This is a genomic window from Propionivibrio soli (assembly GCF_025770765.1).
In the GTDB taxonomy this organism is placed as follows: Bacteria; Pseudomonadota; Gammaproteobacteria; order Burkholderiales; family Rhodocyclaceae; genus Propionivibrio; species Propionivibrio soli.
Map to the genome: position 1 here is coordinate 57,161 of NZ_JANZKY010000018.1, position 46,947 is coordinate 104,107.

29 protein-coding genes (1 of these 29 running past the window's edge) are annotated in these 46,947 nt (G+C 60.8%); 16 read left to right on the forward strand and 13 right to left on the reverse strand.

What is annotated here, in order from left to right:
- The 8 genes from sctJ to NZ453_RS19365 all read left to right on the forward strand — a co-directional run.
- Window positions 1-562 carry the 3' portion of a type III secretion system inner membrane ring lipoprotein SctJ gene (sctJ, locus tag NZ453_RS19330; protein WP_263772542.1) on the forward strand. It extends 230 nt beyond the left edge of the window, so the window shows 562 of its 792 coding nt (coding positions 231-792); the start codon falls outside the window, past its left edge; it ends in the stop codon at window positions 560-562.
- Window positions 559-1,281: a SctK family type III secretion system sorting platform protein gene (locus tag NZ453_RS19335; RefSeq protein ID WP_263772545.1), complete on the forward strand. Its 723-nt coding sequence runs from the start codon at window positions 559-561 to the stop codon at window positions 1,279-1,281. Before sctJ ends, NZ453_RS19335 begins: the two co-directional genes overlap by 4 nt.
- Window positions 1,263-1,892 carry a type III secretion system stator protein SctL gene (sctL, locus tag NZ453_RS19340; RefSeq protein ID WP_263772547.1) on the forward strand — a complete coding sequence of 210 codons (630 nt, stop codon included), beginning with the start codon at window positions 1,263-1,265 and terminating at the stop codon, window positions 1,890-1,892. The genes NZ453_RS19335 and sctL overlap by 19 nt, the downstream gene beginning before the upstream one ends.
- 18 nt (window positions 1,893-1,910) lie before the next feature.
- A complete protein-coding gene (locus NZ453_RS19345; RefSeq protein WP_263772548.1) occupies window positions 1,911-3,275 on the forward strand; it encodes a FliI/YscN family ATPase in 1,365 nt (454 codons plus the stop codon).
- Window positions 3,272-3,784, forward strand: a complete 513-nt coding sequence (locus NZ453_RS19350) for a hypothetical protein (RefSeq protein ID WP_263772549.1) — start codon at window positions 3,272-3,274, stop codon at window positions 3,782-3,784. The genes NZ453_RS19345 and NZ453_RS19350 overlap by 4 nt, the downstream gene beginning before the upstream one ends.
- A gap of 10 nt (window positions 3,785-3,794) precedes the next feature.
- Window positions 3,795-4,583: a type III secretion system export apparatus subunit SctT gene (gene sctT, locus NZ453_RS19355; protein WP_263772550.1), complete on the forward strand. Its 789-nt coding sequence runs from the start codon at window positions 3,795-3,797 to the stop codon at window positions 4,581-4,583.
- 10 nt (window positions 4,584-4,593) lie between these two features.
- Window positions 4,594-5,643: an EscU/YscU/HrcU family type III secretion system export apparatus switch protein gene (locus NZ453_RS19360; RefSeq protein ID WP_263772551.1), complete on the forward strand. Its 1,050-nt coding sequence runs from the start codon at window positions 4,594-4,596 to the stop codon at window positions 5,641-5,643.
- Between the two features lie 69 nt (window positions 5,644-5,712).
- Window positions 5,713-14,019 carry a DUF4781 domain-containing protein gene (locus NZ453_RS19365; RefSeq protein WP_263772553.1) on the forward strand — a complete coding sequence of 2,769 codons (8,307 nt, stop codon included), beginning with the start codon at window positions 5,713-5,715 and terminating at the stop codon, window positions 14,017-14,019.
- A gap of 178 nt (window positions 14,020-14,197) precedes the next feature.
- Here the strand turns inward: NZ453_RS19365 and secB are convergent, their stop codons facing one another.
- Both secB and NZ453_RS19375 read right to left on the reverse strand, forming a co-directional pair.
- Window positions 14,198-14,653 carry a protein-export chaperone SecB gene (gene secB / locus NZ453_RS19370; RefSeq protein ID WP_263772554.1) on the reverse strand — a complete coding sequence of 152 codons (456 nt, stop codon included), beginning with the start codon at window positions 14,651-14,653 and terminating at the stop codon, window positions 14,198-14,200.
- A 293-nt stretch (window positions 14,654-14,946) separates the two neighbouring features.
- Window positions 14,947-15,651, reverse strand: coding sequence for a response regulator transcription factor (locus NZ453_RS19375; RefSeq protein WP_263772555.1), 705 nt, complete (start codon window positions 15,649-15,651; stop codon window positions 14,947-14,949).
- A 467-nt stretch (window positions 15,652-16,118) separates the two neighbouring features.
- Here NZ453_RS19375 and NZ453_RS19380 point away from each other — a divergent pair, with 467 nt between their 5' ends.
- Window positions 16,119-17,354, forward strand: a complete 1,236-nt coding sequence (locus NZ453_RS19380) for an Imm71 family immunity protein (RefSeq protein ID WP_263772556.1) — start codon at window positions 16,119-16,121, stop codon at window positions 17,352-17,354.
- A gap of 118 nt (window positions 17,355-17,472) precedes the next feature.
- Window positions 17,473-17,994: an AP2/ERF family transcription factor gene (locus NZ453_RS19385; RefSeq protein WP_263772557.1), complete on the forward strand. Its 522-nt coding sequence runs from the start codon at window positions 17,473-17,475 to the stop codon at window positions 17,992-17,994.
- Here the strand turns inward: NZ453_RS19385 and NZ453_RS19390 are convergent.
- The 9 genes from NZ453_RS19390 to NZ453_RS19430 all read right to left on the reverse strand — a co-directional run bounded on the left by NZ453_RS19390 (window position 17,988) and on the right by NZ453_RS19430 (window position 31,783).
- Window positions 17,988-20,456: an ATP-binding protein gene (locus tag NZ453_RS19390; protein ID WP_263772558.1), complete on the reverse strand. Its 2,469-nt coding sequence runs from the start codon at window positions 20,454-20,456 to the stop codon at window positions 17,988-17,990. The two genes, NZ453_RS19385 and NZ453_RS19390, sit on opposite strands and share 7 nt — an antisense overlap.
- Before the next feature lie 9 nt (window positions 20,457-20,465).
- Window positions 20,466-22,934, reverse strand: coding sequence for a SpoIIE family protein phosphatase (locus NZ453_RS19395; RefSeq protein ID WP_263772559.1), 2,469 nt, complete (start codon window positions 22,932-22,934; stop codon window positions 20,466-20,468).
- Between the two features lie 58 nt (window positions 22,935-22,992).
- A complete protein-coding gene (locus NZ453_RS19400) occupies window positions 22,993-23,331 on the reverse strand; it encodes an STAS domain-containing protein (protein ID WP_263772560.1) in 339 nt (112 codons plus the stop codon).
- 504 nt (window positions 23,332-23,835) lie between these two features.
- Entirely contained in the window at window positions 23,836-24,288 is a 453-nt protein-coding gene (locus tag NZ453_RS19405) for a universal stress protein (protein WP_263772561.1), read from the reverse strand.
- Between the two features lie 15 nt (window positions 24,289-24,303).
- Entirely contained in the window at window positions 24,304-25,965 is a 1,662-nt protein-coding gene (locus NZ453_RS19410; RefSeq protein ID WP_263772562.1) for an L-lactate permease, read from the reverse strand.
- 91 nt (window positions 25,966-26,056) lie between these two features.
- Window positions 26,057-28,876, reverse strand: a complete 2,820-nt coding sequence (locus NZ453_RS19415) for an FAD-binding and (Fe-S)-binding domain-containing protein (RefSeq protein WP_263772564.1) — start codon at window positions 28,874-28,876, stop codon at window positions 26,057-26,059.
- Complete coding sequence (locus NZ453_RS19420) at window positions 28,873-30,303, reverse strand: LutB/LldF family L-lactate oxidation iron-sulfur protein (RefSeq protein ID WP_263772566.1); 1,431 nt, start codon at window positions 30,301-30,303, stop codon at window positions 28,873-28,875. Before NZ453_RS19420 ends, NZ453_RS19415 begins: the two co-directional genes overlap by 4 nt.
- Window positions 30,300-30,989 carry a LutC/YkgG family protein gene (locus tag NZ453_RS19425; protein ID WP_263772567.1) on the reverse strand — a complete coding sequence of 230 codons (690 nt, stop codon included), beginning with the start codon at window positions 30,987-30,989 and terminating at the stop codon, window positions 30,300-30,302. The genes NZ453_RS19420 and NZ453_RS19425 overlap by 4 nt, the downstream gene beginning before the upstream one ends.
- Entirely contained in the window at window positions 30,986-31,783 is a 798-nt protein-coding gene (locus NZ453_RS19430; protein ID WP_263772568.1) for a (Fe-S)-binding protein, read from the reverse strand. The genes NZ453_RS19425 and NZ453_RS19430 overlap by 4 nt, the downstream gene beginning before the upstream one ends.
- A 214-nt stretch (window positions 31,784-31,997) precedes the next feature.
- On the opposite strand from NZ453_RS19430, the gene NZ453_RS19435 reads away from it, so the two are divergent.
- The 4 genes from NZ453_RS19435 (at window position 31,998) to NZ453_RS19450 (ending at window position 37,342) form a co-directional block, all read left to right on the forward strand.
- Window positions 31,998-32,741, forward strand: coding sequence for a FadR/GntR family transcriptional regulator (locus NZ453_RS19435; protein WP_263772570.1), 744 nt, complete (start codon window positions 31,998-32,000; stop codon window positions 32,739-32,741).
- A gap of 212 nt (window positions 32,742-32,953) precedes the next feature.
- A complete protein-coding gene (locus tag NZ453_RS19440) occupies window positions 32,954-34,099 on the forward strand; it encodes an FIST signal transduction protein (protein ID WP_263772571.1) in 1,146 nt (381 codons plus the stop codon).
- A gap of 3 nt (window positions 34,100-34,102) precedes the next feature.
- Window positions 34,103-36,556 (forward strand): EAL domain-containing protein, encoded by a 2,454-nt coding sequence (locus NZ453_RS19445; RefSeq protein WP_263772572.1) that lies wholly within the window; start codon window positions 34,103-34,105, stop codon window positions 36,554-36,556.
- Between the two features lie 123 nt (window positions 36,557-36,679).
- Complete coding sequence (locus tag NZ453_RS19450) at window positions 36,680-37,342, forward strand: DsbA family oxidoreductase (RefSeq protein WP_263772574.1); 663 nt, start codon at window positions 36,680-36,682, stop codon at window positions 37,340-37,342.
- Between the two features lie 78 nt (window positions 37,343-37,420).
- Here the strand turns inward: NZ453_RS19450 and NZ453_RS22005 are convergent, their stop codons facing one another.
- Window positions 37,421-40,249: a bifunctional diguanylate cyclase/phosphodiesterase gene (locus NZ453_RS22005; protein WP_338051195.1), complete on the reverse strand. Its 2,829-nt coding sequence runs from the start codon at window positions 40,247-40,249 to the stop codon at window positions 37,421-37,423.
- A 404-nt stretch (window positions 40,250-40,653) separates the two neighbouring features.
- On the opposite strand from NZ453_RS22005, the gene NZ453_RS19470 reads away from it, so the two are divergent.
- Window positions 40,654-44,025 (forward strand): EAL domain-containing protein, encoded by a 3,372-nt coding sequence (locus NZ453_RS19470; protein ID WP_263772575.1) that lies wholly within the window; start codon window positions 40,654-40,656, stop codon window positions 44,023-44,025.
- A gap of 71 nt (window positions 44,026-44,096) precedes the next feature.
- On the opposite strand, the gene NZ453_RS19475 is transcribed toward NZ453_RS19470, so the two are convergent.
- On the reverse strand, window positions 44,097-45,104 hold the full coding sequence (locus NZ453_RS19475) for a TRAP transporter substrate-binding protein (protein ID WP_263772577.1): 1,008 nt from the start codon (window positions 45,102-45,104) through the stop codon (window positions 44,097-44,099).
- Window positions 45,105-45,380: 276 nt separating this feature from the next.
- Between NZ453_RS19475 and NZ453_RS19480 the strand changes: the two genes are divergently transcribed.
- Window positions 45,381-46,757 (forward strand): SLC13 family permease, encoded by a 1,377-nt coding sequence (locus NZ453_RS19480; RefSeq protein ID WP_263772579.1) that lies wholly within the window; start codon window positions 45,381-45,383, stop codon window positions 46,755-46,757.
- Window positions 46,758-46,947 lie beyond the last annotated feature (190 nt).

Consider the following 46,947-nt stretch of genomic DNA (forward strand, 5'->3'; position numbering starts at 1 on the left):
GTCGCTGCTCCGTGCCCAAGGTCTGCCACAGGAACGACGCGTCACGATGGGCGACGTGTTCCAGAAGCAAGGCCTTGTTTCTACGCCCTCGGAAGAACGCATGCGTTACATCTTCGCTGTATCGCAAGAGTTGTCGCAGACCCTGCGCGAGATCGATGGTGTCGTTTCGGCCAGGGTTCACGTGGTGATTCCGGAGAACGACCCCTTGAGCACCCGCGTGCGTCCCTCGTCGGCGGCGGTGTTCATCAAACATGCGCCTGACACCGATCTGCAGTTGCTTACGCCGACGGTCAAGGATCTCGTCGCACACTCCATCGAAGGCTTGACGCATGCCCAAGTGGCGCTGACGTTGATCGAAGCGCGGCGGCCCGAGGTGCGCGTGGCCGCGGCGTCGGCGGCGCTTCCCGCAGGGGCGGAGACCGATGCGTTCTCTCGGCAGACCGTGGCCATCGTTGTGGCGCTCTTGATTGCCGGCGCCATTTCCCTGATTGCTCTTCCGGCATTGCTGCGCAAGAACGGGCGTGACTGGGGATGGTTTCTGAATCGAGTGCTGCGTCGATGAACAGCATTGTGACCGACCTGGATGCCGTCGTTGCCGCGGCTGCACGTCCTCCGAAACTGGAAGCGTACTTTCCGGCGGAACCGGTACATCTTGCCCGGCTGGTCGCGCGGTTCGCGCTGCACCCCGAGCTGGATATTCATCCAAGTTGGTTGCCGGCGAACTGGCCACCTCGTTTCCGTCGAGCGGAACGCTTCGGCGTACGGGGCCAAGCCGTACTCGCCGATTGGCTGCATGCGCATACACCGCGAATAGAACTCGATTTCAGCGAGCCTATACGGCGGCTGCTTCTCGTTGATGGTCCGACACTGCGCCGTCTCGCGTTTTACTGCAGTTTCTGCGCGCATGCGCCGCTGCTCGAACAACGCGGCCCGGTAGCGCGTCGGTTGAGACGGCAAATGCAACGGATTGACGACGATGCCCGTGACTTTGTTCTTGGACGCACACCTCGGCTGTCGGCTTTTTCCATGGATGCGTCCGCTATCGAACGCCGGCCGGCGTCCGCCGGGCGCGTGTTGACGAGCCGTGGCTACCGGCTCCTGCGAGGCGTTGTTGCTCTGCAGGGTGATGCCGTGCTGCATCGCCTCGAACGCAAATTACCGCGGGCCGCCTCGTTCGCGCGTGCGCCGCAACTCACTGACATCCAGGCCAATCAGCTCTCGGAGCTGATCCAGATGTGCCTTATTCCGGAGAGATTTGCGCAATGGGACTGGCTTTTCTGATTACCACGGAACACCTGCAACTGCTCAGTGAACGCAAGGTGCTCAAAGAGGCCGAGTACGCCGCGTTGCTCGACGCGCAAGCGGTGGTCGACACGGCTCGGCGCGAGGCGCAGCGCATCGTGCGGGAGGCCAACAGCCAGGCGGCGGAGATGCGTCGACGCGGCCATCAAGAAGGACTCGAGGAAGCAAAGGGTGTTTACGCCGACCGCTTGATCGAGGTGGCGATGGGCAGCCGGCAGCAGTTGCAGGCCTTGCGTGACTCAATGGTCGGCCTGGTAACGAAGGCGATTCAGCAGTTCGTGCTCGAAACCGATGCCAGCGAACTGTTCGAGGCGGCCCTCGTGCGTGTCGATGCCTTGATCCGCCACGAACCGTATATCAGCGTACGCGTTGCTCCGGAGCAGGAGGCGGCATTTCGGCAAGCGCTCGGGCGGCTCAAGGACGAGGCGGGCTGGATCGCCAACGTTTCGGTGCAGGCCGATCCGGCGCTCGCCGAAGGTTCGTGTGTCATGCATACGGCGTCGGGTACGCTGGAGATCGGCGTCGACGCCCAATTGCAGGCCTTTCAACGCGCGATTGAACGCTCTGCGCCGCAACTCGTCGGGCATTAACGGAACGGAAGAATCGCCATGTCTGCGCCCTCCCACATCCGCCCCGATTCGGTAACTCTGTCCGATCTCGCTGACGGTTTCGTCTCCGAGTTCGAACAGGCGATCACGCGCGCCACGCCGGTTCGCGTGCGCGGGCGTGTGAGCAAGGCGGTCGGGATGTTGATCAGCGCGACGGGTATCCAGGCGCACGTCGGCGAACTTTGTGAACTGGTAACACCCGGCGAGCCGCCACTGCTCGCGGAAGTGGTCGGCTTCCTGCAGAACACGGCGATTCTTACGCCGCTTGGCGCGACGACGGGAATTTCGGCGTTGACCGAAGTCGTTCCATCCGGGCGTGGCCATGTTTGTCCGGTCGGCGCGGGACTGTTGGGGCGCGCGATCAACGCGCTCGGCGAGCCGATCGATGGCCGCGGCCCTGTTGATGCTCAAGCCTGGCTGCCCGTGCACCGGGAACCCGTGAGTCCGCTCGCCCGGCAGATGATTACGCAGGCGCTTACCACAGGCATTCGCGCCATCGACGGCCTGTTGACGCTCGGCGTCGGGCAACGCATGGGCGTGTTTTCGCCGCCTGGGATTGGCAAGAGTACCTTGCTCGGCATGCTGGCGCGTTCGTCCACGGCGGATGTGAATGTCATTGCGCTCGTCGGCGAGCGTGGTCGCGAAGTCAAGGAATTCATCGAGCACAACCTTGGACCCGAAGGACTTGCGAAGTCTGTGCTAGTCGTCTCGACGTCGGACCGCCCGCCAATGGAGCGTGTGAAGTCGGCGTATGTGGCGACAACGATAGCCGAACATTTTCGCGACAAAGGACAGTCGGTTCTGTTGCTCGTCGATTCACTGACGCGTTTTGCCCGCGCTCAGCGCGAGATCGGCTTGGCCAGTGGCGAGCCGCCGACGCGGCGCAGCTATCCGCCGTCGATCTTCTCGATGCTGCCCCAACTGCTCGAACGTGCCGGACAGGGCGGCGCGGGAGCGATCACCGCCATCTATTCGGTCCTTACCGAGGGTGATGAGGAGAACGACCCGATCGCGGAGGAGGTACGTTCAATCGTCGATGGGCACATCGTTCTCTCGCGCAAGCTGGCCGCCGCCAATCATTTTCCGGCCATCGATGTATTGGAGAGCGTGAGCCGCGTCATGCCGCAGGTGACAGGCGCGGCTCATCGCGAGGCGGCGGCGAAGGCGCGGGCGTTGCTTGCCAAATATCAGGAGGTCGAGCTGCTGGTGCAGATCGGCGAGTACCGAGCTGGTACGGACGAACTGGCCGACCGGGCGATCGCGGTGCGGCCCTCGCTGCAGGATTTCCTTAAACAACGGCCGGAAGCCGCGCAATCGCTGGAGCACAGCGTCGGCGCCTTGCGCGAATTGGCGGGAACATCATGAACAGCGAAATGACCGTCGACTGGAAGCGGCTGATTGAAGTCCGCCGTAAGCAGCAGGTTGCCGCCCAAGAAGTCGTGGCCCTCGACCGCCGCAGGGAAGAGGAAGCGGCCGCGTTGGTGCGGCACGTGGCTTCCGAACTTGAGGCAAGGCAGTTGGCGAAGCGGGCGCATTGGCAGGCGATCGAGAGTGCGGCGCGCGAATCCGGCTGCACCATGCGTTCGCTCAGCGAGGCCCGTGCCTGGAGCGGCGCGCTCGATGCGCAGATTGCTAAGGGGCAAGCGGATCTCTCCGAGGCGCAGACGGCGCACTGCGAGAAACTTGCCGTGCTGGAACGCAGCCGTGCGCGGCTACGTGCCGCGGCGGGGGAAGTGCGCAAGGCCGAGGAAATGCTCAAGCGGGAGCAGTCCGCGATGGCGCAGCAGCGGGAAACGCGACGGGAAGCCTTGGCCGAGGAAGCGGCAAGAGTTCTCTGGTCGTCCGGGCACTTCGCCGCGGCGGGGCGAGCGTGAGGTCAAGGACATGGAACTGACGTTCGACTTTTCCATGGTACGAAGCTGGGTTGGCGCGGTGGCTTTGAGCGTGCCGCGGCTTCTCATGCTCTTCCTCGTCGTCCCGTTCCTTTCCGGGAGCATGATCCCCGGCTTGGCGCGCAACGGCGTCGTCCTGACGTTCGCCCTGTTCGTCGCCCCGATGATCGTCGACACCGTACCGCCGCTGACTCTCGTCTCTTGGGGATTGGCCCTCAAGGAAGCGCTCGTCGGCCTATTGCTCGGACTCGGCTTCGGTATTTTCATCTGGGCCATTCAGAGCGTCGGCGACCTTGTCGACTTCATGACCGGGTCAAGCAATGCCGCGTTCTTCGACCCGGCGGCGGGTCATGAAAACGGCCCGACGGGCGAGTTTTTGAGTTGGCTGACGATCGCGCTATTTGTTGCCTCGGGCGGATTGCAGGCGATGTTCGCAGCCGTTCTCGACTCGTATACCCTTTGGCCCGTCGGCGCCTGGATGCCCGAACTCGGCAATATTCTCGAGGGATTTGCGGTCCGTCAGGGCGACACGCTCTTCCAGTGGATCGTCAAGCTGGGCGCGCCGGTGCTGCTCATCCTCTTGCTAGTAGAGATTGGGCTCGGACTGGTCGGCCGCGAGGCGCAGCAGTTGAATGTGTTCTTCGCCGCCCAGCCGGTCAAGAGTTTGATTGCGGCATTCATGATGCTGCTGTGGCTGCAATTCGTTTTTGACTCCCTGCGCGGATTCCTGCTTCCCGAAAACGGGGTGCTGGAATTCCTACGCTCGGCGATGGGGAAATGAGGTAGCGACCATGGCTGAAAAGACCCACCAGCCAACCCAACGACGTTTGCGCGACGCGCGCCGCCAAGGCGAAGTTGTCTTCAGTCTCGACCTTTCGTCGACGGCCGTTTTTTGGGTCGTCATCGCCATGGCGGCACTGCTGGCACCGACCGCGCTCACCATGCTGCAGGAGCTATGGCTGCACGCCACCAGTCGCACATTGCTGACGCAACCGGATGACCGCTTCGGCGAGTTGGCCTTGCATAGCGCCGAGGTGTTGCTGTGGACGACGATACCCGTGATCGCCGTCGCCATCGTGGCGGCCGTTCTCGGTTCGTTTTTCCAGGTCGGCGGTCTTGCGGCGTGGGTTCGCCTGAAGCCCGACATCAACCGGCTCAATCCGGTTTCGGGCCTGCAGAACATCTTCTCGCTACGCAACCTGGTCAAGTTCGCGAAGATGATCGTCAAGACCTTGCTTCTGGCGGCACTGCTCTACGTCGTGATCCGGTCGTACCTCGATAGCGCATTGCGGCTCGGTTACCTGCCAGCTTCAGAGATCATGGCCTTGGGCGCGCGCACCTTGCTGGTGACATTCGCCTGGGCAGGGATGGTATTCACCGCCAGCGCGGCTTTCGACTACGCACACGAGCGCTACGAGTTCATGCGTCGTCACCGTATGTCGGATGAGGAATTGCGCCGCGAGCACAAGGAATCCGAGGGCGACCCAACGAACGTGGCACGGCGCCGCTCGGCGCATTTTGAGGCGATCTTCGCCAGCATTGCCGACCGCGCGCGCGCGTGTTCGGTGATCGTTCTATCAAACCGCGTCGCCGTTGGACTGCAATACCTCGGACCAGACGATCTGCCGCGTGTGATGGTGGCCGGAGAAGGCGAAGTCGCAGCGCAAATCAGGCGCTTCGCGGCCGAAGGCGGCGTACCGGAAGAGATTGAGGCCGCCTTGGCCGAACGGTTGTATGAACAGGCGCCCGTGGACCAGCCGGTTCCAAGGGCTTTGTATGGACAAGTCGCCCAAGTGCTGCAGCGGGCGCACGAGCCGAGCGGGAAGGGCAATCAGCCCTAGACCAAGGAATGCACGGTCAACCGCATTTGAGCAGGCTCGAGTTTTGAACGCTTTGACGAGGAGACGATCATGCTAGACGGAGGCGGCGGCGTTAGCCGGACAACCTATACCCCACCAGTTACCGTGACGCCGGTCAATTATCCGTCGAATAACGGCGGCCAAAGCACCAATAACGCAAGCTCGACGGCTTCGGCCGCCGCCGCTCAGGCAGAGCGGGAAAGGGCGGCAGCGGCGGAACGGGCTGCCGAGCTGCGGCGACAGCTCGAAGCGCAACGGCAGGCAATGCTCGAAGCGCAGCGCAAGGCGCTTGCCGAACAGCAGAAGGCGGCTGAGGCCGAAGCCAAGGCGAAACGCGAAAAGGAAAACGCCGATCTTCAGAACAAGGCCAAAGTGGCGCGCGAAAAGGCGAACATTGAAGCCAACAAATGGGCTGACGCGCAGGCACAGGTCGAGCTGAGTGAAAAGGAAATCAAGCTTCAGGACGCGAAGGTAAAGGATGCCAAGGCCGGTCGCTTGAGCAACAACCCCTCCGATGAAACTCGCAAAGCACAGGATCAGTACGACCTCGCAAAAGCGAACAAGGTGGAGACGAGTCGTTACGTGACCTGGTCCGAGGCCGAGCACAAGGCGGGGGAAGCCGAGCGTGCGAAAGCGCCGAATGCCACTCTGTTGCGTAACGAGGCGAACACGGCGAAGGCCGAGACCCTATATGCCGTGTCGCAAAGGAAGACGATCGAGGCGCGCATAGAGCGCGACAAGGTCAAGAATGATCCGAAAGCCGATCCGAACGACGTGCAGAAGGCAGAAGACGGCTACAACAAGGCGGTTGATGACGAGAAAGTTGAGAGCAAGCTAGTCGCTGCGGCCAAGGCTGAAGGTGAGGCAGCGAAAGCGGAGAACGACTTCAACACGCTTCCGGCAACGACGTCGCCGGCAGACAGGAAGGCGGCCCAGGAGAAGGCGAACAGCCTGCGCGCCGACGCCAACCTGAAGAAGAAAGAGTTCCTGGTGGCCGATGCCGAGCGGACGGCCAATGACGAGAAGCGCAACCTCGCGAACGTTTCGCGTAAAGCCCAGGATCTGCGCACGAAGTATGAAAAAGTCAATGGTGAATACAACACCACCAAAACTGATCTGGCCGCTGCCAAGGCGAACAACGACGAGAAGAAGGTCAAGGAACTCCAGACCAAACTGAACGGTTTGGAGACAGAACGCAACAAGTTAAATGGGCAATTCATCTCGGCGCAACAGGAAGAGTCCGAAGCCAAGAAGAAGTCCGAACAGGCCGATGCGCAATACCAGGGGGCGCTGGCACAGAAAGATCTCGATGGCGCGCAAGCTGCCTGGGACAAGGAGGCTGACGGGCAGCAGCTGCATCAAGTCATGAATCGTGACGGCTCGGTGGAAGACAAGAACAAGAATGGCGGCAAGTACGATTTGACCTTTTTCATGACGCCGGACGGAAAAGGAGGGCAGGTTACCCCCGGCGGCAAGGATGGGCGCTACGAGATTACGCGCGACGGGATTCTCGATTCCAAACGGCATTACGTCGTCGAACGCGATGACAAGGGAACGTGGTGGGTAACCGATAAGGACAACGATCCGGACGGCGACCGCAAGATGAAAATGAATCCGACGACCGCCCGGTTGTGGGATGCCAAGATCAAGGTCGAGGATGCCAAAGGGCGGGCGGACGCCGCGGGTACGGATCTGACGGCGATTACCGAGCAGGGCAAGGATCTCGACGTGACGGCCTGGCTCAACAAAGCGGGCGATATCGGGAAGGAAGTCGACCTGACGAAAAAGGCCGTCGAGAACGCGACGAAAGCGCGCAATCAGTGGATCGACAATTGGCGGGCCGATCACGGGGCCACGGACCCTACGAGTGCCAACTATAACGGATGGCAGAAAGATCCGGGCCTCAAGGTTCTCGACGATGCCTTGGCCATCGCTCTGGAAAACCAACGGGTCGCTCAAGCGAATGCCACCGCGCTGCAGAAGATCCAGGAGTACACGGATGCGCAGCGCAAGCTCTTTGACTGCAACCGGATGTGCTTGGCCGATACGACGGCCGAAGACGCGCGCAAGGCGGTGGAAAAAGCGCGCAAGGAGGCTATCTCCGCCGTGACGACGGCGGACAAGCTGGCGCGCGACACGAGAGCCGCGCGGGGAATCGAAAAGAACGCCCGCAGCCAACTTGATGGCGCGAATCAGGCGTTGAAAGAAGCCGACGGCAAACTCTCGGCCGCCAAACAGAGGGAACGCCAAGGGAAAGGCGACCCGACAAAGCTCTCCTCTGATGTAAAAACAGCGGAACGCGACCGCGAACTGGCGCAGTTGAACGTGAACCGGCTGAACGCCGACATCAAGTGGGGCGACCAGTTACGAGCTTCGACGTTGGCCGAGTTCAATGCGACTGTGGACCCGACGCACCGGGACGCGAGCGCCTTGCCGTTACCCTCCAAGACAGTTTTGCCCGGATCGCCATTTCTTACCACGCCTCCTTCGTCAACCGGCACCCCGACCAGCACGGCAACGCCCACATCGCAGGGAACGCCGAGCCTGGCGACGAGCTCGCCGACGTTTCCCTTGCCGACAACGGTTACGCCGACGTTCCCCGATCTGATCAATGCCGGTGCCAACAAGAGTGCGGCGAAGACGCAACTCGATACGGCGGCCAAGACGCGCGATGCGGCGAATCAGGCCTACGAGCAGTTCGTCAACGACAACAAGATCATGACGCAGGCGGAGACCGATCAGCCGAAGTATGAGAACGACGTCAAGGAAACCGACCGGCTGCTGAAGGAAGCCAAGACCAAATACGAAACGAGTACCGGCAGTGCCGTCGAGCCGGCAAAGCAGGAATACGAACAGGCGCTGGCCAAGCACAACGTCGCGCTGAACAACCAGAAGACCAATCAACAGGTCATCGATTGGGCGAATGCCAATCACGAGCGATTGCACGCGGAGGCGACCGATCGGCAAAACGACCCGAACCTCGAGCATCCTTCGGAAGCTACGCTGAAAGCCCGTCAAAGGGAGAAGGAGCTGCGCGACAAGCTCGGTGTTTCGGTGCTGCGCGCCGGCGATATCAAGAACGCGACCGAGGAGGCGGAAACCAAACAGCGTCAACTCGTGCTCAATAATCTCGATCCGTCGAAACGCGATGACAAGGAGGCGCTATTCAAGCTGTTCAAGGATGATCCGACGACGATGGCGCAGGCGATCATCAACCAGGGACTGATGAATTTCGGCGATACGCCGACGCGGATGACCAATGACACGCAACTGAAGAACGTCATCTCTCTCGCACTCGGCTGGCAAGCGACCGAAAAGCTGGATATGTCGGATCAGAATGCGCTCGCCGCGCAAATGATGAGCAAGGACGTGTTTTCCAGCGCAACTGATGAGCAGCTCAAGGCACGCCAGGAGATCTTCGATGAGATCAAGGCGCATGGAGGGGACAATCCGGAGCTAACTGTCGTGCCCATCGTATGGGCTTCGAAAGACGCGGGGATCGCTAATTCAGCCCTTTTTCGCGTGAAATCTTCCGACGGGACGGTCTACTACGTTGACGACCAAGGCGGATATGGTAAAGGGAGCAACAATCACGAGGCCATAACGGATTGGCGCGCCAACAATCAGTTGTCTCCGGATGCCGTGCTGGTGATGCCGGAAGACGGCGAATACAAGCTCGACGATGCTGGCAACGTCAAATTGTTTCACGGCGAAGCGCGCACACAAACATGGATGGAAGAGCACAGAGGGACGATCGACATGATCGTCGGCGGTGTCGGGTTGGTAGCTGGCGCCGTGATCGTGGTCGGCTCCATGGGATCGCTATCTGTTCCTGGCGCTGCACTAATGGCGGCGTCTGTAGCGCCGTTTGTCGGTGCGGCGACCGTGACGGCGATGGGTGCGGCCGTCTATGGTGGCATTCAAGGCGGGATGGACATTCACGACATGGCGAGTCATGGCCAATCGTTGGATCCAGCAAAGAACGAACGCGCCCGCATGGCGATGATCTCGGTGGGTGGCGCTGCGCTCGGGCTTGGCGCGGCGGCCTCTGGCGTACGCGCAACTGTGTTGGCTGCCAACGCAGCGAAGGCCGGAACCTCGGCGGAAGCTGCTGCGCTCAACCGCTCGGCTGCCATCTGGTCGTCAAGCCAGAAAGCTTTCGGCAACGGCGCTTTTGCGTTCGGCACAGCCGGAGCAGTGGATACCGGGCGCTATCTGGTTGTGAACTGGAAGGATCTGAGTTTCAACGAGAAAGCGATCGGTATTGGGAACATCTTGATGAGTGGCGCCGAGGCCACTGCTCGTGGCTGGAAGCTCATGCCGACGAAACAGCAAACAACGGCGGAGACTCAGGCTAGTCAAGTTGTCCAGAACCGGACCGAAACCGTGGCAGGGGATCCTGATGGGGGCAATATTTCCGAAGCGTCGGGTGATCCCGACGGCGCTAGTGCGCCCGTACTCGTCGCGAACCTCGGGGACGGGGCAGTCGACGGTGGCGCCGCTCAACAGCCACAGAACGTTCAACAGCCACAGAACGTTCAACAGCCACAGAACGCTCAACAGCCGCAGAACGCTCAACAGCCGCAGAACGCTCAACAGCAACAGAACGCTCAACAGCCGCAGAATGCTCAACAGCAACAGAACGCTCAACAGCCGCAGAACGCTCAACAGCAGCAGAATGCTCAACCACCTGATGCCGGCGACCAGCCACAGGCCGGCGATCAGTCGCAAACCGGTGACCAGCCACAAGCTGGTCAGCCGGCGACCATCGTGCCGGTGTCTCTGACTACGACGGAGACCGGGACGCCGCAGAGTGGCCTCACGCGCGATCTCGATCCCAATCAGCAGTTTGTGGTGAGCCCGGTTGATCCCGGGAACGGAATCGACGCCGGGAATGGAATCTCGACCAAACGTAAGAATGCCTACGGAACATTTCAAGACGCCGCTACGGCGGCAGCGCGGCGCGTAGCGTCCGGGGAGAACGTTTGGATCTACCGCGTGGGTACCGAGAATCAGCGCTCAGTGTTGCGTTCCGGCAAGGCGGAACCGGATGCGATCGAAGGTGCTGTACGGGTAGATGAGGACGGGGTCGTGCGCGAAGCCCGCGAAAATCCCGGTTTCGCGGGGCGTACGCGACCTACCGAGCGGACAAGGAGCGAGCAGGCAAAGACCAGACTTCCGCCTAGCAACGCCTTGGTTGGAATGGCCGACGATCACTTGACGCGTGCTGGCCAAGCGTTGGACACCGTGGAGGCAATGGTGAATTCGGGGAGTCGTGTTCCTGATGGGACATGGCAGACGCCTCAAAAACTCCTCGGCGCCGTTGAACGGTACTTGAATGACGCCGAAGCGTCAGGTGTGCCGACGGACGAGCTCGAGCCTTACCGAATACAACTCGTCGACATGCAGCGCCGCCTGAGTGAAATCGCGAGCCGAGTTGCAAATCCTCAGGGTAATCCGCAGGTAGTCGCCGGCGGGCGGCCATCTGGTACGAACCCATCGTCTGGAGAGCAGGCGCCGACCGGCAACGAGGTAACGACCCCGACGACGGCTATCTGGGCCGATTCCGTACCAAATCGTAGCCGTGCGTCAGAGTTGGCTAATCGAGCCGGGCGGGGATTGAAACGCGGGACGCAAGTTGCTGGGACGGTGGTCTCATTCGTCAGCAAGCCTCTAACCGTTCCCATAGGGAAGGTCGCCAATCTTTCGACGAAAGCGGCGACTGGAGTCTGGGAGCATTCCGTCGCACCCCGGATCGCCGTACGTGGTAACAATCTCATGGGAGTACCCAACCGGCCTCAAACCTTGGGTGGGGTCAGTGACATCCCGGGCGGTTTCACGCTCAAACGCCTCTTTAGCTGGAAGACTGCCGCAGATAATCACGAAGTCATTCTGCAGCAAGCGGAAGATGGAACGTTCGATCCGACTCCGCGTGAGCGCGCAATTGGTGAAGCGCTCGCTGCTGAGCCGAAAGGCCGCAAAGCTGACCGCGTACACTTTGTGGTCGGCGATAGCGATGTGTCGCCCGGAGCAGTGATGTACGGCGGCAGGGGGCTTGAGGCTGCAGACGGTACAGTGTTCGACTCGTTCGCCGACGCCCGGCGCTATGTGGACGGTGAGGGTGGAAACGGCGTTATCTATCGCGTGGTGGAAGCCAAGTCAAAAGGGAAGGCGGGCGAAGCTACCGAACAAACCGAGAAGACCCCGGATCCTTCCGCTACATCGACCGAACCCACAGTCTTTACCGGAAAGGAGATTCAGGGTGCCGTACTTGTGAAGGGAGGCAACGTACTGAACGTGGGCTTGCCGAACACCGGGTCAAAAGCCTGGCTCAATCCTTTCGGCCGTTTTGTCGACGTCGTCTTCACCGGCAAGATTCGGCCCAAAGCCGTCATGGCAACCTCGGCGGCGCTGACCGTAGCAGCCGAAGTGCCCGGCCCGGTAGGCGAAGTGGCAAAAATCGGGATGCTGAACCTTGTAGGCTATAACGCGCTGAGCATGGCGGGCTACTGGCGCAGCGGGTGGAGCCGCGCTGTTTGGTTCTTCGGTGGCCAGGGCCTGAAGAATTCGATCGAGCGCGTTATGGTCGGGACGCCGGAGAACACCGAGGCTGGTCTGACGAGGGTGGCCCAAATCGTCAACAACCCGACGCCACGCGGTGCCGTCCCGCTCGAGATTACCGAAGCCAAATCGCTATTGAAGAAGTACGAGAATGTTGGCAAGGCCGCCGAGGAGTTGCGGGCGAAGGTCTTGCAACTGACCGGAGGCGACGAAGCCGCCACGGCACGGATCATGAGCGAGAAGTTCGCTCTGCGGCGCATTCGCCCCGACGACGAGTCGTGTATTCCGCAGGCCTGGGTACGCAACGGCATGAGTTCTTCAGAGCTGAACGGCCTAATCGACAACTTACGAGCACAGTTCCCGGAACTCAAGGCCAACGGGCGAACGAGGGGCCGCGTGCTGCATACAGTGTTGGAGCGTCTCGACCACATGAGTCTGGCCGAACTCGAAGGTGTTGCGACGGCCAAGGAGAGTGCGTCCTCGACGCCCGAGCAAATTCTGCTCGCGCGGGTCCCTGGGCTCAAAGAGAAGCTTGTTGCTACCTATGCCGACCGTCAAGATTTGAACGTTACGCACATGAAGCTGTTCAATGCACTCAAGGAACTTATCCCCGGTGCGAAAAACGAGGCGGGGGTCGTCGTCGATATCGATGTCGGCAAGGCGGAAGGTCTCGCCAAGAGCAACAACGACCCGCAGACGATTACCGGCAATGCCGTGCGCAAGACCACCCTTTTCATGGCCGGGACCAATGGCGGCGCGGCTGTCACTGCGCATCCGAGAGAGGGAACGGGGCTTTTGCCAGCCGGGGAATTGGCTAACTTCGTATCGTTGTACGTGGCAGCAAAATACAGCACGGCCGTCGATAACCTAAGCGTCAAGAACCAGGAACTCGCGCCGCTGAAAGCCCAGGTCCAGGCAATCAAACGCGATGGCGGAACGGTGCCGGCGGACAAGCAGGCACGCATCGACGAGCTTGAGCTTGAGGTCGAGCAGAATAGGAAGACGAAGGACCGGTGGAACTTCTGGAGCGACGTTTCCGGTGTTGGCGGCATGATCCGGGCCGGCGCGCAGAGCGCGGTTTTGTTCGGAGCGGCGCACGCCATGACGGGAAGTACCGCGACGGCAATGACGGCGGCCGCGTATGGCACGGCTGCACAGGCCGGATTGACGCTTGCCTGGCTGGCGATGCAACGCAACGGCAAGCTAATCATGCCTCAGCGGATAAAGACGGTCGTTCGCGTCTCCGCATTCACATCGATGGTCATCGTTCCTTCAGCGGTCTTTGTCATCAAGAACTTCATCGCCCCCGATCCCCGGGAAAAGAGCAAGAAGCCGATCTACGAAAGCGTATGGCAGAAGTGGGGTGAGACGCTGCCGGAAAGGAATGCTAATTCGTCGGCGCTACCGGAATCACAAGCCATCCCGTTGCCGGGGAATTCATCCGGCGGAATGGCGCAACCCATCTATGCCGGCCCGCTCAGCGAGTCATGGCCCGGTTCGCTGCGCATCGTCGCAGACAATCAGAACCGGCGTACGGCCTCGCTGTTTGGGATTGCGCAAGAGGGATTGGCGCTCGACCGTGTGCTGAGCGGTGAAGACCTTGCTCAATATGACCAAACGGACGTAGGCGGGAGGGCTAAGGCCAATGCGGCCCTCAAGGCGCTCTATCAGCTCAATCCGCAGCTCGACCCTGCACTCGAAGATGGGCGCGTCACCAGCGATCCTCGAGATCCGGATAGGCTCATCAATGGCATGACGGTGGTCAATCTCGGGCCTCAGCTTAACTCGGCCGCGTAGGAGCGCGTGTCAGGAGGAACGTCGCGAGACGATGACATGAGAATGGGCCACCGGTTATCGGTGGCCCTTCGGCCTACATGGCGATGGTGTGGCTCGTGCTTGTCACACATTTCTATGCTTGCTCACTGGCTCCCTCCGGGAAAGTGAGCCGGCGAGCCTTTGCTACCCTATCCGCGGGTTAAGCCACGTTTTCGTTGTTGAGGTACATCGCTTCGAAATCCACGGGGGCGAGCAGTACCTGTTGTTGGAAACCGGCGCGGCTCACGCCGTTTGAAACGAGTTCGCGCAAATACGGAAAAAGTACGTTCGGGCAACCGATCATCAACAGCGGCTTCATGCTGTCTTCAGGGACGTTGGCAACGCGAAAGATGCCTGCCTGCGCTGCTTCCACAAAGAACACCGGCCGCTTGTCAGCCAGCAATGCGGTGAGTGTGAGGTTTATCTGGACCTCGTAGAAATCGTTCCCGAGCTCCTGCGATTCCACGCCAATTTCCAGATCGACTTCCGGCGTTTCTGTTTCCAGATAGATTGACGGCGCTTCGGGTACCTCGACGGAAAAGTTCTTGACGTAAATTTTCTCGATGCTGAAAACGGATTCGTTATCTTGCTCGGTACCGTTCGGGGTTTCGTTCATCGCAGGTCCTCTCGGTGACAACTAAACGTAGATGGAGCGGGGCAGGCCGGTGTTTTTTCGCACTCGCGCTATGCGAGGTGCAAAACAGCTTCGTTTCCTGCCTTTTCTGTAAAGCCAAGGTTTGTTACGAGGTGCGCGAGTCAGGTTTGGGCGCTTCGACGATTAGGACGCGCTATTTATTGCCACGGTCGTGGCGTCTGTGCAGACCACCCTTGAGGACGATAGTTTCGTTCTATACGCTTCCGCTCGTAGAGCGTGAGGGGCCTTCGCTGACTTGCCGCTCTGTTGGAACGTTAGGTGGCGGGTCCGCCACCTGAATCGGGCGCTTCCGCACGCTCCATCCGGTAGCCGTAGCCGTACACCGGCACAATTTGCCATCCGTTTTCCGGCGCGATACTGAGTTTCCGCCGGATGCGGCTTACATGGGTGTCGACGGTGCGGGTGTCCACATCCGCGTTGAGCCCCCAGAGTTGTTCGAGTAGGCGCACGCGCGAGAGCAGCTTGCCGGAGTTCAGGAAGAGATAGCACGCAAGCTCGAACTCCTTCTGCGTCAGCTCAATTTCCTTGCCCCGCAAGCGGAGTTGCCGGCTGTCCTGGTTGATCTCGTAAACGCCAATCTGGAGCACGCTCGGCGGCTTGATGCGCCGGCCCAGTGCCTCGACTCGCGCAACCAGTTCGAGGTATTTCGCCGGCTTTACGACGTAATCATCCGCACCCGCACGCAGGGCGCTCACGATGTCCATTTCCGAGTCGCGGGCGGTGACGAAAATCACCGGTATTTCCCAACTGTAGTTGGCGCGTATCCATTTCAGCGCCTGCTCACCCGACGAGTCCGGCAGCATCCAATCGACGATCAGAAGGTCGAAATTCTCCTTCGGCAACGCTTCGAGGAAGGATTTGGCGGTCCCATAGCACGCGCAACTGTGCTGAGCTGTCGCGAACCACAGCTTGTACAACTCCTGTAGCGCGAGATCGTCTTCGACAATGCCAATACGCATGATCGCTCCAGGATCTGTTTTTGTGGGTCATAGAAAAATATGAATTGTACGCGCTTTGAATAATTGGGGTTTCGGTCGGGCTTCTTTGTCTTGGGATTATTCGATTTGTCCTGCATTGGCAAGGCCCCTACACCGCAAGCGTGGGGAAACTCGAAGCTCTTCGGTCATGCCATCGATATATCAAAAACACCGTATTGCTTTATGGCTCTTATTGACAAATAAACATCGCCAAATACAATCCGCATTCACAACAATACAGATGTTTTATGTCAGTCAAGTGCGTTTTATGTCTTTTCAACGCTCAACCCCCGATTTGGCAAGGGAAGCGTACTTTTCGTAGCTAAACGTGCGCAGCAAACGGTGTGCGCGGAGCATCAAATCCAAATGGAGTTACAGGCTTTATCGCCCCATTGCTTAGGATGCAAAGAGACAAAGGGGGCTCAAGACTGAGTTCCGACTAAAGAATAATGATCGCAATCAACAAGACTTCGATGTTCGATCAAGCCATGACAGTCGAAGAAGAGCGGGAGACGCGGGACACCGTCTTTCACTTGCTCAAGAAGTACACCAGCTACACCTTCCTCGACCAGGCGCGGCGCCAATGCCACGCTTTTCTTGACGCGTTCGCCGCGCAATTGAGCAACCCCGCCGGGATCAACCTGCCGTTGCCGTCTCGGCGGATTTTCGATGAGAAGCTCCTCCTCGGCGTCTATGAGTCCGACTATCGCGCTTTTCTCAAGGAGATGATGCGCATCGAAGAAGGTTTGGAACGGTTGCGGTCGGGCGCTGAGAAGTACGAGGCGTATCGCTTCATCGCCGAGAATCGCTTCGGGGAATTGCTCTTCGAACGCGCTGTAACGCCAGGCGGGGACAGTGATCCTTTCTATGCGCTCCTTGGTTTCGGCAAACCCGGCGGGGACGAGAGTCAATTCTCATGCCCGAGCCCGCCAACGCATCGAAAGGCGGTTTTGAAAGTGCAACGGGCCGCCGAGGTCTTCCGCATGCTTTACCGCACAGCGTTCGGCGCTGAATGGTCTTCGCAGCCGCAAGGCGAAATGCCGACCGCCTATTGGACGTTCGAGTCATTTTTCGAACGTTCCGAAGCCGATGGCCCGTATTGGCCGCCGATTTCTTGCCCATTGCCCCTTGCCCGTTGCCCAGGAAAGAACACCGACGCCTCGCTTCAGGTGTGGAATGGCCAAACGATTCCGGTGACGGGGATATGGGAACCTTGGCTGACATGCGGCACGGTGTCGTCCCGTGGAGGGATTGCCTTCGGAAACGTGCTGCACCGTCTGGCAGGCCGGTTCGATGCGCGGAAAGCGGGAGCGCCTCAGTTTGAAACTAGCGGTGAAGTCGGGTGCCCGAACTATTTCCTTGCCGGCTCTATGGCTGTTGCCTATGAAGCGGGCGGCTCTGGTGGTAAGGCGCCGGTAGGCTGGCGGCTATTGTGGGAAGACAGGCGGTACCTCGATTCCAGCATTCCGGAAGAAGAAGCGGCTTATGCGGAACCGCGTATTGCCCGCACACCCGGTGCCGTACTGGCCGTCAGACCGGGCGAACCTTGCCCAACGGGGGGTGAATGGCTTCTGGTTACCACGGAGGGTCGGCGCATGAGCGTCGAAGAAGGAGAGCCCATGCCCGGAATACCGCACGGTCTGGCGGCCGAGGCAATTTGGTTGTTGGCTAAAGACGAGGTCTAGCGCAGGAACTGACGTGCTGGGATGCCGGAAGGCAAAGGTGCCGCGCATTGCAGGAACAGTGCATGCCGTCGCCGAAAGGTAAATACGATGTTTGCGGATATTTGTAGGAGATAATCGATTGCTTAAAGGTAAATCAATCCAGCCGGTCGAGATGCGTTGCATTTCCCGGCGTTCGAAAGACCCCGATGGTCCGCTGGGCTGGCGAGTAATGGTTTCAAGGTCGCGCGGGAAGCTTCTTTTCCAGAAATATTTCTTCGATCATCGTTATGGGGGCGAGGCAGAAGCATTGGCCGCAGCGAAAGCTTGGCGGGACGACGTGGTGAACCGCTTCCCGAGGACGAGCAAGGCGGAGCTTTCCGCTCAGCTACGCAAACACAATACGTCGGGCAATGCGGGCGTGTATCGGAAAAAAATGCCGCGGCGGTCGCGTAATGGCGCTATCGTTATCCATGTCGTATGGCAAGCCCAGACACCGTTGTCCGTGGTTCCATTCCGCAGCCGGAGTTTTTCGGTTGCCAAGTACGGGGAACAAGAGGCGTATCGCCGAGCCGTAGAAGCGCGCAAGGAGTTCGAAGCGCTGCTTGGGGTGCCTGCGATGGTGGGTGAGACGCGCCAACTGATGGCGGAAGCCGTTCAGTAGCCTAGCGAAGCCACTCTCGCCAGCTTGCCAAGAGCGGCTTCAACCCCGTCAATCAGGACATCGAAGGGCATTTCCGAAGGCTGGGCGCATAACGCGTCGATGACGGCGGAGAGCCTGAAAAGCGTGTCAGCGCCGATCGCCGCCGATGCGCCTTTTAGACTGTGCGCCAACTCGGCCACGCGTCGGCGATCATTCAACTGCGACGCCTTCCGCAATGCGTTGCCGTCATCCGCATGCTGTGCAGCGAAGCGTTGAACGGCAATTCGGAAAACGGCCAGATCTCCGAGAAAGCGCGAGAGTGCGATATCGAAGTCGATGCCCGCTTCAATGAAGGCGGTCCGCAATGCGGAGATGTCATTCTCCGTCATGGCGTTCTTGACGTCGGCCAGGGGCTCCGGCGAAACCTCTCGACTTGCTGTGGTTGCGGGTGCCGGCCGAGGTTTCAGCCAGCGGGTCAAGACACCCCAAAGATCTTCGGGATCGATCGGTTTGGGTAGAAAATCATTCATCCCGGCGGCTACACAAGCCTCCTGCTCGGAGTGAGCGACGGCCGCGGACAGGGCGACGACCGGCCCGGCCCAGCCTTGCCGCCGCAATTGACGCGTGACTTCCAGGCCATCCATGCCTGGCATGTGGATATCCATGAATACCAGCTCGGGAGGTGGGCCGGTGTCTCCGATCAGGTCGAGCAGCTCCATGCCATTGGTCGCCAAGCGAACGTTGAGACCGGCGCGTTCGAGCAGCCCCGCGATGACTCGTCGGTTTACCTCGACATCTTCGGCGACGGCGACGACCGCGCCGTGGAATTCTTCGGGAATGCCGTAATCCTTCGGCTCTTGGTGTCCAGAGTCTGCTTGCACGCGAAGCCGCTGCGCGACTTGCTGCAGCACAAGCGGTGTGAGCGGGCGTGCCACCACATCGACGTCCGCGCGTGCGGCGAGCAGCGGCTTCAGGCGGACGCAGGATTCGGCGTCTGCGAGGAATAGATGGGGGCCGCGCAATACCCCGATCGCTTCAGGAGAGGGCAAGCGATCGTCGCTTACATCAACGATGCGAAACGAAGCAGCTTGCGAAGAGGAAACGACAGAGCCTCGGAGCAACGCGACGAGCCGGGTAACCGCATCACGGGTGTGTCGCCTATCGATATCGAGCGCAACATCTCCAATTGGCAGCGAGGAGGGCGTTTCCGTTACTTCCGCTCGGCGCAATGGCACGCGCAGTTCAAACGTGCTGCCATATCCTTCGGTGCTTTCAACGGCCAGATCCCCGCCCATCCCTCGCGCCAGTTGGCGGGCGATGACGAGGCCCAGTCCGGTGCCGCCGAAGCGGCGCGTCGTGCTGGCATCGGCCTGCGTAAAGGGCTGAAAAAGGCGCGCTAGCGTTTGCTGGCGGATGCCGGCTCCGGTGTCGGTGACGGCGAAATGCAATTCGTCCGGTCCGCCGCTGTCGCTATCGTTATGGCGCGTCACGCAAAGCAGAACGTGGCCGGTGTCGGTGAACTTGATCGCGTTACTGAACAGGTTGTTGAGAACCTGGCTCAGGCGCAGCCGGTCGCCGACGATGCGCCGAGGTACGTCAGCGGCGATGTCGAACGCGATCTCGAGACACTTTCCGATCGCTGAGTGGGCGACGATTGCGGCGAGTTCGTCGATGACTTCGTAGAGGTCGAGCGGTAGCGATTCGTACTCGAGCTTGCCTGATTCGATCTTGGCAAAATCCAGAAGGTCGTTGAGCATGCGTTGCAGCGTCTTGCCCGACTGAGCCGCCTTTTCAAGGTAGTCTCGCTGCTGCGCCGTCAATTCGGTCATCAGCGCCAATTGCGTGAGCCCGAGGATTCCGTTCAGCGGCGTGCGGATTTCATGGCTGACGTTGGCGAGGAACTCGTCCTTGGCACGGTTGGCGGCCTCCGCTGCCTGGCGCGCTTCGCGCAGCGCCCGCGCTTGTTCGCGAGCCTTGGTCACGTCGTCGATGACGTGGATGAAGAGGTCGTCGTGCGCCTGAATCGACGAGATGTCAATGCACAACAAGGCTCCGTCTGCGTCGACCAAGTTCAGTTCGGCATGGCTGATTCCTTGCTCGCGCAATAGCGCGAAGTGCGCTTCGCGGCGTTCGCGGCTGTCCTCCGAGAACAGCTCATCCAGGCGCCGGCCGCGCAGCTGCTTCATTGTCTGCCGTGTGATGCTGATCGCAGCCGGGTTGGCGCGCCCGATACGCAGCGTGGAATCGGTCTCGAAAATGCCGGCGAGCGAGTAGTCGAAATGAATGCGAGCGATGCGCTCGTGCCTGAAGGACGCATCTTCGATTGTCGCAGCTGAGGCATCCGGGACCTCGGTGAGTTGCGCAAGGCGCCGGGCCAGGGTCGCAAGAAGCGATTTGTCCCGAGGCGTCATCACTCCCGGGGGGCCGCTTTCCAGTTGCCGCAACAGATCTTCGACCGATGCCGCAAGAGATCGTACGCCCATGACCCTTTCTCAGTTTCGGGAGTGATACCCCGGCGTTGGAAACTGCTTCGTCAACACGATGCTCGCCATGCCGGGCATCGGCGCCTTGTATTCGACTTTGTCGACACAGTTCTCAATGATATACAGACCGAAGCCGCCGAAGGTGTTTCCCGTGAAATCCGGGGTCGGCGTGCCGTCCGGGACGAAGGGTTCGCCTTCCGACACCAGTTCGACGGAAGCCGTCTCCGCAGTGCGCCGTAGAACGGCGGTGAAGGGCGTTTCCTTGAGGTTTCTCGGGGTATGGCGGACGATATTGGTCGCTGCCTCGAAGGCGGCCAAGGCTAACGATTGCCGGAAGTCTTCCGGCTGGTCGGCACAGAGCCCGTCGATATGGTGGCGCAGCGACTCGAGCCGATCGAGTCGTCGGGGCAGATCGAGATAGACGGGGCGCCGGCGGTCGGAGACATGGCCTCGCCGCTCGGTACGCTGGTGGCGCGACTGAATGACGAGGGCCGTGCGATCGTCCCCGCCCGTCGTTGCGCGCGTGAAATTGTGCAGATCGCTGCGCAGCGAGTTGAGTGTGATCGAGGGCGAAGCCTCGTTGATCAGCGCCAGCCGCAGAATCTCTTTCACCGGCCAGTCGCCGTAAGCTTCGCCATCGGAATTTGTCGAATCCGAAATGCCGTCGGAGTAGAGCATCACGATATCGCCCACACCGATTTGCGTCACATGTTCCTCGTAGCGCTCATTCGGGATGACGCCGATCGGCAAGTTGCCTTCGGGGAGTTCCTCCACGGTGTAACTTGCGCTGCGCCCGACGAGCATAGGCGTGTGCCCGGCGTTTACCCAGGTGACCGTTCCTGCCCGTCGATCGAAGCGCGCGAGCGTCAGGGTGACGAAGGCACCCAGCTCGCACAACTCGGAATACGTGGCCTCGTTCAGGGCGTTGACGATCTCCGACGGGGTAGGTGTCTTGCGCAGGCCGCCGCCGCATACCATTTCGACAAAGGCGCGCCGATAGGCGCTTTTCACTCCCGCGGCGATGAGCGCGGCCTTGATACCTTTGCCCATGACGTCGCCGGTCAACACTTCAATTGTCGAGTTGTTGAGTTTGGTGAACGTGTAGAAATCCCCGTCGATGCCCTGCGACGGCTCACTGAACGAAGCGATCGAAAGGCCGGCGAATTTTTGCGGCGGGGCGCCGAACAGCAATCGCCCCTGTATTTCCGCGCCGATTTCGAGCTCGCGCGTACGTGCCAATTGAAGCTGTTCCTCCGCCGAGCGGCGGTCGGTGATGTCGGTGCTGATGGCCACATATTGCTGGGGCACGCCGTGATCGACGACCCACGGCACGATCGTCATTTCGAGCCAGAAGATGCGCCCATCCTTCGCCCTGTTGGCGATCTCGCCTTGCCAGCTCTGGCCGTTGCGGATCGTTTCGACAAGGTCCCTGTAGAAGCTAGGCGAATGAACGCTCGACTTCAGCATATTGTGTGGACGCCCGATGAGCTCGTCGGTGCTATAACCGGATACCGCGCAGAACTTGCTGTTGACGTACGTGATGACGTGGTTCGCGTCCGTGATGCTGACTAGCGCGTGGCTATCGATGGCGTGTTTCTGGACGCCGAGTTCGGCTGCCTTCTGCAGTATGTCCTGGATCGCGCTCTGCCGTTCCTTCTCGAGCGCGATACGGGTGGAGATGTCATGCAGGATGAACAGGTGGAGCGGTTCGCCGTTGTTGCCGGAAACCGGCCGCGCACGGAGTTCGAGTGACAGCGTATTGCCTGGCGGCAGTCGGACGACGCATTCGACGACCTCGGTTGACTCGGCGAGGACTTCCAAAGGGATACAGTGTCCGTTGGCGTCGGTAAACGCAAGACGGCTCATCGATCCGCCGACCGCAGGCTGCTCGGAGCCATCGAAATACGCGGCCGCGAGCGGATTCGTCTTCACGACCGTGAAGTGGGAATCGGTAACGATGAGCGCGTTAGACGAGGCATTGAATAGTGATTCCAGCAGGTTGAGTGCGGAAGCTTTTTCCGCCAGTGCGGTCTGCAATTCCTGTTTGCAGACCAGCGCAGTGGTCCGCAAGTGTTCGCGCTCCAGAATGTTGAAGATCCGTAGGCGCAAAACATGCACATCGATCGGTTTGGTAATGATATCGGCGGCACCGAGGCCAAGGCCGAAAATATGCGCCTCGCGGTTTTCAGCATCAGCGAGGAAAACGATAGGGACATGGGCGAGTTGCGCATCCCCGTGCAGTGCCCTGGCCGTGTCGAAACCCTTGTCTTCGGGCGTGGTCACGTCGACCACAATCAACTGCGGGCAGGATTCCCGCCCCAGACGCAAAGCGTCGGCGCCCAATCCGGCATGGACAACGTGCCAATCGATCGCCAGTGCCTGCACATACGCGTCGGATTCGGGCGAGCGGTCGACTACCAGGACCGTCGCGACAGTCGGTGTGAGGGCGCAAAGCGGCGTCGGGGCAATGGCGCTCATTGCGCGAATCGCAACTCTTTCATGGCTGCTCCATCAGGTTTGCGAAGACGAAGGCGCCCTACAGCGACGCCAGCGCGTCCTCGCGGGTGTCATAGATCGAGAAGATCCGGTGCATTCTCACCAGTTCGAACAAAGCGCGTACAGGAGAAGCCAGGGAGACGAGTTTCAGCTGTCCCTGCTTGTTGTTCATGCTGCGCAGGCAGGCGAGCATTGCGCCGAGACCCGAACTGTCGACGAAACGTACGGCGCACATGTCGATGATGACGAGAGCTTGGGCATCCAGGTAGGGTTGAACCTGCTCCTTGAAGCGCTGCGCATTCCCCGCATCGAGGTTTTCGCACTCGATGACGATGGCAATGCCTTCGGCTTCGCTCAGTGGTTCCGCCCTAATCTGCATGATCGTCTCCTGCCAGGAGTCCGGCGGCCTACCGCCTCCTTGCTGCTATTTCGTGTGTTGCGGTGCCCGGGCGTTCTTGAATGCGGGGCCTTCGCAAACTGTGTCGATGCCCGGGCATTGAACCAAAAATGGGTGGGGAGCTTGTGTCAGGAATGCAAAATGATTGAAAAGGGGGGCGAATCGAGGTTGCCAACCGCACTAGCTCGGCTGTCGGCGGCAGGTACCAAGAACGAACACGGCAATTTTGCAGTTTTTAAGCAAAAACAGCGTGTTACGATGAAATGATAAAGTGATTGTGAAAAACTGGATTCCGTGGGCAGAAACGCTCTTCAAGGTGATGTCGTTACCCGTGGCTGAGTGATTAAAAATGGTTTTTAGTAAAAATAAACAATATATTGCGTAGTTATGTTGATAGATAACATCAACTACATGTCTCCATGAGCCAATGCGAAAGCTTCACACTTTCACGCCGGCGCTTTTTTTTGCAGCGCCGGCGACCCCCGCCTATTTTCCTCGTACGAGTAGCAGTGACGTTCCACCGATACGGACGAGGTTTTCCGCGACACTGCCGACTAGAAGACGCTGTACGCCCCGCCGTCCATGCGTGCCCACGACCATTAGGTCGGCACGCCATTTCTTGGCCGCCTCGGCGAGCATTTCGGCCACTCGCTTCTCGGTTGACTCGATCTGCAACCGCTCGGGCTGGACACCGGCGCCGACCGCCTTGGCGACGGCCTGATCGAGCAACTTATTGGCGGCTTCCTGGATTTCGACTTTCACCTTGTCCACGTCGATGTACGACCCAAGGCCCATTCCGTGTTGCATCAGGGAAGATTCGTCGGAGGCGTGGGCGATGCACAAATTCGCGCGAAGTGCCTTCGCGAGTTCTATGGCTTCCTCGAGCGCCTTGGCGGCGGTTGGGCTGCTGTCGATAGCGACAAAGATTCGTTTGCTCATGGTGGATCTCCTCCGTTACTTGATGACGAGCGTGGTGAAGGGCCAGACGTACGCCTGTAGAGTGACGAATATTCCGACCAGACAAGCGAGGGCAATCGAGTGGAAGAAAACGTAGCGCAGAATGTCGCCCTCGTGATCGAACCAGCGGGTTGCCGTGGACGCGACCACGATGGACTGCGCGTCGATCATCTTGCCCATGACGCCGCCCGAACTGTTCGCCGCGCCCATCAGGTTGGGTGAAAGGCCGAGCTGTTCAGCCGCCACCTTCTGCATGCCACCGAAGAGCACGTTGCTCGCCGTATCCGAACCGGTCAACGCCACGCCGAGCCAGCCCATCAGGGTGCCAAAGAACGGGTACAAAACCCCGGTGGTGGCAAAGGCGAGACCCAGCGTCGTATCGAGGCCGGAGAACCGGGTCAGGGTGCCGAGACCGAGCATCAGGACGATCGTGAGCAGCGAAAAGCGCACCATGAACAGCGTGCGGCCGTAGGCGGCGACGAGTTGCCCCAAGCTGTACTTCATCGTGAATCCGCCGACGAGTGCCGCGGCCAGGATGCCGGTACCGGTTGCGGAAAGCAGCCCGAAGACGTACACGGCGCTTTCCTTGGTCGGCGTGCGCACGACGGGCGCCACTTTTTCAACCATCTGGTGCAGTCCGTCGATCGGGAAGCTCGGCGCATAGAGCCCGTTGAAGAAAGCCTTTACCGAAGGCAGGCCCCAGATGAACACGAAGACCGTCAGGATGATCCACGGTGTCCAGGCGCGTACCACGTCGGCGGTCGAGTGCCGTACCGGCGGCGGAAGGGAATGGCCCTCGCCGCTGTCCTCTTCTTTGCCCTTGAGTGTGACCGAACGCCAGACTTCCTTCGGCTGCCACACGCGCAAAAACAGCACGAGGCAGGTCATCGACGACAGGGCGGCAATGACGTCGACGAGTTCCGGCCCGATGAAGTTGGAGACAAGGTATTGCGGGATCGCAAAGCTGACGCCAGTGACGAGGATCGCGGGCCATATCTGCAACATCCCTCGGCGTCCGGCAAAAGCCCAGATCAACCAGAACGGCACCATCACGGAAAAGAACGGCAACTGGCGGCCGATCATCCCCGAGACGGCCATGAGGTCGTAACCGTGGACTTTGGCCAACGTAATTACCGGCGTGCCGAGCGCCCCGTAGGCGACCGGCGCGGTGTTGGCGATCAACGAGAGACCGGAAGCCGCGAGCGGCGAAAAGCCCAGTCCAATGAGAATGGCGGCCGTTACGGCCACCGGCGTGCCGAAGCCCGCCGCACCCTCGAAGAAAGCGCCGAAGGCGAAGGCAATGAGCAGCAGTTGCAGGCGGCGGTCCGGCGTGATGCCCGCGATCGAGTCTTGAAGAACCTTGAAAGAGCCGTTCTGTTCGGTGAGTTGATGCAGAAAGATGATATTGAGGACGATCCACCCAATGGGCATGAGACCCGTGAGGCCGCCGAGCAACGCCGATTTGAGCGCCATCTCGGTCGGCATGCCGTAGGCAAGCACGGCGATGAGAATCGCGGCGAGCAGCCCGGCGCCGGCCGCGATATGCGCCTTCAAATGCAGGAAACCTAAGCCGATGAGCATCACGGCCACCGGGACGGAAGCGACGAGCGTCGATAGAAACATGCTGCCAAGCGGGTTGTACACTTGTTGCCAAACCATATGTTTCCTCCAAAGGTGTAGGTATTGTTTGCGCCGAGCCTTTGGGTCTTCTTGCGCGTTTGACGGTACACGCCGCGATTCGGTGGGTGGGTCAGTAGGCTTGGTCCTCCTTCCTGCTGCACTCTTCGAGTAGGTAGGCGATCGAGCGATACCGGCGGCCCGTCTCTGCGGTCAGTCCGATCTCGCACGTGCGGTTGGTGGAGACGCCCTCGCGGCATTCAGCGGGGAGGGCGGAGTGAATATGGCGCAGGGCGTGTGCATTGAGCTCGGGGACGACGAAACCCCGATCGCCGCCGAAACCGCAACAACCGACGTCGGTGGGCTCGACGACCTGCTCGACGCAGGCGGCGACAAGTTTGCGTAGCGGTTCGTCCGTCGCGCTGCAACGTACGCTGCAGTTGATGTGTAGCGCGACCGGCCCTGGCTGACGGGTGATAATGAGTCGCGGCAACAAGGCGTCGTGGGCAAACTCGTGAAAATCGAGGATGCGCAGGCGGCCGGCAAGATGTTTGCGCATTCGGGACGAGCAGGCGCTGGCGTCCATGACTACCGGATGAAAGCCGCCGTGTCCGTCGTCCGCGAGCTTGAGCAGGGTCCCGGCGAGGCGCTCGGCCATTGCGTCCGCTTCGTCCGCGAGGCCCTTGCTGGCGAGCATCTGCCCGCAGCACAGTGTGTCGACGCGTTCGGGTAGGCGCGGTGCGTAGCCCGCGCGGCGCAGCAGTTCGATGACAACATCCGGCAAGGGGCGCTCATCCGCGCCGCTCGGCCCGAAAATCCGGTTGGCGCAGGTCGGGAAATACACGACCGGATCGCCGGCGACGTCGGACACGGGTTGTGGAGCCGTTCCGGGGCGCGGCATTCCGCGTTTCCAGGCGCCGCCCGAGAGGGTGGCGAGCAGGTCGTCTCCGAGTACGCGCGACGCGACGTGGCCGGCGCCCAACGCCATGCGGCCGAGTCCGGCGACCTGCCCGAAATGATCCGCCGACCAGTGGCCGATCTGTCGTGCGACGTTCCCAAGTCGGTGCCCGCGGAGGAGACGCGTCAGATCGCCCGTGTTGATCGATACCGGGCAGGCGGTGGAACAAAGGCCGCAACCCGCGCAAGTATCGAGGCCGGCGTAGAGAAAGTCCTTGGCCGAAGCGTGCGGCGTACCGTCGCCTTTCGCGTTTGCCGACTCGGACGCCGATTCGAACGACGATAGCGCGCGCCAAGCGACGATCCGCTGGCGCGGCGAGAGCGTCAGTTGGTGTGACGGGCACATCGGCTCGCAGAAGCCGCATTCGATGCAGCGGTCGATGAGATTCTCCGCCGCCGGCATCGGCTTGAGGTGTCGCAAATGCGCCTGTGGGTCGTCATCGAGCAGGACGCCGGGGTTAAGCCGGTTGGCTGGATCGAACAGCGTCTTGATACGCCGCATCAGGGAGGTGGCCTGAGCTCCCCATTCCAGCTCGACAAAGGGCGCCATGTTGCGGCCAGTTCCGTGCTCGGCCTTCAGCGAGCCGTCGTACGTGTCGACGACGAGATGGCAAACCTCGTTCATGAATCCTGCGTAGCGGGCGACTTCGTCCGGGTGGCTGAAGTCCTGCGTGAACACGAAGTGCAGATTGCCTTCGAGCGCGTGGCCGAAAATGATCGCCTCGTCGTAGCCGTGCTTGCGCAACAACCCCTGCAGGTCCAGCGTCGCTGCAGCGAGCGATTCGACCGGGAAGGCCACGTCCTCAATGATCACCGTCGTTCCCGCGCGGCGCACCGCGCCTACCGAGGGAAAGGTGCCCTTGCGCACTTTCCAATACGTTTCGCAGGTGGCCGCGTCGGTCGAGAACTGCGGCGGATGGACGGTGACGATGCCTGCGAGCGCGCTCAGCACCGCATCGACACGCCGTTGCCGTTCGTCGGGCTCGTCGGCCCGCACTTCGACGAGCAACGCCGTCGCCTGATCACCGAGCGCGCGGATCTCAGGCGGCAGACCAGACTTGTTTTCGACCGAGCGCAGGGCGGCGCGGTCGAGAAGCTCGACGGCGGACACCGGCTGCGGTTTAAGGCGGACCACCGCTTGGCATGCGGTCTCAATGTCCGGAAAGAAGACCAGCGCGCTCGCCTTGAACGCTTCGTCGGGGACCGTGCGGTAGGTGATGCGCGAGATGAAGCCGAGCGTGCCTTCGGAACCGATCATCAGGTGCGCGAGGATGTCGACGGGATCGTCGAAGTCGACCAACGCGTTAAGGCTGTAGCCCGTCGTGTTCTTGATCTTGAATTTGTGCCGGATACGTGCAGCGAGCGCGTCGTCGGCGAGCGTTTCGGCACGCAGTGCCGACAAGCCATCGAGCAAGGGGGCGTGGCTCGCCTTGAAATGCGCGACGGATTCGGCGTCTTCGGTATCCAGCACCGCGCCGTCGGCGAGGATGACGCGCAGGCCGGTGAGCGTTTGGTAGCTGTTCTGCGCCGTGCCGCAGCACATTCCGGAGGCATTGTTGGCGGCGATGCCGCCGATCTTGCACGCGTTGATCGACGCCGGGTCCGGACCGATCTTGCGTCCGAAAGGAGCGAGCCGCGCGTTGGCGCTGGCGCCGATGAGGCCGGGCCCCAGGCGGACTGTCGCGGCATCCGGGGCGATCTCCCAGGTCGCGAACCCTTCGCCGATCAAGGCGAGCACACCGTCCGTCACAGCCTGGCCGGAAAGGCTTGTACCCGCCGCGCGGAATGTGATTGGCCGTCCGTGGCGGGAAGCTTCGGCAAGCAGCGTCTGTACCTCGGTTTCCGACTCGACGATGGCGACGACTTCCGGGATCAGCCGGTAAAAGCTCGCGTCGGTGCCGTACGCCAGTCGGCGCAGTTCGTCGGTAATCACCTGCCGGGACGGCAATGCCCGGCGCAGCGCGGCAACCAGAGCTGCTGTATCCGTCCGGCTCAACGCGAATGTTCCTTGAGCAGATCGCGCAGGCGCTTTGGCGCGGGCACCAGCGGCGTCCGGCTTGCCGTCCAAGCACCCTGGTTGGCAGGGGAGAGCGCGCGGCCGCGGCTCAAGAGCCACGAGACGAGCCGGTACGTTTTCAAATGCCCATAGACGAAGGCCCAGCCGCGCCAGACAGCGCTGGGCAGCATCCGGCGCGCGGCGCCCCGGCCGCGTACGGGCGCATTCGCCGTCGGCAGCGCCTGTGCTTCGTTGCGCAGGCGGACGAGCAATTCGGGAATCGGGATGCGCACGGGGCACACTTCGCCGCACGCGCCGCACAGCGTCGAGGCGAACGCCAGCGGATAGGTCGATTCGAGGCCGAGCAGGTGGGGCGACACGATGGCGCCGATCGGCCCGGGGTAGGTGGTGCCGTAGGCATGTCCTCCGATGCGCGCATACACCGGACAGTGGTTCATGCAGGCGCCGCAGCGGATGCATTGCAGCGTCGCGCGCATCTGCTCGTCGGCGTAGGCGCGGCTGCGGCCGTTGTCGACGAGAATCAGGTGCACCTCCTCAGGCCCGTCGAGCTCGCCGGAGCGGCGCGGACCGCTGATCAGGTTGAGGTAGGTGGTCACCGCCTGGCCGGTCGCCGAGCGCGTGAGCAGGCTGTAGAGCGGAGGAACGTGTTCGAGTTTTTCGACAACCTTCTCGATCCCGGTGATTGCGATATGGATACGCGGGACCGTCGTGCACATGCGCCCGTTGCCTTCATTCTCGACAAGGCAAAGGGTGCCCGTCTCGGCCACGGCGAAGTTCACGCCCGAGAGACCGATGTCGGCTGCGAGGAACTTGCGGCGCAATACTTGGCGGCCGATGCGTATGAGTTCATCGACGTCTTCGGTGTAATCCACACCGGGGATGCGTTCGGCGAAGAGGGTGGCGATTTCCTGTTTCGTCTTGTGAATCGCCGGCATGATGATGTGCGACGGCGTTTCCCCGGCCAGTTGGACGATGTACTCGCCCATATCCGACTCCAAGGCCTCGATGCCGGCTGCTTCCATTGCGTGGTTGAAGCCGACTTCCTCGCTGACCATCGACTTGCCCTTGATGACGTGCCGGGCTTCGATGCGTCGGGCGATGTCGAGGGCAATCGCATTGGCGTCCTCGGCCGTCTCGGCCCAATGCACGTGGAAGCCGTTGGCGGTCAGGCGGGCTTCGAGCCGTTCGAGCAAGTCCGGCAGGTGCGCCAGGCTGTAGCGGCGGATCGCTTCGCCGAGAGTACGTAGGTTTTCGAAGGCTTGCGGGTCGGGAAACTGCGCCGCGCGTTTGGCCTGCAGAAAATCCATGGCGCCGCGGAAGCTGCGGCGGTGTGCAGGATTCCCGACGGCGGCGCGCGTGCGGTCGGCGAATTCCTTGGCCGAGTGGAAGTGGACGGTCTGGCTCACGATGCACCTCCGTCCGCATGGCGAAGAATGACAACAAGCTCGCGCGGCCCGTGGGCGCCGTAGGCCAGCGTTTGCTGGATATCGGCGGTCTTCGACGGGCCGGAAACGAGCAGGACGTTTGTCGGCAAGCCGGCGCTCCAACGTTCCGTTTGCATCGCCGCGTACAGCGTGGCGTGAATGCGGTCGACGTCGAGCAGGACGAAATGGACCGGCGGTACCAGCGACAGCAGGCGCGGTTCCGATGGCCCCGTCCAGAGGATCAGACTGCCGGTTTCGGCGATCGCGCTATGGGCTACCGACAGGCCGGCGTCGATGTTCTCGAACAAGCGCTCGCGCCAGGTCTCGAAACTTGCCGCGTAGTCCACGATCTGCAGATCCGATTTCGTGGCGTTGCCACTGTCGTTTTGCCGGCGCAATGCTTCGCCATGCGGCGTGCCGGCGCCGACCAGCAGCGTCCGTAGAGATTTTTCTTCCGCAATACGGAGAACCACCGAGGACCAATCGCGTGAAGCGCAGTGATGCACCTCGGCGTGAGAGGCTTCAAGTGCCGCGGTGAGTTTTCCGACGCGTGCGCTGGCGTCATCGTCCTCCTGGCTGGCGTACCAAGCGTCGACCGCCGGGGCCGCAACGTCTGCCGAGGGTACCGACCGCAGGCGTCCGAGAATCCGCTCGCGGGTGGTGCTCATGATCGTTCTCCGCCCGTCCGCCGCCAGAGGAAAGTCGCGAGGTGCTCGCCGGGCAGGGTGGGTTTGGCGTTCCCAGCACGTTCGTCCTGTTTCGCGGCGTGGCCCACGATATTGAACAGGCAGCCGCAATCGGCGCTAACGACGAGGCCGGCGCCTGTCGCTCGCAGGCTTTGCACCTTGTCGTCCGCCATCGCCTCCGAGATATCCGGATGCCGGATGGCGAAGGTCCCGCCGAAACCGCAGCATTCTTCGGCGTGCGCCTGCTCGACGAGTTTGACGTTCGGTAGGCCGCGCAGAAGCGCGGTGCTTGTTGTGTGGGATCCCATTTCCCGGCGCGCGTGGCATGAGGTGTGCAGTGCCACGGTGCAAGGTTCCACGGCATCGTTGTGCTGGAAACCGACGACATGCACGAGGAATTCCGACAGTTCGAAGACGCGTTCGCCAAGTTCGCGCGCCCGTTCCGCGAGGGTGGGTTCGTCGGCAAAAAGGCTGGGGTAGTGATGGCGAATCATCGCCGCGCACGAACCGGAGGGAACGACGACGGGCCACGGACGGGGAAACAGGTCGAGCTGTTGCCGGGCGACGGCTCGTGCTTCGTCCGGGTAACCGCTCGAGTAGGCGGGCTGCCCGCAGCAGGTTTGCGCCTCGGGAAAATGCACGCGAATGCCTTCCCTTTCCAGGAGACGCACGGTGTCGAGACCCGCTTCCGGGGCGAACTGATCGACCAGGCAGGTTGCAAAAAGATATACGTCTCCGGGCTTAGCTGGATAGTGCCGGTGGCTGGTGTTCGACATCGACTTGCTCCTTTCGGCATTCACGATGTTCGCAGCATGATGGTCATCGAGTGGTAATCTGGTATGACCATCAAGTTTGCGGACTCTATGAGCGAGAAACACCGATGTCAACTGATTTTTTCCGCCGTTGACGCTTTGCCTCGTACTGACTAGTATCGCAGTGGTCTTACCACTAAGGACAATGATGGACGCGACGCGATCACCACGGCCTGCCGTGGCCCGTATTTCGGATACTGTCGCTGCCGAACTCGAGAAGCGCATTCTCGAAGGCTCGCTCAAACCCGGAAAGCGGCTGCCGTCTGAACGCGACCTGGCCGCTGAACTCGGTGTTTCGCGCCCTTCGGTGCGTGCGGCCATCCAGCAGCTCGCAGCACGCGGCTTCCTGGTGACGCGGCACGGCGAGGGAACGTTTGTTACTGACCGGTTGCAGGCGCACTTCGCCGATCCTTGGCAAGAAATGCTGCAGGGGCAACCGTTACTGCAGCGCGACTTGCTTGAATTCCGCCAGATGCTGGAAGGCCAGGCGGCCGCGCTGGCCGCCGACCGTGCTACGGATGCCGACCTCGAACGGCTCGACGCCGCTTACCAGGCGATGGAAGCGGCGTATGCAGGGAAAGACATGGTGGCTTGCATCGACACCGACGTGGCCTTTCACCAGGTCATCGCCGAGGCGGCACACAACGTGCTGATCGGGCACTTGAGCGCCAGCCTCATGCGTGTCATCCACGGTCATATTTCGCACAATCTCGAACACCTGCAGGCGAGACCCCAACGCTGGGGGCAATTGCAGGATCAACACCGGGCGATCTGGCAAGCCATACACGACCGCGACCCGGAGGCGGCGGGGCGTTCCGCCCGCTCGCATATCGGTTTCGTGCGCGAAAGCATGGCGGAAACGGCGCAAGAGGAAGAGCGGAGAAACGCCGCGCGGCGGCGGCTCGGCGAGACGGGGGGCTGAAAGTAGCGGGACTTGCTCGATCCTGAGCGAGGCTGAGAGTGAAGGTGAGGAAACGCCGCTAAAGGCGCTTTTCTACTAGAAAAAACTGCGGCGTTCCCCCTGTATGATGAAGTCAGTGGGAAATGCCGTGCAGGGACGTAAGTCGGTACCGGTCGGCGGGTTCGGCTGGTGCGTGGTGGCCGGCAAAGAGGGACAGAGAGAGAACGGGAGGAATGATGCGTGCGGTTTCGGCTACGTCGGTGAATCATGATCCCTATCGTGCGGGCATGGCGCTGGGCGAAGCGCTGGGCGCGGTTGAACCGGAGGTTGTTTTCCTGTTTTCGTCGATCCATTTCGCGGCCCCCGACCTGATCGAAGGCCTGTACGACGGTTTGGGTCGCGATGACGTGATCGTCGTGGGAAACAGCGGCGACGGGTGTTTCGAGTCGAGCGGCGTTTTCGATTATGGTGCCGCCGCGCTCGGTCTGAACTCCGACGGGCGGGTAAGCTGGCGTCTTGATCGTGTCTGTGACCTAAACGATAACCTTGAGCGCAAGCTGGAAGGTTTGATTTCACGCGTGAGCGAAGGTGAGCTTCCTCGCCTTGCGTATCTCGTATCGGATTTTCGAGTCGATCCCTGTGTCGTTGAAGCAACGCTGAATCGGACCGCCGCGTTTCCGATCGTCGGCGGCTTGGCCATGGATGACCGAAAGGGTGCCGCCTGCTTCATTTACGCCAACGGGGAAGTGACAAACGACGCGATCGTCATGCTGGCAGCGTATGGCGATCTCGAGTTCTCGCTCGCTGTGGGGAATTCGCAGCCGTCGGTCGGGCACCCCGGGCGGATCGAGTCGGCAAACAGCCACATCATCGATCGTATCGACGGGGTGACGGCCGCGGAATTCATTGAACGGGAAACCGGCAAGCCGGTGTTGCAGACGGATCGGGGCGTGCTGTCGGTACGCATCAGCAGCCCGAACGGACCGGACGAAGCGCGGTTGCGTTCCATCATGCTCAAGGCCACGTTATCGTCTGGATCGCTTGGGTTCTTCGGCGGAGTTAACGTTGGCGAAACCGTCCAGGCCTGCCAAGCCGATCCGGAAATCATGCTGGACGAGATTCGCCGCATTGCCGCCCGTCTGCGCGGGCAGGGGAGCGAACCCGCCGCCGCGTTGATTGTCAGTTGCACTGGCAGAAAGGCTTTTCTGGGGCCGCTGATCGAACGCGAGGTGAACGAACTCAAGCAGGCGTTTTCGCCGGGTCTCCCAATCGCGGGGTTTCCCTCGCGAGGCGAAATTTCGCCATTGCCGCGGGGAGAGGGCTACACCCGCAATCTGTTTCACAACATGACATGCGCCACGGTGGTGTTCTGGCGGTAGGGGATGAGGCCCAAGCTTCTCAGCCTGATCGACGACCCGCCGACAGGGTTTGAAACCGGGACGATCCGGAAACGGGACCTCCTGTCGGGCGCCGTCGTCCTGCTGGTCTCCGACTGTGACGTGGCGTATGAACTCCTGCCGGATTTCCGGGAACGCGTCGAAGGCGTGTTGTTGACGTTCGGTGCGCCGGCGATCGAGCCGTTGGGGCCTTTGCTCTGGCATCTCAGCTTGCCGCGTGAAGCGCTTGATCAAGCGCCCGGCATGCTGGAGGCGCTGCTCGCCGTGACGGCGAAGGCGGCAGATTTTCGCAACGAGGCGATCGTCGCGAAGCTCGCGCAGGAGAGGTTGTCGGAGGAGTATGCGGCGCGTTCGGACGACTACCGGCGGGTCACCGACGCTTTGAAAAGTCAGGTGGCGCTTCTCGCGGCGAGCGAGAACAAGCTGCAGACGATTCTCGACAGCGTCGATGCCTGCATTTATCTCAAGGACACGCAGTATCGTTACCTGTTCGTGAATCGGGCGTTACTCAATCTGCTTGGAAAGACACGCGAGGAGATCATTGGGCTAAGCGATGCCGACCTGTTCGACAACGAAACGGCCACTGACTTCCGGCGAAATGACGAAAAGGTGCTAAGGGAAGGCCATACGGTCATTGCCGAGGAAACGGCCGCGATTCGCCTGACCGGTTTGCGCGCCACGTACCGTTCCACAAAGCTGCCATTGTTTGACCAGAACGGCCGCATTTACGCCTTGTGCGGGATCTCGACCGATATCACGCAGATCAAGGAACGCGAAGCGCAGCTGAAGCGGATCGCGCATTACGACATGCTGACGCTGTTGCCGAACCGCGTATTGCTCGCAGACCGGGTGCATCAGGCGATGACAGCGGCGCGCAGACGCCAGCAACTGCTCGCCGTCGCTTACCTCGATCTAGACGGTTTTAAAGCCATCAATGACCGACACGGGCACGGCGTCGGCGACAAGTTGCTGGTGGCGCTCTCCGCCGGAATGAAGCAGACGCTTCGCGAGAGCGACACGCTCGCTCGTCTGGGCGGAGACGAGTTCATCGCTGTCCTGCTCGATCTGCCGAATGCCGCGGCCAGCGTGCCGATGATTACCCGTTTGCTTGCCGCAGCGGCGCAGCCCGTCCAGGTGGACGGCTTGACACTCGGCGTTTCCGCCAGCATCGGCGTGACGTTCTATCCGCAACTCGAAGAAGTCGACGCCGATCAGTTGTTCCGGCAGGCGGACCAGGCCATGTATCAGGCGAAGCTGACGGGCAAGAACAGATACCATTTTTTCGATACCGAAGAACACCGCTCGGTGCGGGGCATGCACGAGAGCCACGAGTACATCCGCCGCGCTCTCGAGGCGCAACAGTTCGTCCTGCACTATCAGCCGAAGGTGAATATGCGCACCGGCGAAGTGACCGGCGTCGAGGCCCTGGTGCGCTGGCAACACCCGACGCGAGGACTTCTTGCGCCGGCACTCTTTCTGCCGATCATCGAGGATCATCCCTTGGCCGTTCAGCTCGGCGACTGGGTCGTCGACCAGGCGTTGACCCAGCTCGAAATCTGGGAAGCCACGCGGCCGGGGCTAAGCGTCAGTGTCAATGTCGGCGCGAGACAATTGCTCCATCCTGGTTTCGTGCGGCGTCTCGGGGAACTGCTGGCCAAACATCCTGATGCGCCGCCCGATCGCCTGGAAATAGAGATTCTCGAAACAAGCGCGCTCAAGGACCTCGCGCAGGTTTCTGAGATCATCGAGGAGTGCCGCGCGATCGGTGTCCGCTTTTCGCTCGACGATTTCGGTACTGGCTATTCGTCGCTGAGTTACCTCAAACGTTTGCCGGTCGACCAGCTCAAGGTCGATGGGAGCTTTGTACGGGATATGCTCGACGATCCGGATGATGTGACCATACTCGACGGGATTCTGAGCTTGGCAACGGCTTTCGGCCGCGAAGTGATTGCCGAAGGTGTGGAGACCGACGAGCACGGAACGATGCTCCTGCGCCTCGGCTGCGTCATGGGGCAGGGATACGGCATTGCTCCGCCGATGCCGCCCCGCGAGCTGGGTCTGTGGCTGGACGTCTGGCAGCCTCACCGCGACTGGGTCGAAGTGCGGCCGGCCCGGCGCGCCGTACTCCCGTTGCTCTATGCCTGGGCCGAGCATCACTCATGGGCGGCTGAGGTTGAAAGGTACTTGGAAGGTAAAGGTGCACGCATATCGCCCGAGGTGCCGTGTCGGTTTGCTGCTTGGCTACACTCTGGGGACGCGGCAGCGGCCGTACTGCGTGAAGATAGCGAACGCGTGAAACGCTGCCACCAAAGGACGCATCAACTGGCCCGTGAGATGGTGGAGAAGAAGCAAGCGGGGAAGCGCGTACCGGATTGGCGCCAATTCCGGGATGCGGTGGAGGACCTGCTGGCTGCATTGAATGACGCCATGGACCAATGAGCCGCATCGGAACGCCCCTGGTGCTAGACGTAAATAGAGAAACCACCGTCCTCGTCCTGGGCCTCCGCTGGCAACTAATGGAACGTTGTCGGGTCACATGACTGTTCCCTTTCGGGAGTCGCCATGGCTACACCTACCCCTCACGTCATCGAGATTGTCTCCGACGTTGTTTGCCCGTGGTGTTTTATCGGACTGCGCCGCCTCGATCTGGCGCTCGATCTCGTACGTGAACAACATCCGGACTTCGCTTGTGTAAAGCGCTGGCGGCCGTTTTTCCTCAGTCCGGATACGCCGTCCGAGGGCGAGCCCTACATGCCGTTCATGATTCGAAAGTTTGGCAGCCCTGAACGGTTGGCCGGCATCTTCGACCGTGTGCGTACTGCGGGGGCGCTTCATGGCGTGGACTTTCGGTTCGATCGCATCGAGATGCGCGCCAATACCTTACATGCGCATCGGCTCATTCACTGGGTGCAAGAGCGTGCAGATGCCTCGGCCCTCGTCGAGCGCTTGTTCGCAGGCCAATTCCAGCGTGGCGAGAATGTCGGCGACAAGAACGTCCTCGCTGGAATTGCCGCGGAATGCGGATACGACCGGGATGAAGCGGCTGCGTATCTGGGGTCCGAAGACGGCACCTCCGAGGTTCTGAAGATGGAAAGCGAGTCTCGGGAGTGGGGCGTTTCCGCAGTGCCAACGTTCATCGTCGACAGGAAAACCGGCGTGCAGGGTGCCGAAGATCCCCACATCCTGGCTCGGACGATCAAACAGGCTTTGCAGGTTCGGAACTGACGATACCGCCGCTCGGCAAGGTTGTTTGACGACGGTATCGCTGAGCCGAACCCTCTCTTTGATGCGGTGCCGCAGTATCTAGGCGGGTTCAGCCGCGTGTTTGGCATGGCCGTTTCCGGCGTGCCAAGTCGTCAGGTCCTGCCCAGCAAGCGGAGGGCTGAACAAGAATCCCTGTCCCTGATTGCATCCGTGCTTTTCTAGATAGCGCAGCGCGCTCTCCGATTCAATGCCTTCGCCGACTACTTCGAGGTGCAGGGTATGGCCGAGCGCAATGATGGCGTCGGTGACGGCTCGGCTTGGTGCATCGCTCTCGAGTCGCCGGACGAACGAGCGGTCAACCTTCAGCTTGTCGAGCGGGAGACTGGTCAAGGTGCTCAGGCTGGAATAACCGGTGCCGAAGTCGTCGAGCGCAACCTTCATGCCAAGTGACTTGATCCTGCCGAGTACCTTGATGGCGTCGTCGAAGTTTTCGAGAACCGTGCTTTCAGCGATCTCCAACTGCACACAAGCCGGATCGACTCCGCTCTGCGAGACGATGCAGCCGACCCGCTCGGCGAAATGTCGCTGCCGGAACTGCTGCGGAGAAACGTTGATGGCAATGGTCACGCGCAGTCCATCCTTGAGCCACTTCTGGTGCTGCCGGCATGCTTCACGGGCGATCCATTCGCCCAGCCCTTCCATCAACCCGGCGGATTCGGCTACTGGAATCAGCGAGTCCGGGGCGACCTGCTGCTCGGGGTCGTCTGCCAATCTCAGCAGAGCTTCGGCCCCGATCAGTAGGCCGCTTCGTATGTCGACGATGGGTTGGTAGAGCAGCTTCAGTCCGTGATTATCGAGTGCGCGTTCCAAGCGTGAGGTCAGCGTGCAGGTTGGAGTACCGGCCTGCTGCTCGAATTCCTTCGAATAGAATTGGTAAGCTGCGCGCCCAGATTGCTTCACCCGGTACATGGCCAGGTCTGCCGTACGGATCAGCGTATTCACATCCGTCGCGTGATCCGGGAAACAGCTGATGCCGATCGATGGCGACAGGCTGAGTTCCAGCGAATCGATCAGGTAAGGCCGGCTGATGCGGTCGACGATATGCTGGGCCACAACGGCCGCACGGTGACAGTCCTCTCCGATGCGTGCCAGGATGACGACGAACTCGTCGCCGCCGAGGCGGCCGACAAGGTCTTCGCGTCGCGTACAGCTTTTCAAGCGACTTGCTACTTCCTGTAGCACGCGGTCGCCCACCTCGTGACCGTGCAGGTCATTGATCGGCTTGAATCGATCGAGGTCAACAAACAGCAGCGCGCCGCGAATGTCGCCGCGCACGGCGCCCGCCAGCAAGCGGCCGCCGTTTTCAAAAATCAACGCTCGATTGGGCAAGCCGGTGAGCGTGTCGTGAAGCGCGGCTTCACGGAAGCACTGCTCGGCGACCTTGCGCTGCGTGATGTCCTGCATCGTTCCCCTGAGCGCGACCACGGTACCTTTGCCGTTGCGCACGGGCTTCCCCTTGCAGTGCACCCAGACTGTCGCGCCGGTACTGTGAATTGCCTGGAGTTCGAGATCGAATCCGTCGGTCTTTGATGCCTCGTCCACGGCGGCTTTAGCCCGGTCCCATGAGTCAAGTGTCAGCAAGGTGCCGCGTTGCTCGGAGAAGGCGGGAACATCCCGACCGAAGATGTCGTGCAGTGAATCCGACGTCTTGAATTCGCCGTTCTCTAAATCCCAGTTCCAGGTCCCGAATCGCGCGAGGTGATGCGCTTCCTCCAGTTCACGCTCCTTCTCGAGAAGGTGCGCATTGCTCTCCTGTAAAGAACGGTTACGTCGCGTGAGCAATCCGGCGGCAAGGCCGATTGCTTTTCCCACCTCATTGGCTTCCTTGACCCCAAGCAAGGGAATATCGACCCGGCGGCCCGCACCCAGCGCATTGGCCGGACCGATCAGGCTCTGGAACGAGGCGGCGATGCGCAACGACACCCAGCGGGCGAGAGCCAAACCGATGGCAAAAAGGCAGGCGATGCCTAATGCCATTGCCGAGAGACGGCGCGCGAATTGTCCACCCAGATACGACTGCGGGATGGAAAGGGCGACGGTCCAGTTACTCGCCGCGGAACGCGTGTAAGCCGCGAGCACCGCTACACCGTCTTTCATTACACCCTCGACGATGCCTTCCTCCGAAGAGAGAAAGCGCTGATGGAACGCTGCCGCGGGTTTCTGCCCCACGTAGCGCTCGGTTTCCCGGCTCCGCGCCACGATCGAAGCGGTTCGATCGAGGATCGTAGCCACCCAGCCGTCCGGTAGGCCCTGGCTTTCGAGAATATCTTTCAGGCTTTCGGGAGGCAGGGTGATGGTCAGCGCGAGTACGGCTCGATTTTCGATGAAGACGGGTACGACAACGGCGACGAGTTGTCTTTGAAGCAACGTGCTGAAGAAGACGTTCGATACGAGGGGACGTCTCGTATCCAGCACGAGACGGATAGCCTCCGGGTTGCCGTGGACCGGGAGTGCCTGGCCGAACGGTCGAGCGGTATTCACGAATTGCTGTCCCGAACGATCGGTAAGTACGACCGATCCAGGGAACTTGGTCTGCTCCAGGGCGCGGCGCGCCTGCATATGGAATTGCGCCAGATCGCCGGCTTGGAGGAAGCGGCTGGTGGCGAGCCCTTGGGCCAAGGCTTCGAGTTGCAGCACGCGGTTGTCAACTGCTTGAGCCAAGGCGCGGGCGGTCTGGATCGTATCCTTCTCAAGCTGCGTCCGACCCGACCTGTATTCGTAAACGAAGAACCCCACGGCGCCCATGATGCCCGGAACCAGGCAGGCGAGAACCAGCCAGAACAACAGGGTCCGTACCGAACGCTCGCGAACGGAGCTTTCGGCCTCTTCCACCGCCGTATCCAATGCCCCCGCACTGATCGTCAACACGCTTGCTCCGGCGATTGCTTCCTCAAGTCCGCGATAGGCCGCCTTTCCTCACACGAACCATCAGTGGCCCAAACGCTCGAAACTGAATCGCACCCGTTTCAACTGGACCAGGGCGTACAGCCAACCTGGTACGAGTGCCGTTCGATTGAATGGAGGAGAGCAAGCGTTGTTCCCGGCAACGGCGAAGGATTCGTGCGGGTTCCGACTCGGGCGGACACGGCAATTTGGCACTCGGTGGTGGTTTTGCGGAGGCGTCTAGCCGGCCCTTGGTACAACGGCATAGTTCTTTGTAGTAGCCTTTATGCGTTTGCAGACCATCCTCCCCGAAACCGGCTAATTTATCCGGAGCGCGCCGATCGGGATGTGTAGTTGGCAGGTCTAACGAAATATCGCGGGAGGTGCTTGTGGTAGGGGCGTCGAGTTCCGACTCAAGAATATTCGCGTCGTTTTGTACGGCGGCGGTCGTCGTCGTCGTGCTGGCTGCAAGTACCTGGCGAGTCGCAAGAGATGCGACCGAATCCGCTCGGTGGGTCAGCCATACGCACGAGGTGCTCAACAGCCTGGCTCAAGCCAAGGCCGCCACCGTTCAGATCGAACTGAGCACACAGAGCTTCCGGATTTCGGGCGATACCAAGCACTTGGCCGAGCGCGACCGCGTAATTGCGGAGCGCGAGGCGACGCTGCAGCAGATCAAAGAACTTACCGCGGACAACCCTCGGCAGCAGGAACGGTGGACTGACCTACGGCAGGTGATCAACGAACGTCTCGCCATTTCCAGGCAATCGGAATGGCTGCGCAAAACGCAGGGTGTCGAAGCCGCCACGGAGTTCGTCGCCAAAGCCCCGCTGCAGGAAACGCGGCAGAGAACGTACGGGCTGCTCAACGAGATGCACGCGGATGAGCTCAAGCTCCTTGAAATGCGCAGCGCCGAGCAAGCCAGTTCCCGCCGAGTTCTTCCGGCCACGGCAATCGGGGTTGCTCTATCCCTGGTGGTGCTTCTGTCGATCGCCTACGTCGGAATCCGGCGTCAGTTGCGGGAGACGGAGGCCCATCGACGTGCACTGGCACTTAGCGAAGAAAGCTTGTCGACCACGTTGCATTCGATCGGCGACGGTGTGCTCGCATGCGATACCGAGGGTCGCGTCACCCGTATGAATCCCGTGGCCGAATCGCTTACTGGATGGACTTTTGCGGAAGCCAAAGGCCGGCACGTCGAAGAGGTGTTCCGCATCGTCAACGAACGGACGCGCGCGCCGGCCAGTAATCCGATTGACGCGGTTCTTGCGACCGGGAAAACGCAGGCACTGATGAACCACACCGCGTTGATCGCCCGCTCCGGAAGCGAAACGCCCATCGCGGATAGCGCCGCCCCAATTCGCGATCCGGCGGGAAAGCTGACGGGGGTCGTTCTCGTTTTCCGCGACGTGACGACGGAGCGTGTAGCCGAAGATACCGTGCGAAAACAGAACGAGCTGCTTGAGGGAAGGGTGCAGGAGAGAACCCAGCAGTTGCTTGAAAGCCAGGAGCATCTGCGCAGCGTAATCAGCAACGTGCCGGCGTTGATCGCTTACGTCGACAACCAGCAGCGTTATGTGTACGTCAATCGGCAGTATCGCGAGAGATTCGCCGCGGACAAGGAAGACATCACCGGGTATACGGTTCGCGAAATCCTCGGTGAAGAGCGGTACGCCATAGCTGGTCCGCTGATCGCCAAAGTGCTGAACGGCGAGCCGCAGAGTTACGACTGGCAGCCTTTCCCCAACGTGTGGCACGTAATCAACTATGTCCCGAAACGCGACCCAGACGGTGCAGTGGCGGGGTACTACGTGTTGGGTACCGACATCACGGAACGCAAGAAGGCGGAGGAACACATCAAGGTGTTGAACACCGAGCTCGAACAACATGTGCATGACCTGGAGCATGTGACGCGTGCCCTACGCATGTTGAGCGCCGGTAATCGAGCGATGTTGCGTGCGAAAGAAGAGCAGGATCTGCTCGACAGCATGTGCGAGGCCATTGTTACCTGCGGGAGCTATCCCATGGCCGCCGTCTGGTACGGCGACCCCGTGGAACGCGCTTCGCTACGGCCGATGGCCCAATGCGGTTGTGCGAACGGCCTCGAAGGCCTGCGTGATTTGGCGGCGTCATGGCTGGGCGGACGAGGCATCGAGAACTTCGCCTTTACGGCGCTGCGGACTGGCGAGAGCGTCGTCGTGCCGGAGACATCCGCTGACCCCGCGTGTGCGGCCTGGTCAGTGGCCGATGGGCATGCGTCCGGGGTCGCCTGCCCGCTCCGGGTGGGCAATCAGGTCATCGGAGTCCTGACCATTTGCGGGGCGGAGAAGAACGGTTTTGATTCCAGCGAAATAAGCCTGCTCAACGAATCGGCAGACGATTTGGCTTTCGGGATCGCGAACCTGCGTGCGGCGGCGACGCAGAAGGAGACGGAAGCCGCGATGCAGCGAATGTCTCGTTTCGATGCGCTGACCGGCCTCCCCAACGAAGCCTCGTTCGCAGAACGCTTTCGGGCGGCATTGGACGACGCGTCGCGGAATCGTTCGCCGGTTTCGGTGCTTCAGGCCAACGTCGAGCGCTTGAGTGAAATCAACGACGCGCTGGGGTTCGATCACGGAAACCACCTCTTGAAAGAGTTCGGTTCGCGCCTCAAGGCCGCGGTTCCGGAAAGTTGCACCATCGCCCGCCTGCGGGGCGATGAGTTCGGCATCCTCGCGCCGCGGACGGATACCGCGGAGGCGGCAGCGCTCGCTCAGCGCATTGAGGCGTCGCTGTCGAAACCGTTCCCGATCGCCGATATCGACCTCGACATTTCCGCCAAGTTTGGAATTGCCACGTTTCCCCAACACGGCTCGACGCCGCACGACCTCTTCCGGCATGTCGATATCGCGGCTCACCAGGCCAAGAAACGCCGTGCCAAATGGGTTGTCTTCCAACCTGGCGGTAGCCGGGACCAGCGCCGGCGGCTGTTGATCGTCAGTGAATTGCGTCGGGCCATCGACAATGGCGATCTCGCACTCTATCTGCAGCCGAAGATCGATTTCGCGACGCTGCGCGTATGCGGTGCGGAAGGTCTGGTGCGATGGGTGCACCGTGAGCGCGGCATCGTGAGTCCGGCGGAGTTCATCGAACTTGCCGAACAAACCGGGCTGATCAAACCCTTGACCGAATCGGTCATCGAAATGGCATTGCGGCAGATCAGGGGGTTCGAGCGGGCCGGGAATCCGCTGCCGATTGCCGTCAATCTATCGGCGCAGAATCTACGCGACGAGTCGCTCCTTGTCACGATCCGGGATATGACGAGGAGCTACGGAATCAATCCGAGCCTGCTGGAGGTCGAGATTACCGAAAACGCAGTGATGGATGACGCTGAGTATGCGCTGGAGGTGTTGAACAGATTGAGGGAGGAAGGGGTTCAGATCTACATCGACGATTTCGGTACCGGCTATTCGTCCCTCAGTTACCTCCAACGACTCCCGGTTGACTACATCAAGATCGACCAGTCGTTCGTACGCGACATGTCGCTGCAACCGGATTCCGCGGTGATTGTCCGATCGACAATCGATCTGGCGCACGACCTCGGGTGCAGGACGGTGGCGGAGGGAATTGAATCCAGGAACGACTGGGACTTGCTCGCCAGAATGGGATGCGATGTGGCGCAAGGTTATTTCATCGCCCGTCCGATGCCCGCGTCCGACTTCTGTAACTGGGTCGCGGGGTACAGTCCGCTGGCTTTCCAGGGCGGCGACGAGCAAGCCTGAAAGACTAATTTCGTTATCGCGGTCCGGCTAGCGGTCGCCCCTGCGCCATCAATTGCCGGTCGGCGGCATTCCTAAAGCCTGGACGGGTCGAAGCCCGTTTCGGAGTAGATCGCCTGGATCGTTTCGTTGCCGATGCGCTGGGCCATTTCCTTGTGCGTCGCAATCAGCGCCCGCTTCAGGGCGGTGCGCTCGGCCGCCGTCGGGACATGGATTTCGGTCTTGCCGGTTTCCCTGATTCGCGCCAGCGCCTTGTCGTTCTCTTCCTTGGCGATCTTGTTCGCGTACTCCGTGCTCAAGCGCATGGCTTCCTCAAGTTGGTTGCGGATCGCCGTCGGAAGGCTGTCCCAAAACTTTTTGTTCGTGATTACCGCGTATCCGAGGTAGCCGTGTTCCGACAGCGTCATGTGGCTTTGTACTTCGTACATGCGCTGCGAGTAGAAATTCGAATGCGGATTCTCCGTTCCATCCACGACGCCTTTTTGGAGCGCCTGGTACACGTCGGAAAAAATCATCGCGTGGGGCAGGGCGCCCAACGCCCGCATCTGCGCCTCAAGGACTTTTGAGGACTGAATGCGCATCTTGAGCCCCTTGAAGTCGTCCGGGGTGCGCAACGGTCTGTTCGCCGAGAACGATTTGAATCCGTTGTCCCAGAAGGCGAGTCCCTTGATCCCTTTGGGCTCGAGTTTTTTCAGCAGCGCCTTGCCCAAGGGCCCTTGGGTAACGCGGTGCAGCATCTCCGTGCTGTCGAAGATGTAAGGAAGATCGAAGACTTCGTAATCACGGATGCCGAGGGGAGAGAACTTAGCGAGGGAGGGCGCCAGCATCTGTACGGCGCCCAATTGCAGGGCTTCCATCTCATCCTTATCCCGATAGAGCGTCGAGTTGCCGTAGACCTCGACCTTGACCGCTCCTTTGGTGAGCTTGCTCGCGAGTTCCGCGAAATATTGCGCCGCCTTGCCCTTGGGCGTGTCGGCAGCGACGACGTGGCTGAAAACGATAACGATCGGATCCTGCGCGAGGGCCGTGCCGCTGGCCAAGAACGCCAACGCGCAGCAAATACGGAAAAGCACACCCCTCATTTTCTGAGCCCGTCGCCCTGATTACGAACAAATGCGCTTGGCATCAAAAACCCCTTTCACTATGAATTATTCGCTGCCCAGCAAACAGTGTGGAAAACCACATGGCTCTCCCTGCGCGATGCAGATTTGTGGTTTGCCACAATTGTGGGCCGCACGGCAAATCGTAGGATCGCTTTTGCATGATGCGCTCACAAAAAACAATTCCCGCAGGGTCCGGGACAACAGCGCACCGATACGGCCTCGCCATGTAACCACGTCTCAGTAAGGAGAAACGTAATGCTCGGGATGTCTGCGGCAGCCATCGCCTCATTGGTAGGCGTTATCGTAGTAGTCGGCATTTCAATGTACAACGAGGATCTCAACGTCGGCATTGTGGCCATCGCCGTTGGTGTTGCAATCGGCGCCGTCTTCGCCGATTTGCCCGCGGTGAAGGTCATGCAGGCCTGGCCGCTGGATCTCTTCATGATACTCACCGGTGTCTGCTTTTTGTTCGGTATCGCGACGACGAACGGCACCATGGAGAAGTTTACAAGCAACGCGATCCGTCTTGCGGGCGGCAACACCGCTCTCATTCCGCTGATCATTTTCCTCCTGATCACGCTGATCACGACGATCGGGCCGGGAAATATCGCGACGGTCACGCTGATGGCACCAGTCGCCATGGCGATTGCTTCGCGCATCGGAATGAAGGCCTTCCTGATGACGCTGCTCGTCGTCGGCGCAGCCAACGGGGCGGCATTCTCGCCTATCGCTCCGACGGGGATCATCTCCAGCTTCTTCCTGACCAAGATGGCGCCGCAACTTGACACCATGGGGCAGCATCTCGGCGATTTGAACTCGCTGGCGTGGAAGATTCACTTCAACTCCGAAGTCGCGCAACTCGTCGGCAACATCGGCGGATTCTTCCTCCTCGGCGGCTGGGCCTGGGTGCGCAGCCAGCGTGATTCGACGCTGAGCATCGATGCCATCGCTCCGAAGCCGGACCCCTTTACCAAGCACCAGTGGATGACGCTGGCCTGCATCGGTGGCCTGGTTCTGCTCGTCATCCTCCCGAGCCTCTCCTTCACCAAGGGATTGTTCTCGCCCACGCTGATGAAGGTACTGGGCAATGGCAAGTCGGTTAACGTCGGCGCCATCGCCTTCCTGCTCTCGACGCTCCTGTTGATCTTCAACGCCGGCGACAGCAAGGCCGCGATCAAGTCGATCCCTTGGTCGGTCATCGTCATGGTCGGGGGAATGGGCATCCTGATCGACGTGATGGATAAGGCGGGTGGATTGAATGCGCTGGTCGGCATCATCTCCGCGGTTTCCAACCCCGTCACGGTCAATGGCATCCTCGGTCTCGTAACCGGCGTCATCTCAGCCTACTCCAGTTCGTCGGGCGTGGTCATGCCGATGTTCCTGCCGCTGGTTCCCGGTCTGATCGATCAGCTCGGCGGCGGCAACGCGATCTCGATGATCTCGTCGATCAACGTCGGCTCGCATATGGTCGATACCTCGCCGCTTTCGCTGTTCGGCGCCGTCTGCATCGCGTGTGCTGCGGAGAGCGAGGACAAGGGGAAACTCTTCCGGCAATTGCTGATATGGGGATTCTCGATGTGTGTGGTCGGCGCGATCATCTGCTACGTATTCTTTGGCCTGCTTGGCCTGTAGCACCGACCGACAAGCCAGTTTTCAAATAAGGGAGTGACGATGAGCGGGAAGACGAAGAAGCAATTGGGGGTCTTGCGTGAGTTACGTGAGCGTGCGGTGTTGGGGGGAGGGCAGAAGCGGATCGATCAGCAGCACGAGCGGGGCAAGTTGACCGCGCGGGAGCGGCTGGCGCTGTTGCTGGACGAAGGCT

Bases quoted from the DNA above. Each gene is read 5' to 3' on its own strand.
- NZ453_RS19335 (WP_263772545.1), top strand. From the start codon at position 559: ATGAACAGCATTGTGACCGACCTGGATGCCGTCGTTGCCGCGGCTGCA.
- sctL (WP_263772547.1), top strand. From the start codon at position 1,263: ATGGGACTGGCTTTTCTGATTACCACGGAACACCTGCAACTGCTCAGT.
- NZ453_RS19345 (WP_263772548.1), top strand. From the start codon at position 1,911: ATGTCTGCGCCCTCCCACATCCGCCCCGATTCGGTAACTCTGTCCGAT.
- NZ453_RS19350 (WP_263772549.1), top strand. From the start codon at position 3,272: ATGAACAGCGAAATGACCGTCGACTGGAAGCGGCTGATTGAAGTCCGC.
- sctT (WP_263772550.1), top strand. From the start codon at position 3,795: ATGGAACTGACGTTCGACTTTTCCATGGTACGAAGCTGGGTTGGCGCG.
- NZ453_RS19360 (WP_263772551.1), top strand. From the start codon at position 4,594: ATGGCTGAAAAGACCCACCAGCCAACCCAACGACGTTTGCGCGACGCG.
- NZ453_RS19365 (WP_263772553.1), top strand. From the start codon at position 5,713: ATGCTAGACGGAGGCGGCGGCGTTAGCCGGACAACCTATACCCCACCA.
- secB (WP_263772554.1), bottom strand. From the start codon at position 14,653: ATGAACGAAACCCCGAACGGTACCGAGCAAGATAACGAATCCGTTTTC.
- NZ453_RS19375 (WP_263772555.1), bottom strand. From the start codon at position 15,651: ATGCGTATTGGCATTGTCGAAGACGATCTCGCGCTACAGGAGTTGTAC.
- NZ453_RS19380 (WP_263772556.1), top strand. From the start codon at position 16,119: ATGATCGCAATCAACAAGACTTCGATGTTCGATCAAGCCATGACAGTC.
- NZ453_RS19390 (WP_263772558.1), bottom strand. From the start codon at position 20,456: ATGGGCGTACGATCTCTTGCGGCATCGGTCGAAGATCTGTTGCGGCAA.
- NZ453_RS19395 (WP_263772559.1), bottom strand. From the start codon at position 22,934: ATGAGCGCCATTGCCCCGACGCCGCTTTGCGCCCTCACACCGACTGTC.
- NZ453_RS19400 (WP_263772560.1), bottom strand. From the start codon at position 23,331: ATGCAGATTAGGGCGGAACCACTGAGCGAAGCCGAAGGCATTGCCATC.
- NZ453_RS19405 (WP_263772561.1), bottom strand. From the start codon at position 24,288: ATGAGCAAACGAATCTTTGTCGCTATCGACAGCAGCCCAACCGCCGCC.
- NZ453_RS19410 (WP_263772562.1), bottom strand. From the start codon at position 25,965: ATGGTTTGGCAACAAGTGTACAACCCGCTTGGCAGCATGTTTCTATCG.
- NZ453_RS19425 (WP_263772567.1), bottom strand. From the start codon at position 30,989: ATGAGCACCACCCGCGAGCGGATTCTCGGACGCCTGCGGTCGGTACCC.
- NZ453_RS19430 (WP_263772568.1), bottom strand. From the start codon at position 31,783: ATGTCGAACACCAGCCACCGGCACTATCCAGCTAAGCCCGGAGACGTA.
- NZ453_RS19440 (WP_263772571.1), top strand. From the start codon at position 32,954: ATGATGCGTGCGGTTTCGGCTACGTCGGTGAATCATGATCCCTATCGT.
- NZ453_RS19445 (WP_263772572.1), top strand. From the start codon at position 34,103: ATGAGGCCCAAGCTTCTCAGCCTGATCGACGACCCGCCGACAGGGTTT.
- NZ453_RS19450 (WP_263772574.1), top strand. From the start codon at position 36,680: ATGGCTACACCTACCCCTCACGTCATCGAGATTGTCTCCGACGTTGTT.
- NZ453_RS19475 (WP_263772577.1), bottom strand. From the start codon at position 45,104: ATGAGGGGTGTGCTTTTCCGTATTTGCTGCGCGTTGGCGTTCTTGGCC.
- NZ453_RS19480 (WP_263772579.1), top strand. From the start codon at position 45,381: ATGCTCGGGATGTCTGCGGCAGCCATCGCCTCATTGGTAGGCGTTATC.